Raw genomic sequence first — 57,671 nt, forward strand, 5'->3', positions numbered from 1 at the left:
ACCTGCACCCACGCGTTGACGAGCGACGTGACCACATCGAGGACACCCGCGGTGATGAGGTACCGGCGCACATCGGCGCGTTCGCCATGGACGATCGCCGCGCACAGCATCGGCACGGCCATGAAATCGGCGATGACGAGAGAAGGGCCGAACACCAGCTGGATGACGACGGTCACGATGAACCAACGTGCGGACGTGCGCGGGCGCACACGGTGCAATAGGTACGGCGCGGTCAGCAGCACGCTCCAGACGGCCGAGCACAGCGGCGCCCACCCCGACGACGACGGATAGTCGAGGAACAACCCTGCGCCATCGTTCCATATGAACCCCGCGGACATCGAGAACCACAACAGCGTCAACAACGCCGTCTCAAGACAGTCGACGAGGAGCGCACGGTGCGCGCGGAACCACGGCACCGCGCGCGTGCGCAGCGAATCGAAGGACATGCGGCCCAGCGTAGCGTGCGCGCACACCGAGGGCAATCATCCGCATGGACGAGACCGGTCCATGTCCGCACTGCGGGCTGAGATGAGGACATGCACGCCACCGCATCGGCATACCCGGGGCGGGACGCACAAGCCAACGATACAGCCAAGGAAGGAAGCGCGTATGGGACTGCTCGCCGAATACTATCTGCCGGGACTGCACGTCGCGGAACATGCGATCGACGTTCCGCTCGACTGGAACGGGCACGAACCCGGCCGCGGTTTCGATGGCGCGCACATCAAGCTGTTCTACCGCGTGCTCACCGCGCCCGACCACATCCACGACGACCTGCCGCCGCTGCTGTTCCTGCAGGGAGGCCCCGGTGGGGCCGGCCCGCGCCCGCTCGACCCCGACTCCGACGGCTGGATCGGCGAAGCCGTCAGGCACTTCCGCGTCGTGCTGCCCGACCAGCGCGGCACCGGACGCTCCTCGCACATCGACTCCAACGTCATCGGCGCGATGGACGGCGAGACCGGCGCCGATTACCTCGCGCACTTCCTCGCCGACTCGATCGTGCGCGACTTCGAACACCTGCGCCGCACCGAGTTCGCCGGCAGCCTGTGGACGACGCTCGGCCAGAGCTACGGCGGCTTCCTGACGCTCACCTACCTGTCGCTGTTCCCGACGGCGCTCGCGGCCGCCTTCACGACCGGCGGCATCCCGCACGTGCCCGCCGACGCGACCGAGGTCTACCTGCACACCTTCCCGCGCATGCGGCGCAAGACCGAACAGTTCACCGACCGCTATCCGCTCGACCGCGCACGCCTCGACACGCTCGCCGACAAGCTCACCGACGAACACGTCACATTGCCCAACGGTGACCCCTTCACCATCGAACGACTGCAGACGCTCGGCTCGTCCTTCGGCATGAAGCCAAGCTTCGAACGCGTGCACTGGCTGCTCGACAAGGCTTTCGCCGCCAGCGACGGCAGCGCCTCGGAGACGTCGCCGCTGACCGACGAATTCCTCGCCGACGTCGTGACGGCCACGTCGACGAACGCGCTGTACTGGCCGCTGCAGGAGTTCATCTACGCGAACGGCGAACTCGAACGGCCGATCGACTGGGCGGCGCAGCGCGTGCGCGACACGCTGCCGGAGTTCTCGACCGAGGCGCGGCCGCTGCTGCTGACCGGCGAGGCCGTCTTCCCGTGGATGTTCGAGCAGGAACGCGCGCTTAGGCCGTTCCGCCCGGCCGTCGAGACGTTGATGGGGCGCACGCGCTTCGGCACGATCTACGACGAAGCCCAGCTCGCGCGCAACACGGTGCCGCTGCAGGCGGCCGTCTACTTCGACGACATGTACGTCGACTCGTCGCTGAGCCTCGACACGCTCGCGCGCATCGGCAACGCGCACTGGTGGGTGACGAACGAGTTCGAACACGACGGTGTGCACGGCGCCAAAGTCTTCCGCCACCTGTTCCGGGAGGCGCTCGACCGCGGCGACTTGCGCAAGCTGTTCTGAAATCGCATGAACTATCCTCGGCGTCCGGCGCCGTGTCCGCGGCGCGGCATGCGCGCGCACGCCCGCAACATGGATGCGCTAGCGTGGACGGCGAACAATGACGGCGCGCCGAGGGCGCACGGCAAGGAAGGAAGAACATGACGGACGCGTGCACGGTCGGATTCATCGGATTCGGCAACATGGGACAGGCGATCGCGTGGGGACTTGTCGAGGCGGGCACGCTCGACGGCTCGCAGATCGTGGCCTGCGCGGCCCATTGGGACAAGCTCGTCGCGTCGACCGGCGCGATCGGCGCGAAGGCGCTGCACGACGCGAAGGAGGTCGTCGACGCCGCCGACGTCATCGTCGTGGCGATCAAGCCGTACCAGATCGAGACGGTCATCAAGCCGCTCGTCGCCGACCTCGCCGGCTCCGACAAGTTCGTCGTGTCGATCGCCGCCGGATGGACGCTCGACCGCTTCGAGACGATGATGGGGGAGATGAGCGCGCTCATCCACCTGCAGTGCACGATCCCGAACACGCCGATGGCGGTCGGCAAGGGCGTGCTCGTCACGGAGACCGACAACACGCTCACCGACGCGCAGCGCGACGAATTCGAACGGATCTTCGGATCGATCGCGCTCATCGAACGCGTCGACGGCGCGCACATGGACATCGCGATGTGCATCGCCGGCTGCGCGCCCGCCTTCACCGACATGTACCTCGAGGCGCTCGGCGACGCCGGCGTCAAGTACGGGCTGCAGCGCGCGACCGCCTACCGGCTCGCCGCGAAGATGATCGAGGGCGTCGGCGCGCTGTATCTGGCCACCGGCACGCATCCGGGCGCGATGAAGGACGCCGTGTGCTCGCCGGGAGGCACGACGATCAAGGGCGTCGCTTCGCTTGAGGAGAGCGCGTTCCGCGGCGCGGTCGTCCGCGCCGTCGACGCGATCGAACAGGGCTGAGCGGCGGCCGCCGCCCACGGTCCGCGTTGACGAGCCGCAACGCTACAGTGGGCGGTATGTCTCTTACCATCGGAATCGTCGGACTGCCGAACGTCGGCAAGTCCACCATGTTCAATGCCCTCACCCGCAACAACGTGCTCGCCGAGAACTACCCCTTCGCGACGATCGAGCCGAACACCGGCATCGTGCCGCTGCCCGACGACCGCCTGCCGGTGCTCGCCAAGCTCGTGCACACCGAGAAGATCGTGCCGGCGACCGTCACCTTCGTCGACATCGCCGGCATCGTCAAGGGCGCATCGGAAGGCGAGGGACTGGGCAACAAGTTCCTCGCGAACATCCGCGAGGCGGACGCGATCTGCGAGGTCGTGCGCGCCTTCGAGGACGACGACATCGTCCATGTCAACGGACACATCGACCCGGCCGACGACATCGACACGATCAACACCGAGCTGATCCTCGCCGACCTGCAGACGATCGACAACGCGCTGCCGAAGCTCGAGAAGGACCTGCGCGGCAGGAAGATCGAGCCGGCATACATGGAGGCCGTCAAGCAGGCGAAGACGATCCTCGAGTCGGGACGCACGATCGACCAGGCGGCGCAGGCCGGCGAGATCGACAAGGACGACCTGTACGACCTGCATCTGCTCACCGCCAAGCCGTTCATCTACGTGTTCAACGTCGACGACACCGAGCTGATGAACGACGAGTTCAAGAAGAAGCTCGCCGATTCGGTCGCGCCGGCACCGGCGATTTTCCTCAACGCGCAGTTCGAGGCCGAGCTCACCGAGCTCGACGAGGCAGACGCCCGCGAGATGCTCGAGGACGCCGGGCTCAAGGAATCGGGTCTCGACCAGCTCGCGCGAGTCGGCTTCGATATCCTCGGCCTGCAGACCTTCCTGACGGCGGGTGAGAAGGAGGTGCGCGCCTGGCAGATCCACAAGGGCTGGGCCGCGCCGCAGGCCGCAGGCGTCATCCACACCGATTTCGAGAAGGGCTTCATCAAGGCCGAGGTCGTCTCCTACGACGACTTCGTGGCCGCCGATGGCTCGATGCCGAAGATCAAGGAGGAAGGCAAACTTCGCCTCGAAGGCAAGGACTACGTGATGCAGGACGGCGACATCGTCGAATTCAAGTTCAACGTCTGAGCGAGCGTAGCGCCATCATACGAAAACGGCGGCATTCCAACGGTTCGTGGGTTGCGAACCATACGGAATCCGCCGTTTTCGCGTCTTTCGTTTCAGCCGTCGATGGCGTCGTGGGCGCGCGCGGCTGTGACCATCGTCAGCATCATGACCGACGGTTCGAGCGCCCGGACCATGTGCGGCAGACGCGTGGGGAGGTAGATGAGGTCGCCGGGGACGGCCTCGCGCTCCTCGTCGCCGCCCCTGACGAGCAGGCGTCCGCTGAGCGGCTGCACGAACACCGGCATCGCCGCCGTATGCTCGCTCAGCTCCTGACCTGCGTCGAAGGAGAACAGCACAACGTTGCCGCCCTCGGTGCGCATGAGGGTGCGCGACACCGTCGCCTCCGGCTGGACGCTCACCATCCGCGCGACGTCGTCAAGCACCTGCATCCGTGTTTCATCATCGGTCATCGTCATCGCTCCTTGCCCGTGTATCATGTCCGCCTGGTGCCGCCGCGCCGCCCGGCCTGCCCGCCGGTCGCGGTCGCGACGCATGACCACAGTGTAGCGTCGCGACCGTGACGCGCAAAGGCCCCGCGCATCGCTCAATGCGAAACGCGGGGCCGTGGTGCCGGATACGCGCAGACGGGCGGAGCGTCTGCGCGCGGCGTGATCACTCGGCCTGCTCGCCGCCGGCTTTGAGGCCGGTGCCGTCGCCGCTGGGCGCCTGCTGCGGCGGGAAGGGGTTGACCGGCTCGGCGGGCTGCGGCGTCTCGTTCGACTTTGATCCTTCGCGCTTGGCGGCCTGCTTGGCCGCGTCGCCCTTCGCGCAGCCGCAGCCGCATCCCGAGGTCTCGCCGGCCGCGTTCGCGCTGCCCCGGAAGTCGAGGTCGCCGTCCGAGGAGGCGCCCGGCGTCGCCCCGCCGTCCGTTGCGCCGGTGTTCATGTTGTCCGAATTGATGTTGGTGTTGGTTGTTGCAGTAGTCATGTCGGCTGCCTTTCTGTTCGTTGTCTCCCACTGTACGGGGCGTACATATGAGGGGCGTGTGCGAATGCTGCCAATATCATGGGGATGCGTTCAGGAGATCATCAGTCTTCGCGGTGTGCGATCAATCGAACCATGACATGGAGGGCGACATGTCATGGTTCGGCCGTTGCGCTTATCGAGAGAGCCGGTACGCGAACCGCTGCATGCGCGCAAGCACCTGCTCGCTCTCCTCGAGCCAGGTCATGCACACCGGGAACACATGGCCGAGCGTGCGCGTGGATGGCACCTTCTCGTCATGCAGTTCGAAATCGCAGCCGTGAACGGACAGCGAGGTCGCCAATGCGAGCGTTTCGGCCTCGATGAAATCGTCGCTGCTCGTCTGCAGGTAGAGCGGGGGCAGCGGGCACCGGGAGACGAGGGCGGCGGGGGACAGGAAGGGCTGCGCCGCGTCCAGTCCGGCGAAGAAACGGGCGCCCAGCGTAGCGGTCAGGCGTTCGCGCATCGGGGAGGCGCCCGTGACGTCGTAGACGCCGCTGATGAGCGCGCCGCCCGCGATCGGCAGCTCCGACGGCCGGGGAGCGCCGAAGGCCTGTGCGGCGTCGGCATCGCGTTCGATCGCCATCGTCAGCAGTGCGAGGCATGCGCCCGCCGAATCGCCCGTGAGGAACACGGCGTCGGGGTTGACCGGGAACCGGTCGAGATTCGCCCGGATCCAGCGCAGCGCGTCCTGGATGTCGGCGAGCTGGCCGCGCAGGTCGGTCTGCGGCGCCGGACGGTAGTTGAGGGAGAATACAGCGAAGCCCAGAGCCGCCAGATGCGTGCAGAAGTTGCGGTTGAGCTCCTTGTACCCGTAGCAGAAGCCTCCGCCGTGGACGTCGATGTACACCGGCAGCGTCGCACCGCCGCTAACGATTGCAGCATGGGGCAGATAGAGGTCGAGTAGATGGCCGCGGACCTGACCGTGGGCGCGGTCGTAGCCGCCGTCGGCGCGGTAGGGCACGTCGGCGATCACGTCGACCGATTCGGGATCGTGCCAGTAGGCCGCGCGCGGATAGTCGAACTCGGCCGTGTCGAGTCGTAAACGGCGGATTTTCGCGGCCTGTTCGGCGCCCACGGAACGCAGATCGTCGTCGATCTCGGTCCAGTAGCGTGCTATCGGCGCGATCGCGCAGTCGAGGTCGTCGCGTTCCATCGTCAGGGTGTCCAGGTCGGGGCATGTGAGCGAATAGGGCGTTGACATCGTATTCATCATGTTTGTCCTTTCCCTGCGTTCGGGCATACGTCTTTCATTATCGCACAGTTTCGGCGATTTTCCAACGTTTTGCGGCCCAAGAGCCCGTGCTCGCCGCCATGGGGGCCCATTCGCTGACGACGCAATCGGCGGATTCTGGGGTGTGGGCGGGGTACTACTGGGAGACATGAAAGAATTCTGTGAGAAATGGGGGAAGCGCATTGCCACCAAGGAGATGTTGCTCATCGTCATCGTCACGCTCGCGGCCACCGTCGTCGGCATGTGGGCGGCGCAGTTCCCGGGTCTGCAGATCCTCGGCGCGCTCATCATCGCGCTGTTGATCGGCATGGTCGTCCAGTTCCCGATTCGCGCGTGGTACACGAAGAACGATCCGCAGCGTCAGGCGCGTGTCAAGGACGCGGCCGGACTCATTGCGAACAAGTTCCTTCGTCTGGGCATCATCCTGCTCGGTTTTAAGCTCAATCTGCAGCTGCTGTTCACGACGGGCGCGAAGTGCCTGCCGCTCGCCGTCGTCATCGTCACCGTCACCGTGCTGCTCACCTACGGCATCTGCCGCTGGATGGGCGTCGATCCGCTGATGGCCATCCTCGTGGCCTGCGGCACCGGCATCTGCGGTGCGGCTGCCGTCATGGGCGTCTCCGGTTCGATCAAGGTCTCCCCCAAGCGTGAGGAGGAGAAGGAGAACGACGAGGTCACCGCAATCGCGATCGTCGCGATCATGGGCACGATCTTCGCGCTGCTCGAGATCGCGCTGCTGCCGCTCTTCGGCCTCACGCAGGCCCAGGAGGGCTTCGTCGCCGGCGGCTCGCTGCATGAGATCGCGCACGCGGTCGCCGCGGGCGAGGGCCTCGACGATCCGCAGCTCGCCGCGCAGCAGGGCGTCGTCGACGCCGCGACGATGGCGAACATCATCAAGCTGTCGCGTGTGCTCATGCTCGTCTTCGTCGCGATCATCGTCGCGGTGTGGTGGGACAAGAAGCACAGCGAGGTCCCGTCGGACGGCGGCAAGCGCAAGGTCGCCTTCCCGTGGTTCATGCTCGGTTTCATCGCGACGGCCGCAATCGGCACGCTCATGCTCAAGGCGTGGCCGGCCACCACCGGTTTCGTCAACGTGCTCGGCAACGACGTCGCGAAGATCTTCCTCGGCATGGCGATGGCCGCCTTGGGCATCAACGTCAACTTCAAGGCGCTCAAGAAGGGCGTCAAGCCCTTCGTCGCCTCGCTCATCGCGTCGATCGTCCTCGTCGCGCTGTGCATCGGCCTCGCGCTGCTGTTCTTCCCCGCGAAGTGACGGCCGGCTGACCGACCGCCCTAGCCGTCTTCACCACGCGTCGCCCGCGTCCCGTTTCCCGGGGCGCGGGCGACGCCGTTTTTCCGTCCCACGCGAAGAGCCGCGCCCCGTGTCGGACGGTTATGACGCCGCATCGTCTGTTCGTGACATGGGGGTCCTACAATGACGATGGCGTCCGCGCGGGACCCTGCGCCGCCGCGTGCCGCCGAGAGCAGTCCTGAGAAGTCAAGGAGACCTTTATGACCAACCTTTCGATGGCGGGCATGTTCCACTGGAAACTGCACGGCAACGGCAAGACGCTCGGCCCCGGCGAGGTCGTCGAGCCGAACGAGCGCCTCACCTGGCCCCGCACGATCGAGATCGGTGCACAGCACGTCGTGGCGATGTTCGGCGCCACGTTCCTCGTGCCGATCCTGACGCATTTCGACCCCTCCACGACGCTGTTCTTCACGGCGTTCTCGACGGCGCTGTTCCTGCTCATCAACAAGAACATCCTGCCGTCCTACCTCGGTTCCTCCTTCGGCTTCATCGCCCCGATCACGGCCGTCTACAGCGCCGGCAAGGGCATCGCCGTCGCCAGCTTCGGCATCCTGTGCACAGGTCTGTTGCTCGCGCTCATCGGCGTGGCGGTGCAAGTGGCTGGCGCCGTGTGGATCGACCGCATCATGCCGCCGGTCGTCAACGGCGCAATCGTCGCGATCATCGGTTTCAACCTCGCGCCGACCGTGTGGACGAACTTCCAGACCGCGCCGGATACGGCGCTTGTCACGCTGTTCGCCGTCGTCCTCGTCGCCGTGCTGTTCAAGGGGCTGCTCGGCCGCCTCAACATCCTCATCGGCGTCCTCATCGGCTACGCGTACGCGTGCGTGCGCGGCCAGGTCGACTTCGCGGCGATTGAAAGCGCCGCATGGGTCGGCTTCCCGCGCTTCCACCTGCCGCACGTCGATTTCTCGGTGCTGCCGATGTTCCTGCCGGTCGTCCTCGTGCTCATCGCCGAGAACGTCGGCCACGTCAAATCGGTCGCCGCGATGACCGGCCACGACTACGACAACCAGATCGGCACCGCGCTCATCGCCGACGGCCTGGGCACGACGGTCGCCGGCTTCGGCGGCGGCTCCGGCACGACGACCTACGGCGAGAACATCGGCGTCATGGCCGCGACGAAGGTGTATTCGACGGCGGCCTACTGGTGCGCCGCCGGCTTCGCGTTCATCCTGTCGTTGTGCCCGAAGTTCGGCGAGGTCATCAACTCAATTCCCGCCGGCGTCCTCGGCGGTGTCACGACGCTGCTGTACGGCATGATCGGCATGATCGGCGTGCAGATCTGGGTCGACAACAAGGTCGATTTCAGCAAGCCGCTCAACATCATGACGGCCTCGATCGTCATGATCATCGGCATCGCCAACTTCCAGTTCGCGATCTCGGATGTGCAGTTCAACGGCATCGCGATCGGCTCAATCGCCGTGCTCGTGCTCTACCACGGCCTCAAGGCGATCGGCCGGGCGACCGGCGCGATTCCGAAGACGCCGTCCGCCGACGACGCCGCGCCGTCCTCGGCACCTGCGGGCGACGACGAGGCGGCGCAGTGGACGTCCCTGAAGGACGGGACGAGTCCGCAACGGTCTTCCGACTTGACCGTCAGGTAAGGTGTTCGATCCGGAAACGGCGTGGGGCCGCGCGACGTCATTTGCGACGTCGCGCGGCCCCACGCCGTTTCCGGCGCTCAGCGTCGGCGCGCCCCGAAGGTATCCCACGGGGCGTGTAGCGGGGTGCCGCTAGACTGTTTGAGTTTGCGCACCCTGCGCCGACATCTGACTAGGAAGGCCACCGTGCCCGCTTCACCTGTTTTATCCGATATCAAGCATCCCGAATCCGTCTTCGACGCCGACGAACAGGATGCCATGACCTTCGCCGAGCTCGGCGTCGACGGCCCGATCGTGCATCTGCTGGCCGACGAGGGCAAACGCACCGCGTTCCCGATCCAGCAGGACACGCTGCCCGATTCGCTCGCCGGCCGCGACGTGCTCGGCCGCGGCCGCACCGGCTCAGGCAAGACGCTCGCGTTCGCGATACCGCTCGTCACGCGCGTCGCCACGTCCTTCGACGACGACCGCGAGCACGGCCGCCGCGAACCGCGCGGCGCCAAGCCGCATCCGCGCGGCCTCGTGCTTGCGCCGACGCGCGAGCTCGCCAACCAGATCAACGACGTCGTCGCGCCGCTCGCCGCGCTGTACGGGATGACGACGACGACCGTCTACGGCGGTGTGCGCTACGCGCGGCAGTTCAGAGACCTCAACGACGGCGCGCAGATCGTCGTCGCCTGCCCGGGTCGTCTCGAGGATCTCATCGAGCAGGGCGCGCTCACGCTCGATGACGTGCGCGTCGTCGTCCTCGATGAAGCCGACGAGATGGCCGACATGGGCTTCCTGCCGCCGATCAAGCGACTGCTCGCGCAGATTCCGCGCGACGCGCAGCATATGCTGTTCTCGGCGACGCTCGACCACGGCGTCGACGCCGTCGTCGACGAGTTCCTCGACGATCCGAAGGTGCACAGCGTCGATGAGGCGACCGATCACGCCGACCTGATGACGCATCATGTGTTCCTGACGACGAAGGCCGATAAGAACGAGCTCGTGCGCACGCTCGCGGGCGGCAAGGGCCGGCGCATCCTGTTCACGCGCACGAAGTTCCAGGCGAAGAAGCTTGCGAAGGCGCTCACGCAGCAGGGCATTCCGGCCGCGGAGCTGCACGGCAACCTCAGCCAGAACCAGCGCGACCGCAATCTGCAGGCCTTCGAATCGGGGGCGACGAACGTGCTCGTCGCGACCGACGTCGCCGCGCGCGGCATTGACGTCAGCGGCGTCGAACTCGTCATTCAGGTCGATCCGCCGGACGATCCCAAGTCGTTCCTGCATCGCTCGGGACGTACGGCGCGCGCAGGCAAGGCCGGCGACGTCGTCACGATCATCACGCCGGACCAGAAGCGCTACGTGCGCGGGCTGCTGCACCGCGCAGGACTGGCGATCAAGCCGATCGAGGTCCGTCCGGATTCGCCGCAGGTCGCCGAACTCGTCGGTGAGACGGCGCCGCTCGTCGAAGGCTGGGAGTTGCCCGAGCTTGAACGCCGCCGCACCTCGCGTCCCCGCGGACGCAAGTCCGAACGCCGCGAGGCGCGTCAGTCGCGCAGCGCGAAGGCCCGGCGCAACCAGAACCGCACCCGCGAGCGCAACCGCGAGCTGCAGCGGCAGATCGACGATGAACGCCGCGAATTCGCGCAGCGTTTCCTCGGCGACGTGCACAGCGTGCGCGGCGAGGAGACGGACGGCGCCGCGTCGGCCTCCCGCGACGCGAAGCCGCGCCGCGACCGCCGTCAGGACGATCGCCGTCGTGAGGAGCGGCGTCGTGATGATCGACGTGAGGACCGTCATGACGATCGCCGCGAGCGCAGCCGTCATGACGACGAGCGTCGCGGCGGCAAACGTATCCACCGTCGCGAACAGCGCATCGTGCGTGACGAGCGCGGCGAGGACGCCAAGCGGCAGGAACGCCGCGAGGAGGCGCGCCGCGCTCGTCGCTACGAGAACGCCGATCAGGCGAAGGCGGCCAAGCGCGGAGGGTCGAAGCACCGCAACGGCGCCACGAGGAAGCGCGCCAATGGCAAGCGTCGTTCGACGCCGTTCCGCACGCGCTGAGCGCACGGCCACTGATTGACGGCCACTGATTGATGAGGGGCGCTCATCCGCAGGATTGTTCCGCGGATGGACGCCCCTCGTCTCGTCAGTATTGTGTTGGATGTGGTATTGATTGTGTTGGATGTGGTATTGCGTTGAATATGCGCGCCGTTCAGCGACGGTCGTCGTCGGTCTGGCACGCCGGATCGCCGCCGTTGAGCTTCGCGGCGAGGGCGGCGGCGAGCACGCGCGGGACGAGACGCACGCCGAAGGACGTCATCTTCGCGAGCGCGCCCTGATAGGCGAGCGTGCTGCCGGCCTGCATCTTCGCGTAGGCGAAGGCGGCGGTGCGTTCGGGCGTCGACGGCTTGAACAGCGGCAGCGTGTAGAAGTTCTTGCCCTTCATGTGCGCGGCCGCCTCGAAGCCGGTGGTCACCGGCCCGGGGCATACCGTCGTCACCGTCACGCCGGTGCTGCGCAGCTCGTAGGAGACGGCCTCGCCGAGCGAGCGCACGAAGGCCTTCGTCGCGTAGTACATCGCCATGTAGGGGCCGGGCGTCGTCGCCGCGACGGACGCGATGTTGAGGATGCGTCCGTGACCGCGTGCGCGCATGTCGGCGCCGAACAGGCGCATGAGTTCGGCGAGCGCGACCATATTCACTTGCATCATCGCGCGCATGCGTTCCTCGTCCATGTCGAGGAAGGCGCTCCAGTCGCCGAATCCGGCGTCGTTGATAAGCGTGTCGACGACGATGCCGCGTTCGCGTGCGAAGCGGTGCAGGCGTTGCGCGGCGCCCGGATGCGCCAGATCGATCGTGACGGCGACGACGTGCGCGTCGAGGTCGTGTTCGAGCGTCGTCTTGAGCACGGCAAGCTTGTCCGCGTCGCGCCCGGTGATGACGAGGTCGTCGTCGTGCTGCGCGCACAGCAGCGCGAGTTCCCTGCCGATGCCTCCGGTGGCCCCTGTGATCAGTGTCGTCATGATCGTCCTTCCCGCTCGTGCGGGCGCGCCGTGTGTCGTCGCGCCGTGTGTCGCCGCCCACTGTAGCCCATCCGGGCTGCGGGCGGCGCATGTTCAGCTCGGCGCGCGACGCGCCAGCGCGTGCCGTTTTCGGAATAGGGCGCGCGCCGCCCGCGTTGACCTTCGTGGGCGGACGCCCCCCACCTCTAGGCGCCCGTGGCATTGGTTTTTCAACCATTGGTTTTCAACAAGGAGCGGTCAATGGCTACAGCAGGCATCATCGTCGCGGCGGTGGCGCTCAGCGCGCTGCTGCTGTGGTACTTCTTCGCGCCGCGCCGCGCCGCGCGCGCAAGCGGCGGCGACGACGGCGTACAGCATGTGCGCATCGAGGTCAAGGGCGGCTACGACCCGGCCGAGGTCATTGTGCGCGCCGGCGTGCCGACGCTCATCGACTTCGACCGGCGCGAGGGCGGCGAATGCTCGTCGCATGTCGTCTTCTCCGACCTCGGCATCGACCTCGCGCTGCCGGCGAACGAACACACCGAACTGCGGCTGCCGGCGTTGCCGGCGGGGGAGTACCCCTTCGCCTGCGGCATGAACATGCTCCATGGCATGCTGCGCGTCGAAGGCGAAGGTGAGGGCGACGGCGTCGCGGCCGTGGCCGGCGCGCCGGCCACCGTGGACGAAAGCGACGACGTGCTGCGCGGCCGCCAGCAGGCCGAGGATCTCGACCGCGCCCACGAGATCCGCACGTTGACCCAGCGTCTCGTCGTCGCCGTCGTGTTCACGGTGCCGCTGCTGTTCGTCGCGATGCTGCCGATGATCCCGGCCGTCGACGCGTGGATGCGCGCGACGGCGCCGTGGATGCTCAGCCCGTGGCTGCAGCTCGTGCTGACGTTGCCGGTCATGTGCTACTGCGGATGGCCGGTGCGCCGCACCGGATGGCTCGCGATCGCGCACCGCGCGCCGGAGATGAACTCGCTCGTCACGCTCGGAACGATCGCCGCGTTCGGCTACAGCCTCGTCGTCACGCTGTGGCCGCAGCTGCTGCCGCCCGCCGCACGCGCGCCGTACTACGAGGCCGTCGGCACGATTATCACGCTGATGATCCTCGGCCAGCTGCTCGAAGCGAAGGCGCGCGCCGGCACCGGCGACGCGATCCGCGAACTCATTGGCCTGCGCCCCGACACGGCGACCGTCATCCGCGACGGTCGTGCGGTGAGCGTGGCGACTTCGGACATCGTCGTCGGCGACATCGTCGAGGCGCACCCCGGCGAGCGCCTGCCCGTCGACGGCGTCGTCGTGTCCGGATCGAGCGCCGTCGACGAGTCGATGATCACCGGCGAATCGCTGCCGGTCGCCAAGACGGTCGGCGATCCGGTCATCGGCGCGACGATGAACACGACCGGCGCGCTGCGCTACCGCGCGACGCGCGTCGGCGCCGACACGACGCTGTCCGGCATCATCCGCCTTGTGCGCGCCGCGCAGACCTCGAAGGCGCCGATCCAGCGTATGGCGGACAAGGTCGCCGGCGTGTTCGTGCCGGCCGTCGTCCTCATCGCGATCTGGACCTTCGTCGTCTGGTGGTGTGTCGGCGTGCCGCTGCGCGGCCTGTACGGCCTGATCTGCGCGATCTGCGTGCTCGTCATCGCCTGCCCGTGCGCCCTCGGACTGGCCACGCCGCTGTCGATCACGACGGCCACCGGACGCGGCGCGCGCCACGGCGTGCTCTACCGCAACGCGGAGGCGCTCGAGACAGCCGCGAAGATCGACGTCGTCGTCTTCGACAAGACCGGCACGATCACGCGCGGCGAACCTCATGTCGTGCGCATCGCCGCCCTCGGCGCCGACGGCGCCTTCGACGCGGAGATCGACGACGCGACGCTCGCCGCGATCGCCGCCGCCGAAGCGAAATCGGAGCATCCGCTCGCGCACGCCGTCGTCGAGGCCGCCCATGCGCGCCACCTCGACATCCCCGAATGCCTGACCTTCGTCGCCGTGCCCGGAGGCGGCGTGCGCGCCGACGTGGACGGCCGCGACGTCGTCGTCGGCGCCGACCGTTTCGTCGAGGACGCCGTCGGCGCCGACGGGCTCGAGCAGGCGCGTGAGACGATGCGCCTGATCGCGCAGGACGGCGCGACGCCGGTCATCGCCGCCGTCGACGGCCGCATCGTCGCCGTGTTCGCGATCCGCGACACAATCAAGGACGACGCGCGCGCCGCCGTCGGCGCGCTGCGTGCGCGCGGCATCGGCGTCGTCATGCTCACCGGCGACAACCGTCTGACGGCCGACGCAATCGCGCGCGAGGCCGGCATCGCGCACACGATCGCCGACGTGCGCCCCGAGGACAAGGAATCGGTCATCCTCGCGCTGCAGCGGCAGGGGCGGCATGTGGCGATGGTCGGCGACGGCATCAACGACGCGCCCGCGCTCGCCCGTGCCGACCTTGGCATGGCGATGGGCACCGGCACCGACGTCGCGATCGAATCGGCCGATGTCACGCTGATGAACGGGTCGCTCACGTCGGTCGTCACCGCGCTCGACCTCGCGCATGCGACGATGCGCAACATCCGCCAGAACCTCGGATTCGCGCTCGGCTACAACGGTCTGGGCATCCCGGTGGCCGCCGGCGTGCTCTACCCGATCTGGCACGTGCTGCTCAACCCGATGATCGCCGGCGCGGCGATGGCGTTCTCGTCGCTGTCGGTCATGCTCAACGCGAACAGGCTGCACCGTTTCACCCCCGGCCGCGCGCACCGCTACACGATGCACGCTGCGCCCATCGATGAATCGACGCTCGAGCCGGTGCGCGGCGCCGTATGCCGTGTGCACAATGGGGACGGCACCCGCAAGGGAGACGACAACAAGGACACTGCAACGAAAGGACATGCGATGGCAGACGAAACCGCCGAGGAGATTCTCGAGGACGCGATCGACGAACAGCTCAGGCAGGAGGAGGCGGACGCCGAGGACGTCATCGACCCGGTGTGCGGCATGACGGTCGACCCGAAGACCGCCGCGGCCAAGCGCGTGTGGCACGGCCGCACGATTTACTTCTGCAATCCGCACTGCGTCGAGGTCTTCGACTCGAACCCGTCGAACTACGTGGACGACTGATCGACACGCAGTCACCGCGAAGTGGCACTCAGTAGTCACAGACGACGAACGCGCCGTGGCAATGACCGGACATGTCGGCCGCCCCACGGCGCGTTCGTCGTCTTCGGTCCCTTGTTCAGGCGCGCCGACGGCGACGCACAAGCGAGACGATCACGCCGATGACCACGCCGAGCGCCGACGGCACGAGCCAGCCGAGCGCCAGATCGTTGAGCGGCAGCCATCCGCATGCCGTCTCGAGCCACGTCCAGCGTCCGCCGAATGCGGCGACGAGGCCGACGACGCCGTTGGCGACGCTGTCGATCGCCGTGAGCAGCACCGTCCAGAAGTAGACGGCCGGGAAACGGCTCGTGAAGACGGAGTCGAACAGCGACAGCACGACGAGGACGATCGCGATCGGATAGAGCGCCGCAAGCACCGGCACCGACAGGTTGATGATTGCGCTCAGGCCGATGTTCGCGATGACGAGCGCGACGAGCGCGAACACGAGCGTCCAAGCGCGGTAGGAGAGCGCACGCGGGAACTGCTTGTGGAAATACGACGAGCAGGTGGAGATGAGTCCCGCGCATACGTTGAAGCAGGCGACGACGAAGATGACGCCGACGAAGACGGTGCCGGCGTGGCCGAAGACCTGCTCGGTGAGGTTCGTGAGCACCGTCGCGCCGGTGTCCGTCGCGCCGTCGATGCCACGGTAGGAGCCGGAGACGGCGCCGACGAAGCCGAGCATTGCGTAGATGACGACGAGCATGACGCCGGTGGACAGACCGCCGAGGGCGGTCTCGCGACGGTTGCCGCGCTCGTCGCGCACGCCCATTGCGTCGATGTTCGCCGAGATGACGATGCCGAAGTACAGGCCGGCGAGCAGATCCATCGTCTGGTAGCCGTCGAGGAAGCCCTGCATGAGCTGGTCGTGCGCGTACGGGCCGCTCGGCGCGGCGAAGGGCGGATGGTGCACGCACAGGCACGTGACGAACAGGACGGCGATCATGATGAGCAGCAGCGGACCCATGATCTTGCCGAGCACCTGCGACAGGCGGTCGGGACGCTGCGCGACGAGCCACGCGAGCGCGAAGAACATGATCGAATAGATCAGCCGGGCGCCGCCGAGCCCTTCGCCGGCAAAGGGGGCGACGGCCATCTCGAAGGACGTCGACGCGGTGCGCGGGATCGCGAACAGCGGGCCGATCGTGAGCATGATCGCCACGCCAAGCACGAGCGCGAAGCGCGGCGACACGCGTGCGCTGAGGTTGGAGAAGCCGCCGGCGCGCGCGACGACGATGACGCCGAGGATCGGCAGGCCGACGGCGGAGAGGACGAAGCCGAGCATGCCGGGCGCCGTGCGATCGCCGGCGAGCGCGCCCAGATACGGCGGGAAGATGAGGTTGCCGGCGCCGAAGAACATTGAGAAGAACGTGACGCCGACGATGACGCGCTGACGGGTCGTCAGCCGCGGCTCGCGCGCACCCGGCAGCCGTGCGCCGTCGGCTTGCTCGACGTGTTCGGCGATGTCCTGCGCGACCTCGATCGCGTTTTCAGCGGCCGGATCGTCACCGGTCGCGCTCGCGCCGTCGGGCGTCATCGGACGGACGGACGTCGTGGAATGAGAGGACGTCGCCGGAGAAGACGTCGCGGGATGGGAAGCGGGATGGGAATGGGAGTCCGGTGCGCGCATGACGTCGGATCGCCTCCAGAACGGGTAGGGGAATGAACAGGGCTACTCGCGGCCGACTGCAGCCGGCAATCGCCGACGCGGCACGGCCCGCGGTCACTGCACAGTATAGAGGCCGCACGGTGTGCCGGCCCCGCGGCGCCGCGCTCACGGCGAACAGGCGCGCCCCCGCGCCGCGCTCCTACACTGGAAATCGATTCGGCACAAGGAAAGTCGGGCAAACGCAACAGTCGATCTGACGCAACAGTCGATCTGACACAGCACAGTCGGACAAACACAGCACAGCCGGACAGACGTAAACATACAAGGAAATACAAGGAATCGGTCAGGGAAAGGCGGCACATGGGACGGGTGACGGATGTGGGGACGGGCGCGCGGCTGCTGTTCGCGTCGTCGGCGGTGGGGCTGCTGCCGCTCATGCGCCGCGTGTTCGCCCTGCGCGACGGCGCCATCATCGGCTTCGTCCCGAACGCGAGCTTCGCCGAACCCTACGGCTTCGCGAACCGGATGGCGGCGCCGTGGTGGCGCGCGCACGGCCTGAAGGTGCGCTGCGTCGACCTGAACGGGCGGCGCGCGCGGGTGGCCGCGATGCTGCGCGGCTGCGACCTGCTGTATCTGTGCGGCGGCAACAGCTTCCATCTGATGCGCTGCCTGCGCGCTGCCGGCGTCGTGCCGCTCATCCGCGATCTCGTCGCCTCGGGCGTGCCGTATGTGGGCGAATCGGCCGGCGCGGTCGTCGCGGCCCCGGACATCGACTACATCGCGCCGATGGACGTGCGCCGCGAGCCGGCGGCGACGCTGCACGCGGCGAGACGCGCCTCTTCGCCGACGCGGGGGCTCACGCTGACCGATGTGCACGTCGTGCCCCATGTTGGCGGGCGTATGCTCGGCGCGGCAGCGCGAGACATCCTGCGCCTGCACGCCGGCGAGCCGAGCTACGTGCCGCTGCGCAACGACGAGGCGCTGGTCGTCGAGGACGGCCGGATGTGCCGCGTCGGCACGGGCTCGCGCATCGCGCGGCTGCTGTAGCCGCCGCGCGAGGCTGCGCCGGTGGCGAGACATCGGTGGGATCAGGAGGCGCGGCGGCGCGGTGCGTTAGACTTGAGTGCGGTATCGTCACATCCACATCGTCACCAGCAATGGAGGAACGCATATGAGCGCAGAAGCAAACGTCGGCGTCGTCGGACTTGCCGCGATGGGCGCAAGCCTGGCACGCAACCTCGCACGCCACGGCAACCGGGTCGCCGTCTACAACAGGCACTATGCCCGCACCGAGCATCTCATCGACAACTACGGTGACGAGGGGCAGTTCTATCCGGCGAAAACCGTCAAGGAGTTCGTCGACCTGCTCGAGAAGCCCCGCACTGCAATCATCATGGTCAAGGCCGGCGTGGCGACCGACGCCGTCATCGACGAGCTCGCCGAGTACATGGAACCGGGCGACATCATCGTCGACGGCGGCAACTCGTACTTCAAGGACACGATCCGCCGCGAGAAGGAACTGCGCGCCAAGGGCCTGCACTTCGTCGGCATGGGCGTCTCCGGCGGCGAGGAGGGCGCGCTGCTCGGCCCGTCGATGATGCCCGGCGGCTCCGACGCGTCGTGGGAGCGCCTCAAGCCGATCCTCGAATCGATCGCCGCGAAGGCCGATGACGGCGAACCCTGCGTCATGCACGTCGGCGAAAACGGCGCCGGCCACTTCGTCAAGATGGTGCACAACGGCATCGAATATGCGGACATGCAGCTCATCGCCGAAAGCTATGACATTATGCGCCGGGGCCTGGGCATGACCCCCGACGAGATCGGCGACGTCTTCGAGGCGTGGAACGGCACCGACCTCGACTCCTATCTCATCGAAATCACGGCCGAGGTGCTGCACAAGAAGGATCCGCAGACCGGCAAGCCGCTCGTCGACGTCATCTACGACCATGCGGGTATGAAGGGCACTGGCACGTGGACCGTGCAGACGGCGCTCGAGCTCGGCGTGCCGGTCACCGGCATCGCCGAAGCCGTGTTCGCCCGCGGGCTGTCCGACCAGACGGCGCTGCGTGAGAAGGCGCAGGCCGATCCGTTCCGCGGCCCCGACGGCCATATCGAGCTCGGCGTCGAGACGCGCGAGGCCTTCATCGAACGCGTCCGCCAGGCGCTCTACGCGTCGAAGATTGTCGCCTACGCGCAGGGCTTCAACGAGATCTCGCGCGCCGCCGAGACCTATGGCTGGGACATCGACATGGCGCATCTGGCGCGCATTTGGCGCGCCGGCTGCATCATCCGCGCGAAGTTCCTCGACCGCATCTCCGAGGCCTTCGAGGACGGCGCCGCCGACGTCTCGCTGCTGTTCGCCCCCTACTTCAAGCAGGGCATCGAGGCCAGCGAGTCCGATTGGCGCCACGTCGTGGCCACGGCGGCCGAGGTCGGCCTGCCGGCACCGGTCTTCTCCTCCTCGCTCGCGTATTTCGACGGCCTGCGCGCCAAGCGTCTGCCGGCCGCGCTCATCCAGGGCCAGCGCGACCTGTTCGGCGCCCACACCTACCAGCGTGTGGACCAGCCGGGCGCATGGCACATCCTGTGGGCCGAACCTGACCAGAAGGAAGTGAAGATGGCCGACTGATCCGGCCCGTGCGGAATACGACGGATGCAGTGAAGGGCGCGGACCTCGCGATGAGGTCGGCGCCCTTCCTAATATATTCCACTGGAGAATACGCTCGCCATCTTCCGAAGACGGAAAACAGCGAATGTTCAGTCGTGCAGCCGCGCCGTCGATGCCTCGTCGCCGATCCACAGCAGCTGCCTGCGCGCGTCGGCGAAGGAGGCCGGCCAATGCGGGTTGCGCCTGCCGGTGAAGGTGTGCATCATCGCGTCGGCCTTCGCCGCGCGCGAGCCGCAGATCCACAGATAATCGGTCCTGGCGATCATCGGCACCGTGAAGGTCAGGCGCGTCGGCGGCGGCTTGGGGGAGTCGTCGACGCCGGCGACGAGGAGGTCCGTTTTGTCGACGAGAAGCTCCTTGTGATCGGGGAACAGCGACGCGAAATGGCCGTCGGGGCCGACGCCGAACATCATGATGTCCATCGCCGCAGCCTGGCCGAGCTCGCCGACGAGCTCGGACTGGTAGACGGCGGCCGCGTGCCGCAGCGCCTCGCGTGTCTGTTCCTCGCTCGCGTTCTCGCGTTCGCTTGCGCTGCGCGTATCGGCGGGCATCGCGTGGATCTGCGCGTCGCTCATGCGCCCGTCGGCGACAAGACGGTCGAACAATGCGGCGCGCGCCTGCTTCTCGTTGCGTTCGTCGCTGTCGGCGGGCACGAAGCGTTCATCGCCCCACCAGATGTGCACGCGCCGCCAGTCGACGACGTCGAGCAGCGGCGAGGCGCCGATCGCCTCGAGGATCGTCGTGCCGTCGGTGCCGCCGGTCACGGCGACGTCGACGCGGTCGCGGTCGGGAAGGCCGAGCACCTCGTTCATCGTCAGCAGCGTGCGCGCGGCGACCGCCTCGGCGAACAGACGCTGGTCGGGATAGGTGATGAGTTCGCGTTCGATCATCATGCGTCCTCCTTCATCGCTGCGACTGCGCGCCGTCTGGGTGGATGCGACGCCAGCCGTCGGTGATGACGCGCGCGTAGATCTCGTCGGGGTAGAGACGGCCGAGCTCCTCGCTCAGGCAGTCGCCGAGCGAACGCATCGGCAGCGGGATCGTCTGCGGCGATTGTTCGGGCACGCTGATCGTGACGATGTCGTCATGGTCGTGGCAGCGCACGAGGCTGAGCACGCCGCCGTCCTCGCGCGTCAGGCTCACCGCGCAGATCGCCGTCGCGTCGTCATCGGTCTCGATTGACACGGGGATGTCGAGGCTGACGGCGAGCCATGCGGCGAGCAGGTCCTTGGGCAGGTAGTCGCCTTCGCCGACGACGTTCGCGGCCGTGATGCGCATGTGCGGCGGCTGGTCGAGCATCGCCGCGAGCAGCGCGCGCCAACGCGTCAGCCTCGTCCACGACATGTCGACGTTCTTCGGCGAACGGTTGCGTCGCAGATCCTCGATCGTGCGCATCGGGTTGCCCGAACGCATCGCGTCGGTGATGCGCGACTGCGCCATCGCGCCGACGAGGTCCTTCGACGGGTTGGCGGGCGCCTCGGTCGGCCACCACGCCACAATCGGCGCGTCCGGCACGAGCAGTGGCGTGACAAGCGTGTCGAGATGGTGGATGAGGCCGCCGCGCGGACGCAGCACGATGACCTCGCCGGCGCCCGCGTCGGCGCCGATGCGCACTTCGGCGTCGAGGTAGGTGCGGTCGGTCGTCTCCTCGGTCATGCGCCGTGTGCTCGGCGCGACCGCGATGACGCGGCACGGATGGTCGCGGCTCGCCTCGTTCGCGAGCGTGAGCGTGTTCTCGAGGTGGTCCTCGTCGGTGACGATGAGCAGCGTGAGCACGCGGCCGAGCGCGACCTCGCCGCGTTCCTCGTGCAGTTCGTCGATCTTGTTCGAGATCTCATTGGTCTCGGTGTCCCGCATCGTAATGATCATGGCATCCTCCAACGGTGTCCGTCGCGTGCAAGCATCTCCACGGCTTCCTGCGGCCCCCACGTACCGGCGCGGTAGGGCTGCGGCTGGCCGAGCGTCGACCAGAAGTCCTCGATCGGGTCGAGGATGCGCCACGACAGGTCGACCTCCTTCGTCGTCGGGAACAGCGGCGGGTCGCCGAGCAGCACGTCGAGGATGAGGCGTTCGTAGGCCTCGGGGGAGGATTCGGTGAACGAACGGCCGTAGCTGAAGTCCATTGACACGTCACGCACCTCCATCGACGTGACGCCCGGCACCTTCGAGCCGAAGCGGATCGTGACGCCCTCGTAGGGCTGCACGCGGATGACGAGCGCGTTCTTGCCGAGCTCCTGCGTCGCCGTCGATTCGAAAGGCAGGTGCGGGGCGCGCTTGAAGACGAGCGCAATCTCGGTGACGCGCCTGCCGAGGCGTTTGCCGGTGCGCAGGTAGAAGGGGACGCCGGCCCAGCGGCGCGTGTCGATGTCGAGACGGATCGCTGCGTAGGTCTCGGTCGTCGAATCGGGGTCGATGCCCTTCTCCTCGAGGTAGCCGCACACCGGCTCCGAACCCTGCCAGCCGGCCGAATACTGGCCGCGCGCGGTGTGGGCGGCCAGGTCGCGCGGCAGCCGCACGGCGGAGAGCACCTTCGTCTTCTCGGCCATCAGGTCGCGCGCCGAGAACGAGACGGGCTCCTCCATCGCCGTGAGCGCCATCAGCTGCAGCAGATGGTTCTGGATGACGTCCCTCGCCGCGCCGATGCCGTCGTAGTAGCCGGCACGTCCGGCCACACCGATGTCCTCGGCCATCGTGATCTGCACGTGGTCGACGTAGTTCGCGTTCCAGATCGGCTCGTACATCGTGTTCGCAAACCGCAGCGCGAGCAGGTTCTGCACCGTCTCCTTGCCCAGATAGTGATCGATGCGGAACACCGAATCGGGGTCGAAGACCTCGGAGATGACCTCGTCGAGCTGCTGGGCGCTAGCCAGATCGTGGCCGAAGGGCTTTTCGATGATGACGCGTCGCCACGCGTCCTCGCCGGACTTCGCCAGACCGCAGTTCGCCAGCTGGCGCGCCACGATTGGGAAGTCGCGCGGCGGCACCGACATGTAGAACGCGTGGTTACCGCGCGTGCCGCGGTCACGGTCGAGTTCGGCGACGGTGTCGCTCAGCCGGGCGAAGGCGTCCGGATCCTCGAAGGTGCCGCGCACGAAGCGGATGCCGCGGGCGAGCTGCTCCCAGGTCGCGTCGTTGAACTGTGTGCGGCAGTGCGCCTGCACGTTCTCCTTGACGAAGTCACGGAAATGGTCCTCGGTCCAGTCGCGCCGCGCGAAGCCGGTCAGGCCGAAGCTCGGCGGCAGCAGGCCGCGGTTTGCGAGGTCATAGATGGCCGGCAGCAGCTTCTTGCGCGACAGGTCGCCGGTCACGCCGAAGATCACGATGCTGCATGGTCCTGCGATGCGGGGAAGGCGCAGATCCATGGGATCCCTCAACGGGTTGACCCATTCGAGCGGCGCCGCCCCCTGTCCTGTTGTCTGTGTCATGTCTGCCATCCTAACGCCGGCCGCGTCCCTGTCCGCGCACCGGTGCCCGTTTTTCCACGCTCGGGGCAATGGATGTGGCCTATGCATCCGATCGCATGCGCGCCCTGATGCGTGCGGCGATCGAACGGGCCGCGCCGGCCGCGGCTGGCCGCAGCGGGCAGCTTGCGCAGACGATCGAATCGGGGGAGGGTTCGCACACGCCGATTGAGCAGCCCGCCGTCAGTTCGACGACGTCGATCATGCCGCGCGTGCGCGCATGTTCGACGATCTGTTCGACGAAGTCGCGCGGCAGGCCGCGTTCGGCGGCGCAGCGCGCGACGCTTTTGCCGGTCTTGAGATCAGCGACGACGTCGGCGACGACATGCGTGCGCGCGCCCTGCTTGCGTCTGTCGTCCGCACGTCGCCGATCGCGCGCGTCGGCGGCCCCGGTGCGCCTGAAGCCGCTCACAGCAGCCACCTGAGCGTCTGGAACGCGACGACGGCGAGGATGTAGGCGACGACGAGGCCGAGTCCGATCGACTGCATCGCGATGCGCGTCGAATACTGCCGTCTGAGTTCGGCGACCGTCGCCAGGCACGGCGTGTACGCGAGCGTGAACAGCATGAACGCAATCGCGGCGGCGCGCCCGTGGCCGTGCGAGCTTTCGTCGAAGGAGGCGCGCATCGCGGCGCCAAGCGAGCCTTCGCCCTGCTGCTGCTCGTCCTCGTCGCCGGTGTCGATGTTGTAGGACTGCGCCATCGACGCGACGACGACCTCCTTGGCGACGAATCCGGTCATCAGCGCCGCCGAGGCATGCCAGTCGTCGAAGCCGGCGGGTGCGAAGACCGGGGCGACGCGGTCGGCGACGACGCCGTAGACGGAATCATGCACGTCATCGACCTTCGCGAAGGAGCCGGCCGTGGCCGTCGCCGGGATCGCCTGCAGCAGCCACATGACGACGAGCATCGAGACGATGATCGAGCTCGCGCCGCGCACGAACCCCCACAGCCGCATGAGCACGCCGCGCGCGAGCGTCACGAGGCGCGGCACCTGATAGGGCGGCAGGCTCATCGCGAAGGGTTCGGAACGCATGTCGGCGAAACGCACGCGCCGCAGCAGGACGCCGACGAGCAGGATGAGCACGATCGAGCACACGTACATCAGAAAGACGACGAGACCGGCCTGCTCGCGGAAGAACGCGTAGGCGAGCACAAGGTAGACGCTCAGGCGCGCCGTGCAGCTCGAGAACGGCACGAGCATGCCGACGAGGACGCGTTGACGCGAATCAGGCAGCGTGCGCGTGGCGGCGAGCGCCGGCAGGTTGCAGCCGAAGCCGATGACGATCGGCAGGAATGCGCGGCCGTCGAGGCCCATGCAGCGCATCGTGCGGTCCATGACGAAGGCGGCGCGCGCGAGGTATCCGGAATCCTCGAGCAAGCTCAGCAGGATGAACATGATGCCCATCGGCGGAATGAACGTGCCGATCGTGACGATGCCGTCGACGATGCCGTCGACGACGAGCGAATGGAACCACGAATCGGCGGCGCCGGGGCCGAAGAGCGCGAAGAGCCAGTCGACGCCGGAGACGAGCCAGCCGCGCACGGTGCCGTCGATCCAGTCCTGCGCGGGGCCGGCGAGCGTCGTCGTCGCCTCGAACACGCCGAGCATGAGCAGCAGGAAGGCGACAACGCCGAACACCGGGTTGAGCAGCACGCGGTCGATGCGGTCGGAGACGGTGACGCGATCGCGCGCATGCATGTCGAGCTGTGCGAGCACGTCGGCGGCCCAGTCGAAGCGCGCATCAGCGCCGCCCTCGACCCAGTCGCGCACGTCGACGTCGCCGACATGCACCTGCGTCAGGCCGTGCGGCATCGGCGTGCCGGACAGATGCACGCCGACGGCGTCCATCAGCGCCGCCGCGCCGGCGCCGGTGCGTCCGTTGACCTCGACGACCGGCACGCCGTCGAGCGCGCGCGACAGCTGGGCCGGGTCGACGCGCGCGCCCTGCCGGGCGGCGAGATCGTTCATCGTCAGCGCGACGACGGTCGGGTGCCCCAGTTCGAGGACCGTGGCGAGGAAGTAGAGCGCGCGCGAGATGTTCGTCGCGTCGACGACGGTGACGACCATGTCCGGCTCGCCGTCGCCGCCCAGTCCCATGACCGCCTTCGCAGCAACCTCCTCGTCCGGCGAGAGCGGCAGCAGCGAATAGGTGCCCGGCGTGTCGATGAGGTCCCAGCGCGCGCCGTCGTGCGTGTAGACACCCTCTTCGAGCAGCACCGTCGTGCCGGGCGCGTTCATGACGCGCGTCTTCGCGCCGAGGATCGCGTTGAACAACGACGACTTGCCGACGTTCGGGTTGCCAATGAAGACGATGCGCGGCATGCCGTCGTGCGCCACGCGCCGGCCGCCGACGTCGCAGCAGGGGCGTGCGCTGTGCGAAGATGCGCCGTCCGCGTCGCCTTTGTCGTGGTGGCGCGGGGGCAGCAGCGCGGCCAGTCCGCGCCGATGGTCGTGACGGTCTGTGTTCATGATCGGTCCTTGGCAGTGGAGGGGAAGGGAAGCGGGCATCGGGGGAGACATCGATGGATGAATCAGTGGATAAATCGATGTCGATGAACAAGATGAATGTTCGGGCATCGGTGAGGCAAACGATGGCGAACGCGGAACAAGGAAGCGGCCCGCGCGCGTCAATCGGCCGCGGGCGTGACGGCGATGAGCGAGGCGGTGCGTCCGTCGAGCGCGATGCGTTCGGTGCCCTTCGCGACGACGCGGCCGCCGAAGCTCGCGCGCTGCACGACGCGGATGACGGTGCCGGCGCGCAGCCCGAGCTCGAGCATGCGGAAACGGTGGCGTTCATCGACGCCGATAGCCGTGATCGCCATGTCCGCGTCCATCGGGCAGTTCTCGACGGTCAGGCTGGTGTCGGCCGGTTCCGTGGCGGCCGACTTCTTGGAGGTCGGTGGGGAAGAGGTGTCCATATCCGCACATTGTTATGGCGATCGTGGGGAAAGTCAATAGTTTTCTGGCAAAAAAGGCGGCAGAAGGATGAAAGAAGGACGAAAAACACCCACGAAACACGTTGAGGGACCCGCATGGCGGCGACGGTCATGCGGGCCCCTCGCAGACAGCAACACAGTCGGAGCGGGACGGATGGCGTCAGCGCTCGCCGGACGTGCGGCAGGTCTGCCCGAGGCCGCGGCTGAGCGCGACGACGTCGAGCAGACGGTCGATCTCGCCGTCCGGCAGGTCGGTGTGCTCCCTGGCCGCCTCACGCACCGTGATGCCCTCGGCCATCGCGTCCTTCGCGAGCCCCATCGCACGCTCGTAGCCGACCGCGTCGTTGAGCGCCGCCGCGATCGACGGCGACTGCTCGGCGTGCAGACGTCCGCGTTCGACGTTGACGCGGATGCCGTCGACGCATTTCGTGCGGAACATGTCCATCGCGTTGATCGCGAGCGTCATGCCGGTGAGGATCTCGTGGATGATCACCGGATCGAAGGCGTTGAGCTGCAGCTGGCCTTCGGCGGCCGCCCAGTTGACGGTCACATCCATGCCGAAGATGACGAAGCAGCACTGGTCGACGCATTCGGGGATGACCGGGTTCACCTTGCCCGGCATGATCGACGAACCCGCCTGACGCGCCGGCACCTTGAGGTCCTCGAAGCCGCAGCGCGGGCCCGAGTTGAGCAGCCGCAGGTCGTCGGCGGCCTTCTTCAGATGAATCGCGAGGTTCTTCAGACAGGCGCTCGCGGCGATGTAGGCGCTCATGTCGGTGACCGAGGCGACCGGATCGGTCGCGGCGTGCACCGGCAGTCCGGTCAGCCGTGCGAGCGTACGCGTCGCCCGTTCGCGGAAACGCAGGTCCGCGCACACGCCGGTGCCGATCGCCGTCGCGCCGAGGTTGAGGTCGCACAGCTGGTCGACGAGCGCATCCATCGCCTGCAGGTCGAACTTGAGGAACGACGCCCAGGCGTGGAACTCCTGGCCGAAGGTCATCGGGACGGCGTCCTGCAGCTGCGTGCGTCCGATCGTCACATCGTCGGCGTGGCGGTCGGCCAGCGCGTGGAACGCGTCGCGCAGGCGCCGCGCGGCGGCGGCGAGCGGCGTCAGGCCGCCGCAGATCGCGAGCTTGCAGGCGGCCGGGTAGGTGTCGTTCGTCGACTGCGAACGGTTGACGTCGTCGTTGGGATGGATGTACGCGTAGTCGCCGCGCGGACGCCCGCAGATCTCGAGCGCGCGGTTGGCGATGACCTCGTTCATGTTCATGTTCAGGCTCGTGCCGGCGCCGCCCTGCAGCACGTCGACGGGGAACTGGTCGGCGAGTGCGCCGTCCTCGATCTCCTCGCAGGCCTGTTCGATCGCCTTCGCCTTGCGCGCGTCGAGCAGCCCGAGCTCCGCGTTCGCGATCGCGCAGGCGCGCTTGACGATGGCGTAGGCGCGGATGAGCGCTTCGTGCGCGGAGTCGGGGATGCCGCTGACCGTGAAGTTCTCGAGCGCGCGCTGCGTGTGGATGCCCCAGTACACGCCTTCGGGCACTTTGAGCTCGCCGATGCAGTCGTGCTCGACGCGCGTCGGCACCTCCCGCGCGGCCGTCGCACCCATGTCCTTGCCGGCTCCGTCGTTGGCTTCGTCCCGTCGTCCGCCCATCGTCCGCGCTCCTTACGTCGTCTTTTTACGGCCATCCATTCTAGATTCGCGCATGTGGACGCGCCAAGGACGATATTGCTTACAGCCGATTGCCCGCGCGTCGCAACATGCGCGCGCTTCAATGGGGGCTATGGACAACTTTGAGACCAATCAGAACGTGCATTTCACCTCATCCAAGCCGATTTACGACTTCTACGTGGCCGGACCCTACGAGACGGCCGAGCAGGTCGAGAGCATGGAGCGCCTCGAGCGCGTGCTCAAGAGCCGCGGCAAGAACCTGTATCTGCCGCGCTTCGCGATGGATGTCAACGTCGACGGCCCGCAGGCCGTCTTCGAGGACCGCATCCGCGCGATCGGCAACTGCGCTGCGCTCATCGCGAACTTCGATGACAAGGACCCGGGCACGATCTTCGCGATGGGATACGCTTACGCGCTCGGCAAGCCGGTGTACGCGTACTGCGAGGGCATCCTGCCGAACGCCCGCATCAGCCTGATGGTCGACCAGGCGGCCACCGCCGTGCTCGACGGCCCCGCCGATCTCGAGAGTCTGCTCGATTCGGGCCGCGTCAAGCCGCTCAAGCTCGACCAGTGCTGAGATAGCCGCTGAGATATTCCGGGCCGGTCCGCGCCGTCCCGGAATATCATCGTGTGCGATGACGAACAAGGACGACGCCCCCACGCTATGAGCCGCCGTGCGCCGATGTGATCGAGCGCGCCCAGACGGCGCGCGGCGACGCCGACCTCATCCTGTACATGGAGCACGGCGACATCATCGAGCACGGCACGCACGACGAGCTGCTTGCCCAGGGCGGCGCCTACGCGCGTCTCTACGAGTCGCAGTTCGCGTGAGGATGATGATGTCAGTGTGGTCGGTGAGTTCATCCATGAGCGAAATCTGACCATATACTGAAACGCCGAAGATGTCGTAATCCACGGTCCCTACTGTGTTGCCCGCGCCGGCCGTCCCACGGACGGGCCGGCGCACATTATGAGAGAGGCATCCCAAGAAGGAGACACGATGGACACCGCGGCTTCGGCGGCATCGCAACCCGCGCCACAGATGGCGTACACACCCGAGGAGGAGCGGCGCGTCATACGCAATACGCGCGGGCTCCCGATCGGCATCAGGCCGAAGATGGTCTGGACATGGCCCAAGGCGATTATCTGGGCGCTCGTCGCGATCACCTGCGCGATCGGCTGGTCGGTGCTCGCGCTCGCGCGCGGCGAGAGGATCAGCGCCGTCTGGTTCCTCGTCGTCGCGCTGTGCTCGTACGCGATCGCCTACCGCTTCTACGCGTACTACATCCAGATCAAGATCATGCGCACCAACGACGCGAACGCGACGCCGGCCGAACGCGTCCACGACGGCGCGAACTTCGAACGCGCCGACCGCCGCGTCCTGTTCGGCCAGCATTTCGCCGCGATCTCCGGCGCCGGTCCGCTCGTCGGCCCGATCCTTGCCGCGCAGATGGGCTACCTGCCGAGCGTGCTGTGGATCATCCTCGGCGTCATCTTCGCCGGCGCCGTCCAGGACATGCTCATGCTGTGGATCTCGGCGAAGCGCCGCGGCCGCTCCTTCGGCCAGATGGCGACCGACGAGATGGGCAAGGTCGGCGGCGTCATCATCTCCGTCTTCCTCGTCGTCGTCACCGCGATCGCGATGGCATTCCTCGCGCTCGTCGCGATCAAGGCGATGGCGAGCTCGCCGTGGGCCGTGTTCTCCCTCGGCATGACGATCCCGATCGCGCTGATCATGGGCTGCTACGAGCGCTTCCTGCGCCCGGGCCGCGTCATCGAGACGACGGCGCTCGGCTTCGTGCTGCTCGTCGCCGCGATCGTCGGCGGCGGCATGATCGCCTCCAACCCGACGCTCGCGCCGATCTTCACGCTCGACGCCAAGCAGCTCGTCGTCGCGCTCGTCGTCTACTCCTTCGCCGCCGCCGCGCTGCCGCACTGGCTGCTCGTCACGCCGCGCGACTACCTGTCGACGCTGATGAAGATCGGCACGCTCGCGCTGCTCGTCGTCGGCATCGTCATCGCGAACCCGCAGGTGGACATGCCGGGCATCAGCACGCTCGCGGCCCGCTCGGACGGCCCCACGTTCTCCGGCAACCTGTTCCCGTTCCTGTTCATCACGATCGCGTGCGGCGCGCTCTCCGGCTTCCACGGCGCCGTATCCTCCGGCCTGACGCCGAAGGCCGTCGAGAAGGAGAACCAGATCCGCATGATCGGCTACGGTTCGATGCTCGTCGAATCGTTCACCGCGATCATCGCGCTCATCGCCGCGATCACGATCAGCCAAGGCGTCTACTTCTCGCTCAACATGAGCGCGCCGCAGATCAAAGCCGCCGCCGGCTCCGCGTATTCAGCCTCCGCCTCGCCCGAGCAGAACGCGGTCGCCGCTGTGGGAAACATGGACGTCAAGGACATCGAAGGCAACCAGATGCAGGTGACATGGCAGTCGCACGGCACCACCTACAAAGGCGCCGAGGCACTGACCCAGGCCGCGCATGACGTGGGCGAGGAGAGCATCGTCTCGCGCACCGGCGGCGCGACGACCTTCGCGATCGGCATGGCGAACTTCCTCAAGTCGTATCTGGGCGGCGAGGGGACGATGGCGTTCTGGTACCACTTCGCGATCATGTTCGAGGCGCTGTTCATCCTGACGACCGTCGACAACGGCACGCGCGTCGCGCGCTACCAGATCGGCGACCTGCTCGGCAACGTGCGCGGGCTGCGCCGCTTCGCCGACCCCACATGGCGCCCCGGCAACCTCATCACGACCTTCATCGCCACCGCCGCATGGGGCACGATGCTCTACATGGGCGTCGCCGACGCCAACGGCGGCATCAACGCGATGGTGCCGATCTTCGGCATCTCCAACCAGCTGCTCGCCGCCGGCTGCCTGATGCTCGTCACCGTCTGCGTCGTCAAGGCCGGCCTGACGAAGTACGCGTGGATACCGGCCGTCCCGCTCGTCTGGGATGTCGCCGTCACCTTCACCGCCGACTTCCAGAAGATCTTCGACCCGCAGCTCGGCTACTTCGCGGCCGCCTCCGCATGGCGCGCGAAGATCGACTCCGGCGCGCTCGACCCGGCTGCGCTCGCCGCCGCGCACGCCTCGTTGTCGAACGCGTACCTCGACGGCGCGCTGTCGGTGTTCTTCCTCGTCATGATGACGGCATTCCTCGCCGTCGGCCTCAAGGTGTGCGTCGCCACCGTGCGCTCGCGCCGCTACGGCGCCGAGTTCACGAGCGAGGAACCCTTCGTCGAATCGTCGTGGTTCGCGCCCTCCGGACTGTTCGCCACGAAGCTCGAACGCAAGGCGCGCGCCGAATATGAGCTGATGACCGGCACGGCCGCGCACGTCGACGAACGCCGCGACGAGGATCTCGACGATGACGCCGAGGCGCGTCCGTTGGCCGGTGTGGCGGTTGGGGTACCGGCATGACGGGCGCCCCGGCCGCGTGGGCCGCACGGTTGTGGCGCGGCGTCGTCTGGTATCTGCGTGAGCTGAGTGGCGAGGCGCGCTACGACCACTACGTCGAACGGATGCGCCGCGAGCACCCCGACCGTACGCCGCTGGGTGAACGCGAGTTCCTGCGCGAGCGCGAACGCCACGAGCGCGAGCATCCGAACACGAGCTGCTGCTGCTAGCGCGGTCGCCGTACACACCGAGAATGCGCAAAGGCGCGGGAGACCTGATTGGTCTTCCGCGCCTTTGCGCATATTCGTATAGTTATCCATCAAGCCGGCGGCGTCCGTGGCCGTATCTTCCGCCCGTTCTGCGGCCGTCAGCGGATGAGGCCCAGACGGATCTTCATCGCGACGACGCGCGTCGCCGACGCGGCGATCTTGTCGGCGAAGGCCGCGTCCGAGGACGCCCGCGCGCGCAGGCCGGAAAGGATCGGCGCCGTGTACGATGGGTCGTTGATGCAGGCGACGTCGCCGCCGGCCTCGACGAGCCGTACGCCCAGCTGCGTCGGATCGACGTCGCCGACGGCGCTCGCCGACAGCGAATCGGAGATGACGACGCCGTCGTAGCCGCCGCGCCCGCGCAGCAGATCGGTGACGATCGTCCGCGAGAACGCCGCCGGCACGCCCGGGTCGAGCTTCGTGTATGAGGCGAGCGACATCATGACCATCGCCGGACGGCCGCTCCTGATCGCCTGCGTGAACGCGGCCACCTCGGGGCCGTCAGCGTCGGTCGTCGTGTCGACGATGCCGTCGGCCGTGAAATCGGTGTTGCCGGTGACTGAGCCGAGGCCGGGGTAGTGCTTGACGGCCGTTGCGACGCCGGCGCCGCGCATGCCTTCGATGAACGCGGTCGCATGGCGCGCGTCGCCGTCCGCGTCGAGGCCGAAGTCGCGGTCGAGTGCGCCGATCGGCGCGTTCGAGGCACGGTCGATCGTCACCGTGTCGACCGACGGGGCGAGGTCGACGTCGACGCCGGCGGCGTGCAGCTGGCCGCCCCAGCGCCGGCTGTCCTCCCTGAGCGCGTCCGTCGAGAGGCGCCCCTGTTCGAAGGCGCTCGGCATCGTCTCGAAGCCGGGACCCTGCAGATGCTGCACGAGGCCACCCTCCTGATCGGTGGCGACGAGGATCGGCGTGCCGTCGCCGGCGTAGCCGCGCAGCGCGTCGGTCGACTGGCGCACACCGTCAACGCCGTTCGACCAGTTGCCCATGAGGATGACCGAGCCGACATGGTCGTCGCCGATGAGCGAGGCGAGCGCCGACGGGTCGGTGCCGGCTGCGAGCGGCGCCATGACGAGCTGCGCGGCGCGCTCGTTGGGGCTCATCGCGTCGACGATCCGCTGCGCGCGCACGACGGCGTCGTCCTTGCCATCCTTGTTCGCGTCGCCGTCCTTCGTTGCATCGTCTTTGTTCGCGGCGTTGTCCTTTGTCGCATCATCCTTGGCTGGCGTACCGTCCTTGTTCGCGGCTGCCGTCTGATGCTGTGTGGGCGTGGTGGAGGAGGGACTCGTCGCGCTCGCCGACGCGGAGGCCTCGATGCGGGCGCGGTGGCGTGCGCCGGCGACGGCGGCGGCCGACAACGCGAGCGCGAGCGCGACGACCGCCGTGACGACGATTGCCATGATGCGTCCGGTGCGTCCCCGGACCTCGTCCCTGCCGTGCCTGCCGTTGCGCTGTGCCATGTGCATGCCCCCTTCCGCCCGCAAGTGTCGCGCGCCGTGTGTCTGTAACGAAACGATGTATGCCCTGAACGCCGTATGTCCCTTGACGATGTCGCGCGCCGGCGCCCGAAGCGGCCGGCGCGTTCCGTGAGCCCAGTCTAGCAAGCGGCCCGGCACGTCCCCGGCGCACCCAGCCGCCGCGCGGGCTGGGCATGTCGCACACCTTTCACGCATCCTTCACGCATCGGCCTGTGGTTCTTCGTCATGATTCTGTAGACTGGTCGAATGTCTTTCTTCGATTTCGGCCCCATGTTCGGACAAGGGCCGCATAAGCGCCCCCATCGTTCCGACGCCGCCAACGACGATCCGATCGTGATCAACATCGAGACCGACGGCGAGGACGCCCACGCCGCCTCGGGCACGCCGCCGACCGCGCCGCCGCGCATCACGCGCCGCGCGCCGTCAGGAGGCTCGAACCGCGGCTATAAGATCCTCATCGGCGTCGTGCTCGCGCTCGCCGTCGTCGTCGGCCTGTTCTTCGCGATCGCGTCCTTCGCGACCGACGTCATGTGGTACGACCAGCTCGGCTTCTCGAGCGTCGTCTGGACGCTGCTCGGCACGCGCGTCGGCGTGTGGATCGTCTACGCGCTGCTCATGGTGCTCGTCACCTACATCGCCGCGACGCTCGCGATCCGCGCACGTCCCGACTTCGCCGACGGATCGACGATCCGCATCAACGGCGACACGATCGAGATCGGCCGCGGCGTCTCCTCGAAGAACGCCCGGCGCGTCGCCGTTGGCGTCTCGCTCGTCGCGGGGCTGCTCTTCGGTTCGCGGTTCAACTCGAACTGGTCGCAGATCCTGCTCATGTTCCACGCCAAGCGCTTCGGCGTCGCCGATCCGCAGTTCGGCATCGACAACGGTTTCTACGTCTTCGTACTGCCGGGCCTGTCGCTGCTGCTGTCCGCGCTGTCGGTGCTGCTGTTCGTCGCGCTCGTCTTCTCGATCGTCACGCATGTGGCGATGGGCGGCATCCGCTTCACGATGCCGAAGCACGGACGCAGCATCTTCTCGATGACGCGTCGCGCGCGCCGCCAGATCGCGATCTGGCTGATGGCGTGGATGTGCTCGTGGGCCGTCAACCAGGCGCTGTCCGTCTTCTCGACGCTCACCGCCGAAGGCGACCGCATCACCGGCGCGACCTACACGGCGGTCAACGCGTCGATCCCGATCACCTTCATCCTCGCCGCCGTCACCGCGATCGCCGGCGTCGTGCTCGGCGTGTGGCTCATGCGTTCGCCGGCGCTCACCGACGCCGCCTCGGCGAAGACGGCGCCGCTGACGAGCGCGTGGAAGGAGTGGCGCGTCCCGGCGATCACCATCGCGTCCTGCCTCGTGCTGTCGCTGCTGCTGTCGTCGCTGTGGCCGGCGCTGCTGCAGCGCTTCCGCGTTAACCCGAACGCCCAGGAGATGGAATCGACGTACATCCAGCGCAACATCGACGCGACGCGCGCCGCCTACGGGCTCGGCAACGTCAAGACCGAGGAATACAAGGCCACGACGAAGGCCGAGGCCGGCGCGCTGCAGCAGGACACCGAGACGACGGCGCAGATCCGTCTGCTCGACCCGCAGATCGTCTCGCCGACCTTCAAGCAGCTGCAGCAGATGAAGCAGTACTACACCTTCGCGGACACGCTGGCGGTCGACAAGTACGACATCGACGGCGTCAACCAGGACACCGTCATCGCCGCGCGCGAGATGGACCTGTCCGGCAACGACAACCGCAACTGGGTCAACGACCACACCGTGTACACACACGGCTACGGCATCGTCGCCGCCTACGGCAACCGCGTGACGCGCGACGGCCAGCCGGAGTTCTTCGAATACGGCATCCCCACGCAGGGATACCTGACCGACACGCAGCACTACGAGCCGCGCATCTACTTCTCGCCGAACGCGCCCGAATACTCGATCGTCGGCGCGCCGGAGGGCACGAAGTCGTGGGAGTTCGACTATCCGACCTCCGGCGCCGAGGGCGCGACGACGACCTTCGACGGCGACGGCGGCCCCAGGCTCGGCAACATCATGGCGCGCCTGTTGTACTCGATCCGCTTCGGCTCCGACCAGATCCTGTTCTCCGACCGCGTCAACGCCGATTCGCAGATCCTCTACGACCGTTCGCCCAAGGAGCGCGTCGCGAAGGTCGCGCCGTACCTCACGCTCGACGGACGCGTCTACCCGGCCGTCGTCGATGGGCGCGTCAAGTGGATCATCGACGGCTACACGACCTCTGACCGCTACCCGTATTCGCAGATGACCGATCTGGCGTCGGCGACCGAGGATTCGACGACGGTCTCGTCGTCGTCGGTGGCCGGACTGAGCTCGAAGCGCGCGAACTACATCCGCAACTCGGTCAAGGCGACCGTCGACGCCTACGACGGTTCGGTGGACCTGTACACGTGGGACGAGTCCGACCCGGTGCTCAAGGCGTGGCAGTCGATCTTCCCGGCGAACTACCATCCGATGTCCGAGATCTCGGGTGACCTGATGGCGCATATGCGCTATCCGGAAGGCATCTTCAAGGTGCAGCGCCAACTGCTCGCGAAGTACCATGTGACGCAGGCGAGCCAGTTCTTCTCCGGCGAGGACTTCTGGCAGACGCCGGTCGACCCGACCGAGTCGAAGGCGCAGCAGGCGCACGACGTGCTGCAGCCGCCGTACTATCTTACGCTCAAGACCGGCGGTTCGAAGGAGCCGGTGTTCTCGCTGACGAGCACCTACATCCCGGCGGGCGCGAGCACGCGCGAGATCCTCACCGGCTTCCTGTCGGTCGATTCGGACGCGGGACGCACGAAGGGCGTCAAGGGACCCGACTACGGCACGATCAGGCTGCAGGAGCTGCCGAAGGATTCGAACGTGCCGGGCCCGGGTCAGGCGCAGAACAACTTCAACGCCGACGCGGACGTCTCCAAGGAGCTTAACCTGCTCGAATCGGGTTCGACGCAGATCGAACGCGGCAACCTGCTCACGCTGCCGCTCGGCGGCGGCCTCGTCTACGTCGAGCCGGTGTACGTGAAGTCCTCCGGCCAGACGAGCTACCCGTTGCTCAAGAAGGTCCTCGTCGCCTTCGGCGACAAGGTCGGTTTCGCCGACACGCTCGACGCGGCGCTCGATCAGGTCTTCGGCGGCGATTCGGGAGCATCGGCCGGCGACGCGGACAACACGGCGTCTCCGGGCGGCTCCGACGCCGCGAAGCCCGGTCAGGATGCCGGTTCCTCGTCGGGGTCGTCGGATTCGTCGGGGTCGTCCGGCACGACGCAGGACCCGGCCCTCAAGTCGGCACTCGACGACGCTGCGAAGGCGCTTAAGGATTCGGACAAGGCGATGAAGTCCGGCGACTGGAGCGCGTATGGCGAGGCGCAGAAGCGCCTCGAGGAGGCGATCGGCAAGGCGATCGAGCTCGAAGGCTGACACTGAGCGGCATCAGCCACAACAAACACAACCGGGGCGTCCCCGCCCGGTGCATGCATGGGCAGCACCGGGCGGGGACGCCCCGGTTTGCGTCGCTCGGCGAAGCGCACGGCGGCGAATTCCGCGATGTGGCTATGCTATGACGTTATGACCACTTACAGCTACAGGCAGGCCACCGACGAGGATGTGAGCGTCGTCACCGACGTCTACAACGAAGCCATCGTCGAGGGAGGATCCACGACCGACCTCGTACCGGTCGGCTACGAGGAGCGCAACGCGTGGATCGACAAGCACCGCGATCCCTACGCGGTGTTCGTCATCACCGCCACCGACGAGGACGGCACGCGCCGCGACGTCGGCTTCGCGGCGATCTCGGCGTTCTACCACCGTCCCGGCTACGACGGCGTGTGCAGCCTCGCCTACTATATCGCCGACGACGCGCGCGGCAGGGGAGCGGGTTCCTTCGCGATGCGCATGCTGCTTGACGAATGCGCGGCGCGTGGCATGCGGCGCGCCTGCACGACGATCTTCGCCGACAATTCGGCCTCCACGGGCCTGTGCGAACGCTTCGGCTTCACCCGCTACGGCTGGATGCCCGACGTGGCCTACGATTCGCGGCACACGCTGCACGGGATGAGCTACTGGTACATCGACCTCTGAGGCGCGGCGACCGGACGATCTGACGGCGATCCAACAGAAGACAATACGAAACACAAGAACACAACGGAAAAGAGCGACACATGGCATCGGACTACTGGCTCATCGCAGGACTGGGCAACCCGGGCGCGAAATACCGCAACACGCGGCACAACATCGGCTTCATGACCGTCAACCTCCTCGCCGAACGCTGGAGCGTGCGCTTCGCCAATCACAAGGGGCTCGCCGACCTCGGCAAGGGCGTGATGACGATGGGCGACAAGCGCCAGAAGTTCTTCCTGTGCAAGCCGCTGACCTACATGAACGATTCGGGGCAGGCCGTCCAGTCTGTGCGCGAGTACTATCACATCGACGTCGACCGCATCATCGTCATCCACGACGACATGGATCTCGAATTCGGCCGCATCAAGCTCAAGTCGGGCGGCTCGGCCGGCGGACACAACGGCATCAAATCCATCGACCGATGCCTGCACACGCCCGACTACGCGCGCGTGCGCATGGGCGTCGGCCACGCGAGCCGCTCCGGCGACGCGCACGACAACACGATCAACTGGGTGCTCGGCGAATTCAACGCCGCGCAGAGGAAGCAGCTGCCCGAATTCCTCGCCGACGGTGCCGACGCGGCCGAGACGATCGTCTTCGACGGGCTGACGAAAGCGCAGGACCGCTTCAATGGCCGCTGACGACACCGCAACCACCACCGTTGGCGCACGCGGCACGATCGACGGTGCGCTGACGGAACTGCGCGCGCGCCTCGAAGCCGACCCCGCCTTCCACGATTTGGCGCACGGCCTGATCGAAGCGGACGCCGAGGTGGGCGAGCCGATCCTGTCCATCGGCGCGCCCGACGGCATCCGTCCGGCGCTCGCCTCCGCACGCGCCACGCTGTCGCCGATCGTCGTCGTCGTGCCGTCGGGACGCGAGGCCGAGGAACTCGTCGACGACATCCGCTCGTGGTACGACGGCGACCCGGCCGCCGTCGCCCAGCTCGAAGCATGGGAGACGCTGCCGCACGAACGCCTCTCGCCGCGCGCCGACACCGTCGCCAACCGTATGGAGGTCTTCCGCAGGCTGTGCCATCCCGAGGCGGGCAGCGCAATGTTCGGCCCCATCCGCATCCTCGTCATGCCGGTACGTTCGCTGATTCAGCCGGTCGTCGCCGGCATCGGCGACGTCAAGCCGCTTGTCTTCGCGCTCGGCGAGCGGATCGCGCTCGACGAGGCCGCGGCCGCGCTCGTGCGCAACGCCTACACGCGCGTCGACCTCGTCATGGACCGCGGCGAATTCGCCGTGCGCGGCGGCCTCATCGACGTCTTTCCGCCGACGATGCCGCATCCGGTGCGCATCGAGTTCTTCGGCGATGACATCGACTCGATCCGCGAATTCCACGCCTCCGACCAGCGCACCTACGGCCCGCAGATCAAGTCCGTCTGGGCGACGCCGTGCCGCGAGGTGCAGCTCACCGAGCAGATCCGCGAGCGCGCGCGTTCGCTCGTCGGCCGCATCCCGAACGCCGACGACATGCTCGAATCAATCGCGCAGGCGATTCCCGTCGAGGGCATGGAATCGCTGCTGCCGGCCCTCGTGGACGACATGAGGCCCGTCTCGTCGATGCTGCCGAAGGACGCCGTCGTCATGCTGTGCGACCCGGAGAAGCTGCGCCGTTCGGTCGACGACCTAGCGAAGACCGCCAATGAGTTTCTCGCGACGAGCTGGCACGTCGCCGCCGCCGGGCACGGCGCCGGCGCGCCGATTGACTTCGAGGGCGCGAACTTCCTCGACTACGACGAGGTCGTCTCCTCGCTCGCGTACAGCGAACGCGAACTGTGGAGGATCAGCGGGTTCACCGTCGACTCGTCGCTGCCCGGGCATGTGCAGATCGATGCGCAGACACCCAAGGCGTTCCGCGGCGACGAGCGGCGCACCGAGCAGGGCGTGCGCGCGCTGCTCGACGACGGCTACGACGTGACGGTGACGGCCGCCGCCCAAGGCACGCTGCATCGTCTTGCGCGCATGCTCAACGCCGTCGGCGTCGCCAATTTCACGGCCGTGCGCTCGCAGGCGCGCGACGGCTTCGTCGACGCGGCCGCGAAGACCGCGCTGCTCACCGAACGCGACCTGACCGGCCGCGAAAGCGTCGCCGGCGGCCCCAAGACGCCGCGCAAGCGCCGCAAGTCGATCGATTTGATGGAACTCAAGCCGGGCGACTTCGTCGTGCACGAACAGCACGGCATCGGCCGTTTCGTCGGCATGCGCCAGCGCACGACCGGATCGGGACGCAACCGCACGACGCGCGAGTACCTCGTCATCGAATACGCGCCGAGCAAACGCAACGCGCCGCCGGACAAGCTGTTCATCCCGACCGACCAGCTCGATCTCGTCAGCAAGTACATCGGCGCCGAGATCCCCAAGCTCAACAAGCTCGGCGGCTCGGACTGGGCGGCGACGAAGGCGAAGGCGAAGAAGCACGTCCACGAGATCGCGCAGAACCTCATCAAGCTGTATGCGGCGCGCCAGCGCACGAAGGGCTTCGCGTTCAGCAAGGACACGCCGTGGCAGAAGGAGCTCGAGGACGCCTTCCCGTACCAGGAGACCGCCGACCAGCTCACGACGATCGACGACGTCAAGGCGGACATGGAGAAGCCGGTGCCGATGGACCGCCTCATCTGCGGCGACGTCGGCTTCGGCAAGACCGAGATCGCCGTGCGCGCTGCTTTCAAGGCCGTGCAGGACTCCAAGCAGGTGGCCGTGCTCGTGCCGACGACACTGCTCGTCCAGCAGCACTACGAGACCTTCACCGAACGCTTCGAGGGATTCCCGGTCACCGTCGCGGCGATGAGCCGCTTCCAGAGCACGAAGCAGATCAACGAGACGATCAAGGGACTCGCCGACGGCAGCGTCGACGTCGTCATCGGCACGCACAAGCTGCTCAACCCGAAGATCAAGTTCAAGGACCTCGGTCTCGTCATCATCGACGAGGAGCAGCGCTTCGGCGTCGAGGCGAAGGAGGCGCTCAAGGCGATCCGCACGAACGTCGACGTGCTGAGCCTGTCGGCGACGCCGATCCCGCGCACGCTTGAGATGGCCGTCACCGGCATCCGCGAGATGTCGACGCTCGCGACGCCGCCGGAGGACCGCCTGCCGGTGCTCACCTACGTCGGCGCCTACGAGGACGCGCAGGTCACGGCGGCGATCCGGCGCGAGCTGCTGCGCGGCGGTCAGGTCTTCTACATCCACAATCGCGTCGAGGACATCGACAAGAAGGCCGCGAAGCTGCACGAGCTTGTTCCCGAGGCGAGAATCGGCATCGCGCATGGCAAGATGGGACGCAAGCAGCTCGACCAGATCATCCGCGACTTCTGGCATCGCGACATCGACGTGCTGTTGTGCACGACGATCGTCGAGACCGGTCTCGACATCTCGAACGCGAACACATTGATCGTCGACCACGCCGACCGCTTCGGCCTCAGCCAGCTGCACCAGCTGCGCGGACGCGTCGGCCGCGGCCGCGACCGCGCCTACGCGTACTTCCTGTACGACCCGGGCAAGCCGATGACCGAGCAGTCGCACGAGCGTCTTGTGACGATCGCGCAGAACACGGCGCTCGGAAGCGGCTTCGACGTGGCGATGAAGGACCTCGAGCTGCGCGGTACCGGCAACCTGCTGGGCGACGAGCAGAGCGGGCACATCGAAGGCGTCGGCTTCGACCTGTACGTGCGCATGGTCTCCGAGGCGATCGAGGACTACAAGGAGCCCGACCGCGTCGAGCCGCCCGTCGTCACGATCGACCTGCCCATCGAGGCGTCGATCCCGGTCGACTACATCGATTCGGACAAGCTGCGCCTCGAAGCGTACCGCAAGCTCGCAGAGGCGAGGAACGACGACGATCTCGAGGAGCTGCGCGAGGAGCTCACCGACCGCTACGGCGAGCCCCCGCAGGTTTTCACGTCGCTATTCGGCATCGCACGGCTGCGCGAGCGCGCCCGGGACCTCGGGATCACCGAGATCGTTGGCCAGGGCGGCAAACTGCGCGTCGGGGGCATCGACCCGCCCGAATCGGTACGCATGCGCATCGAACGCATCTACAAGGGCGCGCAGTACCGGCCGCTCACGCACACCTACACGATTCCGACGCCTTTCGCCGGATCGCTCGGATCGGGGTCGATGGATTCCGGCGAGGTCATCCACTGGGTTAGCCAGCTGCTCGACGACCTCGCGTGGACGCCGAAGCCGCGCGTCTGACGCACGACGCAGCCGACGGGTAGGCCAGATATCGTGAAGGCCGCACAAGGCATTCCTGTGCGGCCTTCACGATATATCGGCGCATCGGGCACTATGACCGGCGCCAACTGTGGTTGTCGACGGTTCCGTCACCCGCGCAATGCGCGGTGCAGCCGTTCCTCGAGCGCCTGATGGTCGTACGGACGTCCCTGGACGTCGAGACTCGAACGGTCAGCGCGCACCTCATCGCGGATGCGGCCGTCGGCGAGCACGAGGATGCGGTCCGCGAGCCGTACCGCCTCGGCGATGTCATGGGTGACGAGCACCGTCGCGAACCCAAGCCGTGCACGCAGTCCGGCGAGCAGATCCTGCATGTCAAGCCGTGTGAGCGCGTCGAGCGCGCCGAAGGGTTCATCGAGCAGCAGCAGCCGCGGCCGGCGCGTCAACGCCCGGGCGAGCGAGACACGCTGCCGCTGGCCGCCGGACAGCTCAGCCGGCAGTTTGTCTGCGGCGTCGGCCAGCTGCACCTGATCGAGCGCGCGCACGGCGAGCGCCTTGCGTTCGCGGCGTGTCATACGGCCGCGGTCGGCGTCGATGCCGAGCGTCACGTTGTCCCAGATGCGCAGCCACGGGACGAGTCGCGCGTCCTGAAAGCCGAAGGCGACGCGCGGCTCGGTGCGCACGTGGCCGCGGTCCGCGTCGATCAGACCGGCGATGATGCGCAGCAGCGTCGACTTGCCGCAGCCGGAGCGGCCGATGAGTGCGACGGTCTCGCCTGCGTTGACGCGCAGGTCCACGTCGTCGAGCACGGTGCGTCCGTCGAAGGCCTTGCATACGTCGTCGATCGCGACGGCGGGCGTCACGCCGCCGCTCATGCGCCGCAGTCCATCGTCGCGGCGGCGATGTCGGGCATCGTGTCGATGAAGCCGAAGTCCACGTATTCGCGGGCCTGCGCCTCGAGCATCGCGCGGCCGTCGGCGTCGATCGGCAGGATCGTCGGCACGTCGAAGTGCGCGATCTGGTTGGCGACCTCCTCGGATGCTCCGAAGTGCCGGTAGGCGTCGGTGATAATCTCTGGACGCTTCGCCGCGGCCTCGGACTCCCTGACGAGCGCCCGGTACATCGCCTTGACGGCGTCGGGATGTTTCGTCGCGAAGTCGCGCGAGACGATATGGATCGAGACGTTGTGGTTGTCGTAGTCCTTGCCGTTGGCGAGCAGCTTCGCGCCCGGCGTGGCCATCGCCGCCGCGAGGTTCTGGTCGAAGGAGGAGAGCGCGTCGATCTGCCCGGAGGTGAAGGCCGCCTGGAAGTTGCTCGGGCTCATCTCGACGACGTCGACGTCGTCGACGTCCACGCCGCTGCCTTCGAGGGCCTTGTGCAGCACGTAGTCGCCGGTGCCGCCGCGTTTGATGATCGCAACCTTCCTGCCCTTGAGGTCGTCGAGTGATTCGACGCCGGAACCGGGGGCGGCGACGATGCCCTGTGAGTCGCCGTCGTAGTATTCGATTGCGAAGGCGGTCCACGGCTGTCCCTGTGCGAGGAAGTTGATGAACGATCCGGTGCCGGTGCTCGTTGCGTCGGCGTTGCCGGACAGGACGGCGGCGTAGGCGTCGGTCGGGTTGTACGGACCGGTGAATCGCACGTCGGTGCCCGCCATCGCCTCGTCGAGGAAGGGCTCGTCGCGCACCGTCGTCAGATAGTTCGCCGTGGACAGATAAGCGACGCGCATCGTGGCGCCGTCGCCCGCCTGCGCCGACGACGTGCCGCATGCGGCGGCGCCGGCGAGCAGCGCGGCGGCGCAGACGGCGGCGAGCAGGCGGCGCGGGTGGGAAGCGGATGAGCGGAATCGGGAAGTGGATGTGAATGACATGGTGTCTCCTTGTGGGTATGGTCGTGGGCATGGCCGCGCGGCCGCGTCGCCTCGCCATGGTCGGTCGTCGTACCATGAGCGGTCGTCGTGAACGGCATGGTCGTCGTGAACGGCGCGACGGCTCGGTCGGCCGACGTCGATGACGAATCGGTCATACGGTCATGCGGAATCGGTTGATGATGGGGCCGCATCGGTCGATGGCGGTCCTGAAACGAACAATGAACCCTGCGGAAGTCCGCGGGGAAGGGGGAGTACGACGTCAGCCGCGCACGTGCGCCAGCCGTTCGAGCGCTCCGACGATCCATTCGCTGAGCAGTCCGAGCGCCGCGTACAGCACGATGCACAGCACCATTTGGTCGGTGCGGAAGAACTGCTGGGCGCGCGCGAGCAGATAGCCGATGCCGGCCGACGAGTTCACGGTCTCACAGGTGACGAGTGCGATCCATGAGACGGTGATCGCGAACCGCAGTCCGGTCATGAACTGCGGCAGCACGCCGCGCATCAGGATCTTCGTGAAGACGGCGCGCCGCGGCATCCGGTAGGCGCGGGCGAGCTCGAGCAGTCCCGGGTCGATCGCGCGCACGCCGTCGCGGACGTTGACGTAGACGAGTGCGAACGCGCCGGTTGCGATGAGCGCGATTTTCATCGCCTCGCCGATGCCGAGCATGACGATGAGCAGCGGCGCGAGCGCCGGGAACGGGATCGCGCGCAGCATATGGACCGGCTTGTCGATGAGTGCGTCGCCGAGGCGGCTCGCGCCCGAGACGACGGCCGCCGGCACGGCGAGCGCCACGCCGACGGCGAGGCCGGTGAGCACGCGCAGCACGCTGACGCGCACTGATGGCCACAGCACGCCTTCGTCGCACATCGTCACGAAGGCGGCGGCGACCTCGGCGGGGGAGGGCAGCGCGCGCGTGCCGGCAGGCGAACGCGTGCACAGCGCCCACAGCGCGAACAACGCGAGCGTGGAGGCCCATGCGGCGCCGATGTGGACGGCGCGCCGGGTCCATGCGGGCAGCGACGGCGTGTGCAGGGACGTTGTGGACGGCGAAGTCGTGCGCGGCGATGTCGATGATGATGCGCACGGCGATGGGGACAACGACGGCGCGTCGGATATGACGGCGCCGTCCTGTTGCGGAACGGACATGACATTCCCTTCGATAGCATTGCCTATTTCAGGTTCGACGAGTGTGATCTCAGCCCAGCCGATCCGCTTTCCCAGCCGTCGTCGCGGGCAGTCCGCGGCGACGGGGTCCAGCACATGTTTGAGATCATGGCCCGGGCACCCCGTGTCGGCATCCATTGTTGCCAAAGGCGTTGGACAAAGGTCTCGATCGACGGCGTTGGGCAGTGCGGACGGATCCGTATGGTTTTCGGCTCGTGGGTGCGGCCCGTCCGTGGTCGCGCGGCGGGACGCGCCGATCTGGGAGCGCTCATAGTTTTCGTAGACGGGAAGTTGCGAATCGTCCAACAACGGCATTACTCTTGCAAATGTCATCACAACCCGTACACACAAGGAGCAGTTGTGGCAGCAATTGAAAGCGTGTATGCACGCCAGATTCTTGATTCCCGTGGCAACCCGACCGTCGAGGTCGTGCTTGACACCGAAGACGGTGCCCGTGGCATCGGCCTCGTGCCGTCCGGCGCGTCGACCGGCGAGGCGGAGGCCTGGGAGCGTCGCGACGGCGACAAGTCCGTCTACCAGGGCAAGGGCGTCCTCGGTGCGGTCAAGGCCGTCAACGAGGAGATCGCTCCGAAGATCATCGGCATGGACGCCACCGACCAGCGCGCGCTCGACGACCTGATGATCGAGCTCGACGGCACCCCGAACAAGGGCCGTCTCGGCGCCAACGCGATCCTCGGTGTCTCGCTCGCCGCCCTCTACGCGGCCGCCGAGACTGCCGAACTACCGCTCTATCGCTACATCGGCGGCACCAACGGCCACATCCTGCCGGTTCCGAACATGAACATCATGAACGGTGGCGCGCACGCCGACTTCGCGACCGACATCCAGGAGTACATGATCTCCCCCTACGGCTTCGAGACCTACTCGGAGGCGCTGCAGGCGGGCGTCGAGGTCTACCACACCCTCAAGAACGTCCTCAAGAAGCAGGGTCTGGCCACCGGCCTCGGCGACGAGGGCGGCTTCGCTCCGAAGATGAAGACCAATGAGGATTCGCTCAAGTACATCATGGACGCGATCTCGGCCGCCGGCTACGAGCCGGGCAAGCAGATCGGCATCGCGCTCGACGTCGCCTCCTCCGAGTTCTACAACAAGGAGACCGGCAAGTACCACTTCGACGGCGAGGACCGCGACTCGGCCTACATGCTCGACTTCTACGAGAAGCTCGTCGACCAGTTCCCGATCGTCTCCATCGAGGATCCGTTCCAGGAGGAAGGTTGGGAAGACTGGGCGAAGATCACGAAGGCGCTCGGCGACCGTCTGCAGTTCGTCGGCGACGACCTCTTCGTCACCAACCCGGTGCGCCTGAAGAAGGGCATCGACATGGGCGCGGGCAACTCGCTGCTCGTCAAGCTCAACCAGATCGGCACCGTCTCTGAGACCCTCGACGCGATCGAGCTGGCCACGAAGAACGGCTTCACGTCGATGGTCTCCCACCGTTCCGGCGAGACCCCGGACACGACGATCTCCGATCTGGCCGTCGCGAAGAACACCGGCCAGATCAAGACCGGCGCCCCGGCCCGCGGCGAGCGCATCGCCAAGTACAACCGCCTGCTCGAGATCGAGGAGGAGCTCGGTTCGACCGCCGAGTACGCCGGCTACAGCGCCTTCAAGGCCTGCAAGCAGTACATGTGATCATGCCGGCCGCATGATGACCATCGTCGTCGTGTGACCGTCGCGTGAACGCTTCAGCCCGCCGCATCCGCTCGTCGAATGCGGCGGGTATTTTCATATCCATGAGCAAACGACCACGCGCCACGCAGGCGAAGCAGCAACCGATGAAACGGACGAGCGCGGGGCCAATCGCCTTCTTCGTCGCGCTGTTCATCATCGCGCTCGGGCTCATCCAGCTCATCTCGACCTTCCATTCCTATGCGCTCGATCTGTCGGAGCTCAACAGCCTCAAGAAGCAGGAGGCGGCGCTCGTCGCGCAGAAGCAGGAGCTCGAGAACGACATCGAACGCTGGGACGACGACGCCTATGTGACCGCGCAGGCGCGCGAACGCCTCGGCTACGTGTTCCCCGGCGAACAGCCGATCCGCGTCGAACATCCCGAGGCCGTGACCGGCAAGAAGACGTCGACGCCGCTCGACGGCGCCGACGGCGCGCAGGAGACGACGCTGCCGTGGTACAGCGAGATGGCGTACTCGTTCAAGGAGGCCGACGCCGGCAAGGACAAGACGCATGGCGCAGACGCACACGACGAGACGGACGCCGGTGCCGCGACGCCGTCCGACGATCAGGACAAGGAGCAGCAGTGACCGATTTCGATGCCGAGATGATGCAGCGGGCCGAGGAACTCGTGGACCGTTTCCTTGCCGCGCCGGCGAGCGAGGAGGACGTCGAGGTCGTCGGCGCGCAGCTGGGGCGCTTCCCGCGTGGCATGGTCGCCGTCGGCGCGCGCTGCCGCTGCGGCCGTCCGCTCGCCGTCGTCACCCGTCCGCTCGTCGACGGCAGGATCCCTTTCCCGACGACGATGTACCTGACGAGCCCGGAGGCCGTCAAGGCCGCATCGCATCTCGAGGCGGAAGGCCTGATGAAGGAGTACAACGCGCGCCTCGCCGAGGACGAGGATCTGCGCCGCGCCTACGAGCGCGCCCATGTGGTGTACCTTGCGTTCCGCCATGCGCTGGCGGCGCGTCTGGGTGACGATGAGACGCACATCGAGGGCACGAGCGCCGGCGGCATGCCGACCCGCGTCAAGTGCCTGCACGCGCTCGTTGCGCAGAGCCTCGTCATGGGCCCGGGCGTCAACCCGATCGGCGACGACGCGCTCGAACGGATGAGCGGCGAGTTCGACGCCGACGTCTGCCGCTGCGCGCCGCTCGACGAGGGCCGCGCCGCGCGCCGCGCGCGCCGTCACGCCGCCGAACGCGATACACGCGACGAACGCGGCGAAGGCAACGAACATAATGAGGAAAACGCGTCGGAGACGTCGGTCGTCGTCGCCGGCATCGATTGCGGCACGAACTCGATCCGCCTCAAGATCGCGCGCGTCGACGCGGACGGCATCCACGACGTTGTGCCGCGCATGCTGCGCGTCGTGCGTCTGGGCGAAGGCGTCGACGAGACGCATCGCTTCGCCGACGACGCGCTCGAACGCACCTACGCCGCGGCGCGCGAGTTCGCGGCCGTGCTCGCCGAGCACCGCGTCGACGCGCTGCGCTTCGTCGCCACGTCGGCGACGCGCGACGCCGAGAACCGCAAGGAGTTCGAGGACACGATCGAATCGATCCTCGGCGTGCGCCCCGAAGTGATCTCCGGCACCGAGGAGGCCGACCTGAGCTTCCTGGCGGCCACGGCGATGACGTCGCGCGACGACCTCGAGCCGCCGTTCCTCGTCGTCGATCTGGGCGGCGGCTCGACCGAGCTCGTCGTCGGTGGCGACGGCGAGGCGATGCCTGCGACGAAGGTGCGCGCCGCGTTCTCGATGAACATCGGCTCGGTGCGCATGACCGAACGCCATCTGCACTCCGACCCGCCGACGCAGCAGCAGATCGACGAGACCGTCGCCGACATCGACGCGCACATCGACGAGGCCTTCGCGCATGTGCCGGCCGGCACCTCCAACACGATCATCGGCGTGTCCGGCACCGTCACGACGATGACGGCGCTGGCGATGGGACTGCCCGAATACGACCACTGCGCCGTCGACGGCGTGCGCATGGACTTCCTCACCGCCTTCGACGTCGACGACCGTTTCCTGCACATGCCCCGCGAGGAGCGGCGCGGCTACCGCACGATCCATCCGGGGCGCATCGACGTCGTCGGCGGCGGCGCGCTCATCTGGAGCCGCGTGCTCGAGCGCATCGCCGAGGCGGCGCGCGCCGACCACGGCAAGGTCATCGACTCCTACGTGGCGAGCGAGCACGGCCTGCTCGACGGGCTCGTGCTCGACATGGGACGGCGTTTGCTCGCCGAACGCTGACGTGGCATAATGCCTACGGTGCCGGCGTGAGGCCGCCGGCCGCACGCCCCCATGGCGAAATCGGTAGACGCATTCGACTTAAAATCGAACGCTTCGGCGTGTGGGTTCGAGTCCCACTGGGGGCACCCTGACAACCCGCCAGAAATGGCGGGTTTTCCCGTATATGCGCATGCTGATACGGTCATCGGCGTGTCCATACGCGCCGCGTTCCCACGATCCGCCGATTCCCTCACGACATCGTCATCCGTCCGTAACACAACGCGCGCTTTTCCTTCGTACACTCGCAACAACATGACCACCAGACCTACGGACGACGGGAATCACATGAGCGAATCAATCTCCAGCGCATCGAGGGGCGCCGCGGCCGCGCGCGCACATACGAGCGTCGTGAAGGACCAGACGACGGGCGTGCCGATCATGCTCGCGCAGGCCGTCATTCTCGCCGCGACGCTCACGTTCTGCGAGATCTTCTGCTCGCCGCTGACTGCGACCTTCCGTCCGGCGGTCTTCGCGCTCGTGCCGTGGGCGGGCGTCGCCTCGCTGTTCGCCGTCATGTTCTCCTTCGTCGTCGGCTTCGCGCTGCTGTGGTGCGCCGAATCCTTCGCCTACCGCATGCGTCGGCGTCTGCAGCCGCTCGTCTATGCGACGATCGGCGCGATCTCGTTCGGCGTGTGGACCGTGTGGGTCATCCTCGGCGTGCGCAACATGATCACCGGGCGCCTTGGCGCCGGCGTGCTGTCTTCGCACGACACGACGATCGCCGTCGTCAGCGGCGCGCTGCTCGGCATGGCGGCGTTCTTCGCCGCCTACACGCTTGGCGAACGCCTCGCCCGCCACCGCAAGGCGCTCATTGCGATCGCACTCGCCGTCCTGCTCATCGCCTGCTACGGCGGCTACGTCCTCTTCATCATGCTCCACGCGCTGTGAGAGCCGACGTACGCACGCATCGACGCGCATGACGGCCCGACGGCCGCCATGCGCGTTTCATATGCGCGCCCGGCAGCCGACGGCGGAACGCGGCGGCGACGCCTATACTGTCAGGCATGTTCAGCGTCCTTGATCTGTTCTCCATCGGCGTCGGCCCCAGCTCGTCGCACACGGTCGGCCCGATGCTCGCGACGCGCGCCTTCGCCGAAGCGCTGCGCGAACGCGGCATTCTGCCACGTGTGGCGCGCGTCGCCGTCACCCTGTACGGTTCGCTCGCCCTGACCGGGCTCGGCCACGGCACCGACCGCGCTGCCGTCGCCGGCCTCGAAGGCAACGATCCCCGGCACGTCGACACCGCATACCTCGCCGACATCCATGCGCGCTGCGACGCGCGCGGCGCGATCGACCTCGATGGTGTACGCACGATTCCCTTCGACTTCGAACACGACGTCATCCTCGACGTGTGGCATCGTCTCGCCGCACATCCCAATGGGCTGCGCTGCATCGCCTACGGCGAGCACGACGACGTCGTCTTCGAACAGGTCTGGTATTCGATCGGTGGTGGCTTCATCCAGGAAGGTCTCGTCGACGATCCGGTGCTGCCGATCCACGCCCACGACGAGCACGCCGAACAGGCGGCCAAGGAGGCGCGCGAAGGCGAATACCGCCGCGACGACGACCTCGCCGGCGTGCCGCATCCGTTCACGAGCGCCGACGGACTACTGAGGATCTGCGCCGACGAGCACAAGTCGATCGCGCAGATCGTGCGCGACAACGAGACGGCGCTGCACGGTGCGGACGAGCTCGACGTGCGGCTTGACGCGATCTGGGAGGCGATGCGCGCCTCGGTCGTCGCCGGCTGTACGAGCACGCAACGCGTGCTGCCTGGCGGCCTCGACGTGCCGCGACGCGCGCCCGGCGTCTACGCGCGGCTGCGCGGCGCCGGCGACGTGCTGCGCGCCGACCCGTCGGCGGGTCTGCGACATCTCGAATCGTCGGAATCGTCGTGGATTGACCTGTTCGCGCTTGCCGTCAGCGAGGAGAACGCCGCGGGTGGGCGCATCGTGACGGCGCCGACGAACGGGTCGGCCGGCGTCATCCCGGCGGTGCTGTTGTACTACCGCCGCCTGCTGTCCGGGGCGAGCGACGAGGGCATACGCGATTTCCTGCTCACGGCCGGCGCCGTCGGCTATCTGATCAAACGCAACGCCTCGATCTCCGGCGCCGAGGTCGGCTGTCAGGGCGAGGTCGGTTCGGCGTGCTCGATGGCCGCGGCCGGGCTGTGCGCCGTCGTCGGCGGCACGCCCAGACAGGTCGAGAACGCGGCGGAGATCGGCATGGAGCATCATCTGGGGCTGACGTGCGACCCGGTCGGCGGCCTCGTGCAGATCCCGTGCATCGAACGCAACGCGGTCGCCGCGAACACGGCCGTCGTCGCCGTGCGCATGGCGATGCTCGGCGACGGATCGCACATCGTCACGCTCGACCAGGTCATCCGTACGATGAAGGAGACGGGCGAGGACATGATGGCGAAGTACAAGGAGACGTCGAAGGGCGGCCTGGCGCTCAACGTCGTCGAATGCTGACATGGGCACCCTCGGCGCAATGGGCCGTTCTGTGCTAGGCTGGGTCCCGTTGTGCTTGGAACCAAGGAGGAAACATGGCTAACGAGATGCCCCAGGTCGAAGGCGGATTCGGAGACCTGCCGGTGATGACGTTCCCGCAGGACGAGGCGCCCAAGGGGCTCAAGGTCGTCGAGCTCGTCGAAGGCAACGGCCCGATGGTGCGCCGCGGCGACACGGTGACCGTCAACTACCACGGTCAGGTCTGGGGCAACGACAAGGCCTTCGACTCGAGCTTCGAACGCCACCAGCCGGCGAGCTTCGGCATCGGCGTCGGCCAGGTCATCAAGGGATGGGACCAGACGGTCCCTGGCCACAACGTCGGCTCGCGTCTGCTCATCTCGATCCCGCCGGAGTACGGCTACGGCTCGCGCGGCGTGCCGCAGGCCGGCATCGGCGGCGATGACACGCTCGAGTTCGTCGTGGACATCATCTCCACGCGCTGAAACGGGCATGGCCGGCCCGACGCCGGCCGCATCGGCCGCATCGCGCCCGTCGGGGAGCCGCCCCGGCGTGCACGATGCGGATTTTGCATATCAAGGCTTTTCCATGAAGGAGGACATCATGGCTCAGGAAGAGAAGACCGTCCTGCTCACGCAGGAGGCGTATGACAAGCTCAAGGAGGAGCTCGCGTACCGTGAGGGCGAGTACCGCGAGGAGATCACCGAACGCATCGCCGCGGCGCGCGCCGAGGGTGACCTGTCCGAGAACGGCGGCTATCAGGCCGCGCGCGAGGAACAGGGCAAGAACGAGGGGCGCATCAATGAGCTCATCGTCAAGCTGCGCAACGCGAAGATCCTCGAGGCGCCGGACGCCGGCGTCGTCGGCAACGGCTCGCTCGTGACGATCGAGCTCGCCGGCCGCGAGATGAAGTACGTGCTCGGCTCGCGCGACATCGCCGTCGCGACCGACTACGACGTCATCAGCCCCGAATCGCCGATCGGCGCCGCCATCCTCGGCGCGCACGAGGGCGACGTCGTCACCTACAAGGCCCCCAACGGCCGCGACATCTCGGTGACGATCAAGGAATCGAAGCCGCTCGACTGAGCGGACGCGTCGCCGGACGCGGACGATCCCAATTAAGGGGGCGCGCCGGGGATGGCCCATCATGGGCCATCCCCGGCGCGCCCCCTTAATTGGCTTTTGTCGATTGATTATCGCGGGCTCAGCCGATCTTCGCGAGACGGCAGATGACGAGGTAGATCGCGACCATGTGGCAGGCGTAGCCGGCGATCGTGCCCAGATGGAAGATCTCGTGGAAGCCGAAGACCTTCGGCCACGGGTCGGGGCGGCGCAGCGCGTAGACGACGGCGCCGGCGATGTAGCAGGCGCCTCCCGACAGCAGCAGCCACACGACGGCAGGGCCGGCGGCGGGGGAGACCCAGAACATGCCCATGAAGGCGACGCCGGAGACGCCGAAGACGACGTAGACGAGCGTGTACAGCCAGCGCGGCGCGTCGATCCACACGACGTGGATGAGGATCGCGACGGCCGTGCAGCCCCACATGCCGATGATGATCGTGTTGCGCCAGAACGCGTCGAGCGCGAAGGAGACCGGCGTGTAGGTGCCGGCGATGAGCAGGAAGATGTTGACGTGGTCGATGCGCCTGAGCACGTCGGTCACGCGCGGCGACCAGTCGCCCAGATGGTAGGCGGCGGAGTTGCCGAACAGGATGAGCGAGGCGGTCATGAAGACCGCGCACGCCCATTTGAGGCCGGCTCCGTGCGCCAGACAGACGAGCACGATGCCGGCGGCGAGCGCGAGCGGCGCGGCGGCCGCGTGCAGCCAGCCGCGCATGGCCGGCTTCTCGCGGCCGTGGACGTCGAGGCGGATCCGGCGCGGCGCGCGCACGCCCTCAAGCTTGGCCGCCTTCTCCTCGCCCCTGGCGATCGCCTTCTTCGCGCGGCTGTCCGCCTTCGCCAGGATCGTCGCCGCCTTCGCGCGCGCCCTGCTACGCGTCGCCTCGGCCTTCGCCTCGAGCGCCGTGCGTCTGGCCTGCGCCAGCTCGCGCCGGCGCTGCTCGAGCTGGTCGTCGCCGTCCATGGCCGCCCCCGCGGCCTGTGTCGTCCCTGCGCTCATCGTCGCATCCTCCCGTCGTGTCGTCCACACTTGGTTACGCAATCGTAGGTTACTATAGCGTAGGTTGTTGACCTGACCCGCTGAAGGGGTGTCGATTGAGCCCCGCGCGTACAGCCGCCGCCCTGCGGGGGCGCCGATGTGGCCTATCATGGGGAACATGGCTGATTTTTCACAGATTCTCGCGACGCGCCCCGATTTCGACGCGTCCGACAAGGAATGGCTCCATCATCTCGTCGCCGACTGGCAGGTCATCGCCGACCTGAGTCTGGCCGACCTGCTGCTCGTGCTGCAGAAGGGCGACGGCAGCTTCGTCATCGCCGGCCAGTGCCGCCCGTCGACGGTCGTGAGCCTGCGCATCGACGACGTCGTCGGCGAACGGGTCGACAACGAGCTGCAGGAGGAGATGGCCGAGGCGATGAAGTCGGACGGCGTCTACCGTTCGTCGGTGCTGCGCCGCATCGGCGACGCGCTCGTGTGCAACGTGTACGCGCCGATCCGCCACGGCGGCAAGACGCTCGGCCTCGTCGTGCGCGAGACGAACCTTGCGACGCGCGAATCGAACGGCCGCTACGAACTCGAAAGCATCGGTGCCGGCAAGCAGCTGTACGGCATGATCCCGCGCGGCCAGTTCCCCTACAAGGACTCCGTCCTCAGCCAGCGGCACAACGCGCGCGTCGCCGACGGCTTCATCCTGCTGTCCGCCGACGGCATCGTCCAGTACGCGTCGCCCAATGGCATCAGCTGCTTCAGACGTCTGGGCATGGTCGACATGCTCGAGGGTGCCAACCTGAGCGAGGTGGGCACGAGCCTGATCCACGAGAACGACCCGGTGCCCGAATCGCTGCCGCTCGTGCTGCTCGGCAAGGCCGCGATTGACTCCGAACTCGTCGCGAACCGTTCGGCCGTCTCGATGCGCTCGCTGCCGCTGATGGACGAGCACGGACGCACCGGCGCGATCGTGCTGTGCCGGGACGTCAGCGAGCTGCGCCGGCGCGAGGTCGAGCTGCAGACGAAGGACGCGACGATCTCCGAGATCCACCACCGCGTCAAGAACAACCTGCAGGCCGTCTCCGCGCTGCTGCGGCTGCAGGCGCGCAAGACGAAGTCCGACGAGGTCAAGAAGGAGCTCAAGGAGGCACAGCGGCGCGTGCAGACGATCGCGATGGTCCACGAGGGGCTGAGCCAGTCGGCCGACGAGATCGTCGACTTCGACAAGGTCATCGCCAACCTGCTGCGCATGAGCGTCGACCTGACGGCGATGAGCGACCAGCGCATCTCGATCGACTTCGTCGGCAGCTTCGGCATGATGCCGGCGCAGGACGCGACGCCGCTGTCGCTCGTGCTCACCGAGCTGACGACGAACGCCGTCGAACACGGCTACGAGGGCCGCAAGGAGGGGCACATCACGGTGACGGCCGACCGGCGCGGCAACGAGCTCGACATCGTCGTGCAGGACGACGGCAATGGCATGGGCAGCGAGGAGGAGGACGGCATGGCCCGTTCCTCGGGCTCGGGCCTGGGCACGCAGATCATCAACACCTTCGTGACGAACGACTTCGGCGGTACCGTGCGCTGGGAGCCGGTCGAGACCGGCGGCACGCGCGTGCGGCTTGCCATCAAGCTGCGCGCCGCCTGAGAGGGTCCGCACGAAGGCCCCGGTTCCCGCCATCGCGGGAACCGGGGCCTTCGCATATCGACGGCGGATGGGCCGCCGATCCGGGTTGCGTCGGCTCAGCCGAGCTGCATCGACGCGGAGCGGCGCGCACGCATCGCACGGCGCTTGAGGGCCCTGCGTTCGTCCTCGCTCAGGCCGCCCCACACGCCGTAGTCCTGATTCGTGTCGAGCGCGCATTTGAGGCATGCGTCGATGACCTTGCAGGTGCGGCATACGGACTTGGCCTCTTCGATCTGCTGGTATGCGGCACCGGTGTTGCCCACCGGGAAGAACAGCTCGGGGTCCTTGTCGCGACACGCCGCCTTCGCACGCCAATCGAATGCACTGCTCATGGTGATGACATCCTTCTTCTGTCTGCTGTCCGGCTTCTTCCGTCCGGTTCCGATAACGACTACGTTGCTCATGCTAGGCAATAACCGGGGCGATTTCAAGACCTTGCGCGAAAAACGGCCCGCATGCGGCGTTCAGCTCACAGCGCACTGCACAAGCCGCACATGGCCCGCCTCGATGAGCACGCCGCGTCCCGGCGTGCGCAGATCCTCGGCGCCCATCGCGTCGAGGACGGAGGCGGGGATGCCGTCGGCGAGGTCGACGGCGCGCTCGCCGACCGGGAAGACGAGCCGGCGTGCGCAATGGTCGGGCACGCGAAGCCGGCGTGACGAGCCGAGCGCGAACACGACGCACCGCCGCCCCGAGCATACGAGCTCCTGGACCTGCGCGGCATGCGGGTCGGCGCTGAACGGGTCGAACCATGCGTCGGCGTCGTCGATGCATACGACGTCGGCGCCGCATGCGCGGGCGCCCTCTTCGATCGTCCTCAGCAGCGTCGTGCGTCCGCGTCCGGGACGTCCTATGACGGCGAGGTTGCCGTCGGCCGGGTCGAACAGGCACGGGCCGGTGGCCACGCCGTCGTCCTCGAGCCCGATCGCGATCGCGCCGGGTGGTGCGTCGATGTCGCGCGCATGCACGAGACGGGGTGCCGGCGCCGTGAACAGCGGGGGAGCGCCGCCCTGGCCGTGCACGCGTGCGGCGCGGCCGATCTCATCGACGAGGCGCTCCGGGTCCGGGTCGGACGCGCAGCGCAGCCGCACACGGGCGTCGTCGATCCTCGCGATCGCGGCTCCCGGCTCGGTGACGCGCAGCCGGGCGGCGTCGTCGACGCCGAGCATCTCCTGCGACTGCATCGCGTCACGCATGCGCAGGCAGACGCGTAACGCCATGTTCGCCTTCATCGGCGCGCTGATCTCGCCGAGCGGGTTCTGCGTGCAGACGATCAGATGCATGCCGAGCGAACGGCCCAGCGAAGCGATGCGCGTGAGCCGGTCGGCGAGGTCCGGCAGCTGGCCGGTGAGCATATGGAACTCGTCGACGACGACGACGAGCCGGGCGGGCGGATCGGGCGCTCCCATCAGGTCGGCGACGCCCAGATCTGCCGCGAGCTGTTCGCGGCGCGTCAGCTCGCGTTCGAGCGCGAGCAGCGCGCGCTTGGCGTAGGCGAGGTCGAGGTCGTTGACGCAGCCGCGCACATGCGGCAGTCCGGCGAGTGCATCCATCGCCGAACCGCCTTTGAAGTCGAGCAGCGCGAGCTGGACGCGGCATGGTGGGTAGCGGCAGGCGAGCGCCAGGCACCAGTCCTGCAGCAGCACTGACTTGCCCGAGCCGGTCGTGCCGGCCACGATCGCGTGCGGGCCGAACCGTGCAAGGTCGATGACGGCGGCCTGTCCGGACCCGTTGACGCCCACGGGGGCGCGGCAGCCGCCGTCGGCGACGCACCAGCGGTGTGCGATTGAACGGAAGGGCGCGGCGTCGTCGGCGAAGCCGAGCACCGACGCCAACGGCACGGGCGGCGCATGGGCGTCCCGTGCAGCATCGTCCGCAGGGTCGGTCGCGGACATGGATTGCGCGGTTGCGGATGAGACCGGCGTGGTCGTGTCGTCGTCGCGGCCGGCCGTCATGAGGACGAATGAGGCGAGCGTGGCAATGCAGCCCGAGGCGATCATCGTCGCGAACAGCCATTGCCGTTGGGCCAGCAGCATGGCGAGCATGACGCATTGCGCCGCGAGCGGGGCGCCGTAGGCGCACAGCCGCACATGGCGCATTCGTCTGACGCGTTTCGCCGTGCGCACCGCCTTGCCCTTGCCGTCCATGCGCACAGCATGCGCCGGTGGGACGGCAAGGGCAAACCGTCGGCGGGTCGTACGCCGCGGTGTTCGCCGTCGGCGCAATGGATTTGGCGCAATGGATTTGGCGCGGTGGAGGCTTGCCTCAGCGGTTTTCGGCTCGGTGGTTTCAGGCGCAGCGGGCATGCGCCGGTGCGGTCAGCCCTGCTGCTCGGCCTGCGTGCCGACGACGCCGGCCTTGTGCGTGCCGTCGACGAGCTGGGAGAACAGTTCGGTGTTGCGCGCGTCGTCGAGCAGCACCGACGAGCCGACGCCGTCGACGTAGTAGTCGGGGTCGGTCCAGTACACGGTGCCGGTGATGCCGCCGGCGCCGGACGCGTCGCGGAAGGCGAGCAGCATACGTGCCATCGTCGCCGGCGTCGATTGGTCGTCGACGCTGATCGCCGCCATCGCCGCGTCGCCGACGCGCGTGAGCTTGGGGATGTTGAGCAGTGTCGAGGGCGAGGCCGCCTTCTTCGCGATCGCGCCGATGACCTGGCGTTGGCGCTGGGCGCGGCCGAAGTCGCCCTGCGGGTCGGAGTAGCGCATGCGGGAGAAGGCGAGTGCCTGCTTGCCGTCGACGACGTGGCAGCCGGCCTTCCAATGCATCTCGGACTTCTCGTCGTCCACGTCCTGGTCGTAGCACAGTTCGACGCCGCCGAGCGCGTCGACGATCGTCGTCAGGCCGCCGAAGTTGATTTTCGCGACGTGGTCGATCTTCTGGCCGGTGATGTCTTCGACCTTCGCGACGAGCGGCTTTCTGCCGTACAGGCCGAGCACGGCGTTGATCTTGCTCAATGCGCCGTCGACCTCGACGAGCGAGTCGCGCGGGATCGAGATCAGCGACGACGGACCGTTCTTCGGCTTGGTGAGCACGAGGATTGTGTCGGTGCGTTCGCCGGTCGTGCCGTCCTGGCCGGTCGTGCCATCGCGTTCGTCCGAACCGAGGATGAGCCATGAGGTCGCCGGCCCCGAGGGGGTGTCGGTGAGCCAGTCGGCGCGGCGCAGTCCGGAGTCGACCCAGTGCCACACGCTCAGGCCGCCGATCAGTGCGATGGCGAGCAGCGTCGCGAGGATCGCCA

46 protein-coding genes and 1 tRNA gene (2 of these 47 only partly in view) are annotated in these 57,671 nt (G+C 67.6%); 26 read left to right on the forward strand and 21 right to left on the reverse strand.

The genetic code is table 11. The features are described from left to right. On the reverse strand, nt 1-446 hold the start of the coding sequence (locus CGZ88_RS01185) for a sensor histidine kinase (RefSeq protein WP_101671101.1). It extends 2,155 nt beyond the left edge of the window; 446 of the gene's 2,601 nt are visible here — the first part of the coding sequence; it begins with the start codon at nt 444-446; its stop codon lies off the left edge, out of view. 163 nt (nt 447-609) lie between these two features. Between CGZ88_RS01185 and CGZ88_RS01190 the strand changes: the two genes are divergently transcribed. The 3 genes from CGZ88_RS01190 (at nt 610) to ychF (ending at nt 4,036) form a co-directional block, all read left to right on the forward strand. After that, complete coding sequence (locus CGZ88_RS01190) at nt 610-1,947, forward strand: alpha/beta fold hydrolase (RefSeq protein ID WP_026645046.1); 1,338 nt, start codon at nt 610-612, stop codon at nt 1,945-1,947. Nucleotides 1,948-2,084: 137 nt separating this feature from the next. Beyond that, nucleotides 2,085-2,891 carry a pyrroline-5-carboxylate reductase gene (gene proC / locus CGZ88_RS01195; protein WP_101670896.1) on the forward strand — a complete coding sequence of 269 codons (807 nt, stop codon included), beginning with the start codon at nt 2,085-2,087 and terminating at the stop codon, nt 2,889-2,891. 56 nt (nt 2,892-2,947) lie between these two features. After that, entirely contained in the window at nt 2,948-4,036 is a 1,089-nt protein-coding gene (gene ychF, locus CGZ88_RS01200; protein ID WP_101670897.1) for a redox-regulated ATPase YchF, read from the forward strand. 92 nt (nt 4,037-4,128) lie between these two features. Here ychF and CGZ88_RS01205 read toward each other — a convergent pair whose 3' ends face one another. The 3 genes from CGZ88_RS01205 to CGZ88_RS01215 form a co-directional block, all read right to left on the reverse strand. Further along, nucleotides 4,129-4,485 carry a cupin domain-containing protein gene (locus CGZ88_RS01205; protein WP_026645043.1) on the reverse strand — a complete coding sequence of 119 codons (357 nt, stop codon included), beginning with the start codon at nt 4,483-4,485 and terminating at the stop codon, nt 4,129-4,131. Nucleotides 4,486-4,687: 202 nt separating this feature from the next. After that, the gene (locus CGZ88_RS01210) at nt 4,688-5,002 is read right to left on the reverse strand and encodes a hypothetical protein (protein ID WP_231371425.1); all 315 of its coding nucleotides are present in this window, start codon (nt 5,000-5,002) and stop codon (nt 4,688-4,690) included. A 172-nt stretch (nt 5,003-5,174) separates the two neighbouring features. Continuing rightward, complete coding sequence (locus CGZ88_RS01215; RefSeq protein ID WP_051198582.1) at nt 5,175-6,254, reverse strand: alpha/beta hydrolase; 1,080 nt, start codon at nt 6,252-6,254, stop codon at nt 5,175-5,177. Nucleotides 6,255-6,420: 166 nt separating this feature from the next. Here CGZ88_RS01215 and CGZ88_RS01220 point away from each other — a divergent pair, with 166 nt between their 5' ends. The 3 genes from CGZ88_RS01220 to CGZ88_RS01230 all read left to right on the forward strand — a co-directional run bounded on the left by CGZ88_RS01220 (nt 6,421) and on the right by CGZ88_RS01230 (nt 11,237). Beyond that, entirely contained in the window at nt 6,421-7,545 is a 1,125-nt protein-coding gene (locus tag CGZ88_RS01220) for a YeiH family protein (RefSeq protein WP_026645040.1), read from the forward strand. A gap of 263 nt (nt 7,546-7,808) precedes the next feature. Continuing rightward, nucleotides 7,809-9,191, forward strand: a complete 1,383-nt coding sequence (locus CGZ88_RS01225) for a uracil-xanthine permease family protein (RefSeq protein WP_423734403.1) — start codon at nt 7,809-7,811, stop codon at nt 9,189-9,191. 255 nt (nt 9,192-9,446) lie between these two features. Continuing rightward, nucleotides 9,447-11,237: a DEAD/DEAH box helicase gene (locus CGZ88_RS01230; RefSeq protein WP_081664085.1), complete on the forward strand. Its 1,791-nt coding sequence runs from the start codon at nt 9,447-9,449 to the stop codon at nt 11,235-11,237. A 151-nt stretch (nt 11,238-11,388) separates the two neighbouring features. Here the strand turns inward: CGZ88_RS01230 and CGZ88_RS01235 are convergent, their stop codons facing one another. Next, a complete protein-coding gene (locus CGZ88_RS01235) occupies nt 11,389-12,198 on the reverse strand; it encodes an SDR family NAD(P)-dependent oxidoreductase (protein ID WP_026645038.1) in 810 nt (269 codons plus the stop codon). 240 nt (nt 12,199-12,438) lie between these two features. On the opposite strand from CGZ88_RS01235, the gene CGZ88_RS01240 reads away from it, so the two are divergent. Next, nucleotides 12,439-15,294, forward strand: coding sequence for a heavy metal translocating P-type ATPase (locus CGZ88_RS01240; RefSeq protein ID WP_101670898.1), 2,856 nt, complete (start codon nt 12,439-12,441; stop codon nt 15,292-15,294). A 115-nt stretch (nt 15,295-15,409) separates the two neighbouring features. On the opposite strand, the gene brnQ is transcribed toward CGZ88_RS01240, so the two are convergent. Beyond that, complete coding sequence (gene brnQ / locus CGZ88_RS01245) at nt 15,410-16,870, reverse strand: branched-chain amino acid transport system II carrier protein (protein WP_101670899.1); 1,461 nt, start codon at nt 16,868-16,870, stop codon at nt 15,410-15,412. Between the two features lie 432 nt (nt 16,871-17,302). Here brnQ and CGZ88_RS01250 point away from each other — a divergent pair, with 432 nt between their 5' ends. After that, the gene (locus tag CGZ88_RS01250; RefSeq protein WP_101670900.1) at nt 17,303-17,989 is read left to right on the forward strand and encodes a Type 1 glutamine amidotransferase-like domain-containing protein; all 687 of its coding nucleotides are present in this window, start codon (nt 17,303-17,305) and stop codon (nt 17,987-17,989) included. Between the two features lie 124 nt (nt 17,990-18,113). Next, nucleotides 18,114-19,571, forward strand: a complete 1,458-nt coding sequence (gene gndA, locus CGZ88_RS01255; protein WP_101670901.1) for an NADP-dependent phosphogluconate dehydrogenase — start codon at nt 18,114-18,116, stop codon at nt 19,569-19,571. Between the two features lie 128 nt (nt 19,572-19,699). Here gndA and pgl read toward each other — a convergent pair whose 3' ends face one another. The 7 genes from pgl to CGZ88_RS01290 all read right to left on the reverse strand — a co-directional run bounded on the left by pgl (nt 19,700) and on the right by CGZ88_RS01290 (nt 27,616). Then, nucleotides 19,700-20,500 carry a 6-phosphogluconolactonase gene (gene pgl / locus CGZ88_RS01260; protein WP_101671104.1) on the reverse strand — a complete coding sequence of 267 codons (801 nt, stop codon included), beginning with the start codon at nt 20,498-20,500 and terminating at the stop codon, nt 19,700-19,702. 13 nt (nt 20,501-20,513) lie between these two features. Further along, nucleotides 20,514-21,479, reverse strand: a complete 966-nt coding sequence (locus tag CGZ88_RS01265; protein WP_101670902.1) for a glucose-6-phosphate dehydrogenase assembly protein OpcA — start codon at nt 21,477-21,479, stop codon at nt 20,514-20,516. Next, nucleotides 21,476-23,044, reverse strand: a complete 1,569-nt coding sequence (zwf, locus tag CGZ88_RS01270) for a glucose-6-phosphate dehydrogenase (RefSeq protein WP_423734392.1) — start codon at nt 23,042-23,044, stop codon at nt 21,476-21,478. The genes CGZ88_RS01265 and zwf overlap by 4 nt, the downstream gene beginning before the upstream one ends. 70 nt (nt 23,045-23,114) lie before the next feature. Next, the gene (locus CGZ88_RS01275) at nt 23,115-23,483 is read right to left on the reverse strand and encodes a hypothetical protein (RefSeq protein WP_101670904.1); all 369 of its coding nucleotides are present in this window, start codon (nt 23,481-23,483) and stop codon (nt 23,115-23,117) included. After that, nucleotides 23,480-25,543: a ferrous iron transport protein B gene (feoB, locus tag CGZ88_RS01280; protein ID WP_423734393.1), complete on the reverse strand. Its 2,064-nt coding sequence runs from the start codon at nt 25,541-25,543 to the stop codon at nt 23,480-23,482. Before feoB ends, CGZ88_RS01275 begins: the two co-directional genes overlap by 4 nt. Nucleotides 25,544-25,701: 158 nt before the next feature. After that, on the reverse strand, nt 25,702-25,992 hold the full coding sequence (locus CGZ88_RS01285; RefSeq protein ID WP_243390027.1) for a FeoA family protein: 291 nt from the start codon (nt 25,990-25,992) through the stop codon (nt 25,702-25,704). A 178-nt stretch (nt 25,993-26,170) separates the two neighbouring features. Next, nucleotides 26,171-27,616: an aspartate ammonia-lyase gene (locus tag CGZ88_RS01290; RefSeq protein ID WP_101671107.1), complete on the reverse strand. Its 1,446-nt coding sequence runs from the start codon at nt 27,614-27,616 to the stop codon at nt 26,171-26,173. Nucleotides 27,617-27,791: 175 nt separating this feature from the next. Between CGZ88_RS01290 and CGZ88_RS01295 the strand changes: the two genes are divergently transcribed. The 4 genes from CGZ88_RS01295 to CGZ88_RS01310 all read left to right on the forward strand — a co-directional run bounded on the left by CGZ88_RS01295 (nt 27,792) and on the right by CGZ88_RS01310 (nt 31,318). After that, nucleotides 27,792-28,256 (forward strand): nucleoside 2-deoxyribosyltransferase, encoded by a 465-nt coding sequence (locus tag CGZ88_RS01295; protein WP_034523738.1) that lies wholly within the window; start codon nt 27,792-27,794, stop codon nt 28,254-28,256. 107 nt (nt 28,257-28,363) lie between these two features. Continuing rightward, on the forward strand, nt 28,364-28,510 hold the full coding sequence (locus tag CGZ88_RS01300; protein ID WP_081664039.1) for a lipid transporter ATP-binding protein/permease: 147 nt from the start codon (nt 28,364-28,366) through the stop codon (nt 28,508-28,510). Nucleotides 28,511-28,679: 169 nt separating this feature from the next. Continuing rightward, on the forward strand, nt 28,680-31,112 hold the full coding sequence (locus CGZ88_RS01305) for a carbon starvation CstA family protein (protein WP_101670905.1): 2,433 nt from the start codon (nt 28,680-28,682) through the stop codon (nt 31,110-31,112). Next, the gene (locus CGZ88_RS01310; RefSeq protein ID WP_026645027.1) at nt 31,109-31,318 is read left to right on the forward strand and encodes a CstA-like transporter-associated (seleno)protein; all 210 of its coding nucleotides are present in this window, start codon (nt 31,109-31,111) and stop codon (nt 31,316-31,318) included. The genes CGZ88_RS01305 and CGZ88_RS01310 overlap by 4 nt, the downstream gene beginning before the upstream one ends. 137 nt (nt 31,319-31,455) lie before the next feature. Here CGZ88_RS01310 and CGZ88_RS01315 read toward each other — a convergent pair whose 3' ends face one another. Continuing rightward, nucleotides 31,456-32,817 (reverse strand): glycoside hydrolase family 3 N-terminal domain-containing protein, encoded by a 1,362-nt coding sequence (locus CGZ88_RS01315; RefSeq protein ID WP_243390028.1) that lies wholly within the window; start codon nt 32,815-32,817, stop codon nt 31,456-31,458. A gap of 264 nt (nt 32,818-33,081) precedes the next feature. Between CGZ88_RS01315 and CGZ88_RS01320 the strand changes: the two genes are divergently transcribed. The 4 genes from CGZ88_RS01320 (at nt 33,082) to mfd (ending at nt 41,166) form a co-directional block, all read left to right on the forward strand. Next, the gene (locus CGZ88_RS01320) at nt 33,082-36,267 is read left to right on the forward strand and encodes a UPF0182 family membrane protein (RefSeq protein WP_026645025.1); all 3,186 of its coding nucleotides are present in this window, start codon (nt 33,082-33,084) and stop codon (nt 36,265-36,267) included. Between the two features lie 147 nt (nt 36,268-36,414). Continuing rightward, nucleotides 36,415-36,927, forward strand: coding sequence for a GNAT family N-acetyltransferase (locus CGZ88_RS01325; RefSeq protein ID WP_026645024.1), 513 nt, complete (start codon nt 36,415-36,417; stop codon nt 36,925-36,927). Nucleotides 36,928-37,007: 80 nt separating this feature from the next. After that, entirely contained in the window at nt 37,008-37,607 is a 600-nt protein-coding gene (gene pth, locus CGZ88_RS01330) for an aminoacyl-tRNA hydrolase (RefSeq protein ID WP_026645023.1), read from the forward strand. Then, the gene (mfd, locus tag CGZ88_RS01335) at nt 37,597-41,166 is read left to right on the forward strand and encodes a transcription-repair coupling factor (RefSeq protein ID WP_101670906.1); all 3,570 of its coding nucleotides are present in this window, start codon (nt 37,597-37,599) and stop codon (nt 41,164-41,166) included. Before pth ends, mfd begins: the two co-directional genes overlap by 11 nt. Before the next feature lie 128 nt (nt 41,167-41,294). Here mfd and CGZ88_RS01340 read toward each other — a convergent pair whose 3' ends face one another. The 3 genes from CGZ88_RS01340 to CGZ88_RS01350 all read right to left on the reverse strand — a co-directional run bounded on the left by CGZ88_RS01340 (nt 41,295) and on the right by CGZ88_RS01350 (nt 44,162). Next, nucleotides 41,295-42,020, reverse strand: coding sequence for an ABC transporter ATP-binding protein (locus tag CGZ88_RS01340; RefSeq protein WP_101670907.1), 726 nt, complete (start codon nt 42,018-42,020; stop codon nt 41,295-41,297). After that, nucleotides 42,017-43,015 carry an ABC transporter substrate-binding protein gene (locus tag CGZ88_RS01345; protein WP_026645021.1) on the reverse strand — a complete coding sequence of 333 codons (999 nt, stop codon included), beginning with the start codon at nt 43,013-43,015 and terminating at the stop codon, nt 42,017-42,019. Before CGZ88_RS01345 ends, CGZ88_RS01340 begins: the two co-directional genes overlap by 4 nt. Nucleotides 43,016-43,274: 259 nt before the next feature. Continuing rightward, entirely contained in the window at nt 43,275-44,162 is an 888-nt protein-coding gene (locus CGZ88_RS01350) for an ABC transporter permease (protein WP_101670908.1), read from the reverse strand. A gap of 378 nt (nt 44,163-44,540) precedes the next feature. On the opposite strand from CGZ88_RS01350, the gene eno reads away from it, so the two are divergent. From eno to CGZ88_RS01390, 8 genes are all read left to right on the forward strand, one after another. Beyond that, nucleotides 44,541-45,833 (forward strand): phosphopyruvate hydratase, encoded by a 1,293-nt coding sequence (gene eno, locus CGZ88_RS01355; RefSeq protein ID WP_026645019.1) that lies wholly within the window; start codon nt 44,541-44,543, stop codon nt 45,831-45,833. A gap of 101 nt (nt 45,834-45,934) precedes the next feature. Beyond that, on the forward strand, nt 45,935-46,459 hold the full coding sequence (locus CGZ88_RS01360) for an FtsB family cell division protein (RefSeq protein WP_101670909.1): 525 nt from the start codon (nt 45,935-45,937) through the stop codon (nt 46,457-46,459). A 17-nt stretch (nt 46,460-46,476) separates the two neighbouring features. Further along, nucleotides 46,477-48,126, forward strand: coding sequence for a DUF501 domain-containing protein (locus CGZ88_RS01365; RefSeq protein ID WP_101671109.1), 1,650 nt, complete (start codon nt 46,477-46,479; stop codon nt 48,124-48,126). Between the two features lie 45 nt (nt 48,127-48,171). Further along, nucleotides 48,172-48,251 (forward strand) — tRNA-Leu (locus tag CGZ88_RS01370). A gap of 166 nt (nt 48,252-48,417) precedes the next feature. Next, a complete protein-coding gene (locus CGZ88_RS01375; protein ID WP_231371423.1) occupies nt 48,418-49,053 on the forward strand; it encodes a cadmium transporter in 636 nt (211 codons plus the stop codon). A gap of 116 nt (nt 49,054-49,169) precedes the next feature. Continuing rightward, entirely contained in the window at nt 49,170-50,639 is a 1,470-nt protein-coding gene (locus tag CGZ88_RS01380) for an L-serine ammonia-lyase (protein ID WP_026645015.1), read from the forward strand. Nucleotides 50,640-50,713: 74 nt separating this feature from the next. Further along, nucleotides 50,714-51,121, forward strand: coding sequence for an FKBP-type peptidyl-prolyl cis-trans isomerase (locus CGZ88_RS01385; protein ID WP_026645014.1), 408 nt, complete (start codon nt 50,714-50,716; stop codon nt 51,119-51,121). 118 nt (nt 51,122-51,239) lie between these two features. After that, nucleotides 51,240-51,722 (forward strand): GreA/GreB family elongation factor, encoded by a 483-nt coding sequence (locus tag CGZ88_RS01390; protein ID WP_026645013.1) that lies wholly within the window; start codon nt 51,240-51,242, stop codon nt 51,720-51,722. Between the two features lie 118 nt (nt 51,723-51,840). Here the strand turns inward: CGZ88_RS01390 and trhA are convergent, their stop codons facing one another. Beyond that, nucleotides 51,841-52,719, reverse strand: a complete 879-nt coding sequence (trhA, locus tag CGZ88_RS01395; RefSeq protein WP_101670910.1) for a PAQR family membrane homeostasis protein TrhA — start codon at nt 52,717-52,719, stop codon at nt 51,841-51,843. Nucleotides 52,720-52,912: 193 nt separating this feature from the next. Here trhA and CGZ88_RS01400 point away from each other — a divergent pair, with 193 nt between their 5' ends. After that, entirely contained in the window at nt 52,913-54,391 is a 1,479-nt protein-coding gene (locus CGZ88_RS01400; RefSeq protein ID WP_026645011.1) for a sensor histidine kinase, read from the forward strand. Between the two features lie 95 nt (nt 54,392-54,486). On the opposite strand, the gene CGZ88_RS01405 is transcribed toward CGZ88_RS01400, so the two are convergent. The 3 genes from CGZ88_RS01405 to CGZ88_RS01415 form a co-directional block, all read right to left on the reverse strand. After that, on the reverse strand, nt 54,487-54,762 hold the full coding sequence (locus CGZ88_RS01405; protein ID WP_024541252.1) for a WhiB family transcriptional regulator: 276 nt from the start codon (nt 54,760-54,762) through the stop codon (nt 54,487-54,489). Nucleotides 54,763-54,894: 132 nt separating this feature from the next. Continuing rightward, nucleotides 54,895-56,577, reverse strand: a complete 1,683-nt coding sequence (locus tag CGZ88_RS01410) for an FtsK/SpoIIIE domain-containing protein (RefSeq protein ID WP_165778680.1) — start codon at nt 56,575-56,577, stop codon at nt 54,895-54,897. A gap of 171 nt (nt 56,578-56,748) precedes the next feature. After that, nucleotides 56,749-57,671: the 3' portion of an LCP family protein gene (locus CGZ88_RS01415; RefSeq protein ID WP_243390029.1), read on the reverse strand. Its footprint extends 388 nt past the window's final position; the window shows 923 of its 1,311 coding nt (coding positions 389-1,311); its start codon lies off the right edge, out of view — the gene reads right to left on this strand; the stop codon is at nt 56,749-56,751.

It is taken from the genome of Bifidobacterium anseris (genome assembly GCF_002860345.1).
Classification (GTDB): domain Bacteria; phylum Actinomycetota; class Actinomycetes; order Actinomycetales; family Bifidobacteriaceae; genus Bifidobacterium; species Bifidobacterium anseris.

Excerpts from the sequence above, each read along its gene's own strand:
- CGZ88_RS01240 (WP_101670898.1), top strand. The coding sequence starts at position 12,439 with ATGGCTACAGCAGGCATCATCGTCGCGGCGGTGGCGCTCAGCGCGCTG.
- pth (WP_026645023.1), top strand. The coding sequence starts at position 37,008 with ATGGCATCGGACTACTGGCTCATCGCAGGACTGGGCAACCCGGGCGCG.
- CGZ88_RS01210 (WP_231371425.1), bottom strand. The coding sequence starts at position 5,002 with ATGACTACTGCAACAACCAACACCAACATCAATTCGGACAACATGAAC.
- feoB (WP_423734393.1), bottom strand. The coding sequence starts at position 25,543 with ATGAACACAGACCGTCACGACCATCGGCGCGGACTGGCCGCGCTGCTG.
- CGZ88_RS01205 (WP_026645043.1), bottom strand. The coding sequence starts at position 4,485 with ATGACCGATGATGAAACACGGATGCAGGTGCTTGACGACGTCGCGCGG.
- CGZ88_RS01360 (WP_101670909.1), top strand. The coding sequence starts at position 45,935 with ATGAGCAAACGACCACGCGCCACGCAGGCGAAGCAGCAACCGATGAAA.
- zwf (WP_423734392.1), bottom strand. The coding sequence starts at position 23,044 with ATGGCAGACATGACACAGACAACAGGACAGGGGGCGGCGCCGCTCGAA.
- CGZ88_RS01375 (WP_231371423.1), top strand. The coding sequence starts at position 48,418 with ATGACCACCAGACCTACGGACGACGGGAATCACATGAGCGAATCAATC.
- CGZ88_RS01225 (WP_423734403.1), top strand. The coding sequence starts at position 7,809 with ATGTTCCACTGGAAACTGCACGGCAACGGCAAGACGCTCGGCCCCGGC.
- CGZ88_RS01365 (WP_101671109.1), top strand. The coding sequence starts at position 46,477 with ATGATGCAGCGGGCCGAGGAACTCGTGGACCGTTTCCTTGCCGCGCCG.
- CGZ88_RS01190 (WP_026645046.1), top strand. The coding sequence starts at position 610 with ATGGGACTGCTCGCCGAATACTATCTGCCGGGACTGCACGTCGCGGAA.
- CGZ88_RS01305 (WP_101670905.1), top strand. The coding sequence starts at position 28,680 with ATGGACACCGCGGCTTCGGCGGCATCGCAACCCGCGCCACAGATGGCG.
- CGZ88_RS01215 (WP_051198582.1), bottom strand. The coding sequence starts at position 6,254 with ATGATGAATACGATGTCAACGCCCTATTCGCTCACATGCCCCGACCTG.
- brnQ (WP_101670899.1), bottom strand. The coding sequence starts at position 16,870 with ATGACGCCCGACGGCGCGAGCGCGACCGGTGACGATCCGGCCGCTGAA.
- pgl (WP_101671104.1), bottom strand. The coding sequence starts at position 20,500 with ATGATCGAACGCGAACTCATCACCTATCCCGACCAGCGTCTGTTCGCC.
- proC (WP_101670896.1), top strand. The coding sequence starts at position 2,085 with ATGACGGACGCGTGCACGGTCGGATTCATCGGATTCGGCAACATGGGA.
- ychF (WP_101670897.1), top strand. The coding sequence starts at position 2,948 with ATGTCTCTTACCATCGGAATCGTCGGACTGCCGAACGTCGGCAAGTCC.
- CGZ88_RS01380 (WP_026645015.1), top strand. The coding sequence starts at position 49,170 with ATGTTCAGCGTCCTTGATCTGTTCTCCATCGGCGTCGGCCCCAGCTCG.
- CGZ88_RS01345 (WP_026645021.1), bottom strand. The coding sequence starts at position 43,015 with ATGTCATTCACATCCACTTCCCGATTCCGCTCATCCGCTTCCCACCCG.
- CGZ88_RS01220 (WP_026645040.1), top strand. The coding sequence starts at position 6,421 with ATGAAAGAATTCTGTGAGAAATGGGGGAAGCGCATTGCCACCAAGGAG.
- CGZ88_RS01320 (WP_026645025.1), top strand. The coding sequence starts at position 33,082 with ATGTCTTTCTTCGATTTCGGCCCCATGTTCGGACAAGGGCCGCATAAG.
- CGZ88_RS01315 (WP_243390028.1), bottom strand. The coding sequence starts at position 32,817 with ATGGCACAGCGCAACGGCAGGCACGGCAGGGACGAGGTCCGGGGACGC.
- CGZ88_RS01385 (WP_026645014.1), top strand. The coding sequence starts at position 50,714 with ATGGCTAACGAGATGCCCCAGGTCGAAGGCGGATTCGGAGACCTGCCG.
- CGZ88_RS01285 (WP_243390027.1), bottom strand. The coding sequence starts at position 25,992 with ATGGACACCTCTTCCCCACCGACCTCCAAGAAGTCGGCCGCCACGGAA.
- gndA (WP_101670901.1), top strand. The coding sequence starts at position 18,114 with ATGAGCGCAGAAGCAAACGTCGGCGTCGTCGGACTTGCCGCGATGGGC.
- CGZ88_RS01230 (WP_081664085.1), top strand. The coding sequence starts at position 9,447 with ATGACCTTCGCCGAGCTCGGCGTCGACGGCCCGATCGTGCATCTGCTG.
- CGZ88_RS01235 (WP_026645038.1), bottom strand. The coding sequence starts at position 12,198 with ATGACGACACTGATCACAGGGGCCACCGGAGGCATCGGCAGGGAACTC.
- CGZ88_RS01400 (WP_026645011.1), top strand. The coding sequence starts at position 52,913 with ATGGCTGATTTTTCACAGATTCTCGCGACGCGCCCCGATTTCGACGCG.
- CGZ88_RS01325 (WP_026645024.1), top strand. The coding sequence starts at position 36,415 with ATGACCACTTACAGCTACAGGCAGGCCACCGACGAGGATGTGAGCGTC.
- CGZ88_RS01350 (WP_101670908.1), bottom strand. The coding sequence starts at position 44,162 with ATGTCCGTTCCGCAACAGGACGGCGCCGTCATATCCGACGCGCCGTCG.
- CGZ88_RS01410 (WP_165778680.1), bottom strand. The coding sequence starts at position 56,577 with ATGGACGGCAAGGGCAAGGCGGTGCGCACGGCGAAACGCGTCAGACGA.
- CGZ88_RS01250 (WP_101670900.1), top strand. The coding sequence starts at position 17,303 with ATGGGACGGGTGACGGATGTGGGGACGGGCGCGCGGCTGCTGTTCGCG.
- CGZ88_RS01340 (WP_101670907.1), bottom strand. The coding sequence starts at position 42,020 with ATGAGCGGCGGCGTGACGCCCGCCGTCGCGATCGACGACGTATGCAAG.
- CGZ88_RS01295 (WP_034523738.1), top strand. The coding sequence starts at position 27,792 with ATGGACAACTTTGAGACCAATCAGAACGTGCATTTCACCTCATCCAAG.
- CGZ88_RS01290 (WP_101671107.1), bottom strand. The coding sequence starts at position 27,616 with ATGGGTGCGACGGCCGCGCGGGAGGTGCCGACGCGCGTCGAGCACGAC.
- mfd (WP_101670906.1), top strand. The coding sequence starts at position 37,597 with ATGGCCGCTGACGACACCGCAACCACCACCGTTGGCGCACGCGGCACG.
- CGZ88_RS01265 (WP_101670902.1), bottom strand. The coding sequence starts at position 21,479 with ATGATCATTACGATGCGGGACACCGAGACCAATGAGATCTCGAACAAG.
- CGZ88_RS01405 (WP_024541252.1), bottom strand. The coding sequence starts at position 54,762 with ATGAGCAGTGCATTCGATTGGCGTGCGAAGGCGGCGTGTCGCGACAAG.
- trhA (WP_101670910.1), bottom strand. The coding sequence starts at position 52,719 with ATGGACGGCGACGACCAGCTCGAGCAGCGCCGGCGCGAGCTGGCGCAG.
- CGZ88_RS01310 (WP_026645027.1), top strand. The coding sequence starts at position 31,109 with ATGACGGGCGCCCCGGCCGCGTGGGCCGCACGGTTGTGGCGCGGCGTC.
- CGZ88_RS01390 (WP_026645013.1), top strand. The coding sequence starts at position 51,240 with ATGGCTCAGGAAGAGAAGACCGTCCTGCTCACGCAGGAGGCGTATGAC.